Origin of the sequence: Acetobacter orientalis, from assembly GCF_000963965.1 — a bacterium.
Taxonomy (GTDB): domain Bacteria; phylum Pseudomonadota; class Alphaproteobacteria; order Acetobacterales; family Acetobacteraceae; genus Acetobacter; species Acetobacter orientalis.
Genome location: NZ_BAMX01000024.1, coordinates 1 through 57,671 on the forward strand (window position 1 = coordinate 1; position 57,671 = coordinate 57,671).

General features: G+C 54.0%; 48 protein-coding genes (1 of these 48 running past the window's edge). 21 read left to right on the forward strand and 27 right to left on the reverse strand.

Annotated features, from left to right (window positions below):
* Window positions 1-338 precede the first annotated feature (338 nt).
* Window positions 339-749, reverse strand: a complete 411-nt coding sequence (locus Abor_RS09310; RefSeq protein WP_048841609.1) for a hypothetical protein — start codon at window positions 747-749, stop codon at window positions 339-341.
* Window positions 750-1,125: 376 nt separating this feature from the next.
* On the opposite strand from Abor_RS09310, the gene Abor_RS09315 reads away from it, so the two are divergent.
* Genes Abor_RS09315 through Abor_RS09335 form a run of 5 tightly spaced genes read left to right on the forward strand, consistent with a single transcriptional unit; the run spans window position 1,126 to window position 7,344 of the window.
* Window positions 1,126-2,943: an ATP-binding protein gene (locus Abor_RS09315; RefSeq protein ID WP_048841610.1), complete on the forward strand. Its 1,818-nt coding sequence runs from the start codon at window positions 1,126-1,128 to the stop codon at window positions 2,941-2,943.
* On the forward strand, window positions 2,927-4,933 hold the full coding sequence (locus Abor_RS09320) for a response regulator (protein ID WP_048841611.1): 2,007 nt from the start codon (window positions 2,927-2,929) through the stop codon (window positions 4,931-4,933). The genes Abor_RS09315 and Abor_RS09320 overlap by 17 nt, the downstream gene beginning before the upstream one ends.
* 46 nt (window positions 4,934-4,979) lie before the next feature.
* Window positions 4,980-5,573: an ATP-dependent protease subunit HslV gene (gene hslV, locus Abor_RS09325; RefSeq protein WP_048841612.1), complete on the forward strand. Its 594-nt coding sequence runs from the start codon at window positions 4,980-4,982 to the stop codon at window positions 5,571-5,573.
* A gap of 14 nt (window positions 5,574-5,587) precedes the next feature.
* Entirely contained in the window at window positions 5,588-6,901 is a 1,314-nt protein-coding gene (hslU, locus tag Abor_RS09330; RefSeq protein WP_048841613.1) for an ATP-dependent protease ATPase subunit HslU, read from the forward strand.
* Window positions 6,901-7,344 carry a SufE family protein gene (locus tag Abor_RS09335; protein ID WP_048841614.1) on the forward strand — a complete coding sequence of 148 codons (444 nt, stop codon included), beginning with the start codon at window positions 6,901-6,903 and terminating at the stop codon, window positions 7,342-7,344. Before hslU ends, Abor_RS09335 begins: the two co-directional genes overlap by 1 nt.
* A 485-nt stretch (window positions 7,345-7,829) precedes the next feature.
* Here Abor_RS09335 and Abor_RS09340 read toward each other — a convergent pair whose 3' ends face one another.
* The 3 genes from Abor_RS09340 to Abor_RS09350 are packed head-to-tail and all read right to left on the reverse strand — an operon-like array spanning window position 7,830 to window position 11,972.
* Window positions 7,830-10,154 (reverse strand): xanthine dehydrogenase family protein molybdopterin-binding subunit, encoded by a 2,325-nt coding sequence (locus tag Abor_RS09340; RefSeq protein ID WP_048841615.1) that lies wholly within the window; start codon window positions 10,152-10,154, stop codon window positions 7,830-7,832.
* Window positions 10,147-10,623 (reverse strand): (2Fe-2S)-binding protein, encoded by a 477-nt coding sequence (locus Abor_RS09345; protein ID WP_048841616.1) that lies wholly within the window; start codon window positions 10,621-10,623, stop codon window positions 10,147-10,149. Before Abor_RS09345 ends, Abor_RS09340 begins: the two co-directional genes overlap by 8 nt.
* A gap of 20 nt (window positions 10,624-10,643) precedes the next feature.
* On the reverse strand, window positions 10,644-11,972 hold the full coding sequence (locus Abor_RS09350) for a c-type cytochrome (RefSeq protein ID WP_048841617.1): 1,329 nt from the start codon (window positions 11,970-11,972) through the stop codon (window positions 10,644-10,646).
* 700 nt (window positions 11,973-12,672) lie between these two features.
* Here Abor_RS09350 and Abor_RS09355 point away from each other — a divergent pair.
* Window positions 12,673-12,825, forward strand: a complete 153-nt coding sequence (locus Abor_RS09355) for a hypothetical protein (RefSeq protein WP_158319732.1) — start codon at window positions 12,673-12,675, stop codon at window positions 12,823-12,825.
* Between the two features lie 264 nt (window positions 12,826-13,089).
* Here Abor_RS09355 and Abor_RS09360 read toward each other — a convergent pair whose 3' ends face one another.
* The 3 genes from Abor_RS09360 to Abor_RS09370 all read right to left on the reverse strand — a co-directional run bounded on the left by Abor_RS09360 (window position 13,090) and on the right by Abor_RS09370 (window position 17,975).
* The gene (locus Abor_RS09360) at window positions 13,090-14,148 is read right to left on the reverse strand and encodes a glycosyltransferase family 2 protein (RefSeq protein WP_048841618.1); all 1,059 of its coding nucleotides are present in this window, start codon (window positions 14,146-14,148) and stop codon (window positions 13,090-13,092) included.
* Entirely contained in the window at window positions 14,145-16,277 is a 2,133-nt protein-coding gene (locus Abor_RS09365; RefSeq protein ID WP_048841619.1) for a hypothetical protein, read from the reverse strand. The genes Abor_RS09360 and Abor_RS09365 overlap by 4 nt, the downstream gene beginning before the upstream one ends.
* Before the next feature lie 225 nt (window positions 16,278-16,502).
* Window positions 16,503-17,975 (reverse strand): mannitol dehydrogenase family protein, encoded by a 1,473-nt coding sequence (locus Abor_RS09370; RefSeq protein WP_048841811.1) that lies wholly within the window; start codon window positions 17,973-17,975, stop codon window positions 16,503-16,505.
* A 488-nt stretch (window positions 17,976-18,463) separates the two neighbouring features.
* Between Abor_RS09370 and rpmI the strand changes: the two genes are divergently transcribed.
* The 5 genes from rpmI (at window position 18,464) to pstS (ending at window position 23,878) form a co-directional block, all read left to right on the forward strand.
* Entirely contained in the window at window positions 18,464-18,667 is a 204-nt protein-coding gene (rpmI, locus tag Abor_RS09375; RefSeq protein ID WP_048841620.1) for a 50S ribosomal protein L35, read from the forward strand.
* A gap of 14 nt (window positions 18,668-18,681) precedes the next feature.
* Window positions 18,682-19,041 carry a 50S ribosomal protein L20 gene (rplT, locus tag Abor_RS09380; protein ID WP_048841621.1) on the forward strand — a complete coding sequence of 120 codons (360 nt, stop codon included), beginning with the start codon at window positions 18,682-18,684 and terminating at the stop codon, window positions 19,039-19,041.
* A gap of 200 nt (window positions 19,042-19,241) precedes the next feature.
* Window positions 19,242-20,312 (forward strand): phenylalanine--tRNA ligase subunit alpha, encoded by a 1,071-nt coding sequence (gene pheS / locus Abor_RS09385; RefSeq protein WP_048841622.1) that lies wholly within the window; start codon window positions 19,242-19,244, stop codon window positions 20,310-20,312.
* 3 nt (window positions 20,313-20,315) lie between these two features.
* Window positions 20,316-22,775 (forward strand): phenylalanine--tRNA ligase subunit beta, encoded by a 2,460-nt coding sequence (pheT, locus tag Abor_RS09390; RefSeq protein WP_048841623.1) that lies wholly within the window; start codon window positions 20,316-20,318, stop codon window positions 22,773-22,775.
* Between the two features lie 50 nt (window positions 22,776-22,825).
* Entirely contained in the window at window positions 22,826-23,878 is a 1,053-nt protein-coding gene (gene pstS, locus Abor_RS09395) for a phosphate ABC transporter substrate-binding protein PstS (RefSeq protein ID WP_084594476.1), read from the forward strand.
* A 413-nt stretch (window positions 23,879-24,291) separates the two neighbouring features.
* Here the strand turns inward: pstS and Abor_RS09400 are convergent, their stop codons facing one another.
* The 4 genes from Abor_RS09400 to fumC form a co-directional block, all read right to left on the reverse strand.
* The gene (locus Abor_RS09400; RefSeq protein WP_048841813.1) at window positions 24,292-25,962 is read right to left on the reverse strand and encodes a Na+/H+ antiporter; all 1,671 of its coding nucleotides are present in this window, start codon (window positions 25,960-25,962) and stop codon (window positions 24,292-24,294) included.
* 258 nt (window positions 25,963-26,220) lie between these two features.
* Window positions 26,221-27,978 (reverse strand): ABC transporter substrate-binding protein, encoded by a 1,758-nt coding sequence (locus tag Abor_RS09405; protein ID WP_084594477.1) that lies wholly within the window; start codon window positions 27,976-27,978, stop codon window positions 26,221-26,223.
* Window positions 27,959-28,129, reverse strand: coding sequence for a hypothetical protein (locus tag Abor_RS09410; RefSeq protein ID WP_158319733.1), 171 nt, complete (start codon window positions 28,127-28,129; stop codon window positions 27,959-27,961). The genes Abor_RS09405 and Abor_RS09410 overlap by 20 nt, the downstream gene beginning before the upstream one ends.
* 110 nt (window positions 28,130-28,239) lie before the next feature.
* Complete coding sequence (fumC, locus tag Abor_RS09415; protein ID WP_048841625.1) at window positions 28,240-29,685, reverse strand: class II fumarate hydratase; 1,446 nt, start codon at window positions 29,683-29,685, stop codon at window positions 28,240-28,242.
* A gap of 351 nt (window positions 29,686-30,036) precedes the next feature.
* On the opposite strand from fumC, the gene Abor_RS09420 reads away from it, so the two are divergent.
* Window positions 30,037-32,697: a cation:proton antiporter gene (locus tag Abor_RS09420; RefSeq protein ID WP_048841626.1), complete on the forward strand. Its 2,661-nt coding sequence runs from the start codon at window positions 30,037-30,039 to the stop codon at window positions 32,695-32,697.
* A 280-nt stretch (window positions 32,698-32,977) separates the two neighbouring features.
* On the opposite strand, the gene Abor_RS09425 is transcribed toward Abor_RS09420, so the two are convergent.
* Window positions 32,978-33,529, reverse strand: a complete 552-nt coding sequence (locus Abor_RS09425; RefSeq protein ID WP_048841627.1) for an HdeD family acid-resistance protein — start codon at window positions 33,527-33,529, stop codon at window positions 32,978-32,980.
* Window positions 33,530-33,849: 320 nt separating this feature from the next.
* Between Abor_RS09425 and rpsD the strand changes: the two genes are divergently transcribed.
* Together rpsD and Abor_RS09435 are read left to right on the forward strand one after the other, a co-directional pair.
* Window positions 33,850-34,467, forward strand: a complete 618-nt coding sequence (gene rpsD / locus Abor_RS09430; protein WP_048841628.1) for a 30S ribosomal protein S4 — start codon at window positions 33,850-33,852, stop codon at window positions 34,465-34,467.
* Window positions 34,468-34,575: 108 nt separating this feature from the next.
* Window positions 34,576-36,123, forward strand: a complete 1,548-nt coding sequence (locus Abor_RS09435; RefSeq protein ID WP_048841629.1) for a peptide chain release factor 3 — start codon at window positions 34,576-34,578, stop codon at window positions 36,121-36,123.
* A gap of 463 nt (window positions 36,124-36,586) precedes the next feature.
* Here Abor_RS09435 and Abor_RS09440 read toward each other — a convergent pair whose 3' ends face one another.
* The 3 genes from Abor_RS09440 to Abor_RS09450 form a co-directional block, all read right to left on the reverse strand.
* Complete coding sequence (locus tag Abor_RS09440) at window positions 36,587-37,798, reverse strand: DUF1501 domain-containing protein (protein WP_048841631.1); 1,212 nt, start codon at window positions 37,796-37,798, stop codon at window positions 36,587-36,589.
* 3 nt (window positions 37,799-37,801) lie between these two features.
* Window positions 37,802-39,115, reverse strand: a complete 1,314-nt coding sequence (locus Abor_RS09445) for a DUF1800 domain-containing protein (RefSeq protein WP_084594478.1) — start codon at window positions 39,113-39,115, stop codon at window positions 37,802-37,804.
* 149 nt (window positions 39,116-39,264) lie between these two features.
* A complete protein-coding gene (locus Abor_RS09450) occupies window positions 39,265-40,569 on the reverse strand; it encodes an MFS transporter (protein ID WP_232015078.1) in 1,305 nt (434 codons plus the stop codon).
* 56 nt (window positions 40,570-40,625) lie between these two features.
* Here Abor_RS09450 and Abor_RS13150 point away from each other — a divergent pair, with 56 nt between their 5' ends.
* Entirely contained in the window at window positions 40,626-40,865 is a 240-nt protein-coding gene (locus Abor_RS13150) for a hypothetical protein (protein WP_232015079.1), read from the forward strand.
* Window positions 40,866-40,896: 31 nt separating this feature from the next.
* A complete protein-coding gene (locus Abor_RS09455; RefSeq protein WP_261767195.1) occupies window positions 40,897-41,427 on the forward strand; it encodes a YdcF family protein in 531 nt (176 codons plus the stop codon).
* 98 nt (window positions 41,428-41,525) lie between these two features.
* On the opposite strand, the gene Abor_RS09460 is transcribed toward Abor_RS09455, so the two are convergent.
* From Abor_RS09460 to Abor_RS09475, 4 genes are all read right to left on the reverse strand, one after another.
* Complete coding sequence (locus Abor_RS09460; RefSeq protein WP_048841632.1) at window positions 41,526-42,557, reverse strand: isocitrate/isopropylmalate dehydrogenase family protein; 1,032 nt, start codon at window positions 42,555-42,557, stop codon at window positions 41,526-41,528.
* Between the two features lie 94 nt (window positions 42,558-42,651).
* Window positions 42,652-44,436, reverse strand: a complete 1,785-nt coding sequence (locus Abor_RS09465) for an aminopeptidase P family protein (RefSeq protein ID WP_048841633.1) — start codon at window positions 44,434-44,436, stop codon at window positions 42,652-42,654.
* A gap of 133 nt (window positions 44,437-44,569) precedes the next feature.
* Window positions 44,570-45,484 carry a 50S ribosomal protein L11 methyltransferase gene (locus Abor_RS09470; RefSeq protein ID WP_048841634.1) on the reverse strand — a complete coding sequence of 305 codons (915 nt, stop codon included), beginning with the start codon at window positions 45,482-45,484 and terminating at the stop codon, window positions 44,570-44,572.
* Between the two features lie 6 nt (window positions 45,485-45,490).
* Entirely contained in the window at window positions 45,491-47,716 is a 2,226-nt protein-coding gene (locus tag Abor_RS09475) for an ATP-dependent helicase (protein WP_048841635.1), read from the reverse strand.
* A 342-nt stretch (window positions 47,717-48,058) separates the two neighbouring features.
* On the opposite strand from Abor_RS09475, the gene Abor_RS09480 reads away from it, so the two are divergent.
* A complete protein-coding gene (locus Abor_RS09480; RefSeq protein ID WP_052946415.1) occupies window positions 48,059-48,757 on the forward strand; it encodes a JAB domain-containing protein in 699 nt (232 codons plus the stop codon).
* Window positions 48,754-49,536: a RadC family protein gene (radC, locus tag Abor_RS09485; RefSeq protein WP_052946416.1), complete on the forward strand. Its 783-nt coding sequence runs from the start codon at window positions 48,754-48,756 to the stop codon at window positions 49,534-49,536. Before Abor_RS09480 ends, radC begins: the two co-directional genes overlap by 4 nt.
* Window positions 49,537-49,596: 60 nt before the next feature.
* On the opposite strand, the gene Abor_RS09490 is transcribed toward radC, so the two are convergent.
* The 3 genes from Abor_RS09490 to Abor_RS09500 are packed head-to-tail and all read right to left on the reverse strand — an operon-like array spanning window position 49,597 to window position 51,533.
* Window positions 49,597-50,757, reverse strand: a complete 1,161-nt coding sequence (locus Abor_RS09490) for a 5-(carboxyamino)imidazole ribonucleotide synthase (RefSeq protein ID WP_048841638.1) — start codon at window positions 50,755-50,757, stop codon at window positions 49,597-49,599.
* Window positions 50,754-51,293 carry a 5-(carboxyamino)imidazole ribonucleotide mutase gene (gene purE, locus Abor_RS09495; RefSeq protein ID WP_084594480.1) on the reverse strand — a complete coding sequence of 180 codons (540 nt, stop codon included), beginning with the start codon at window positions 51,291-51,293 and terminating at the stop codon, window positions 50,754-50,756. Before purE ends, Abor_RS09490 begins: the two co-directional genes overlap by 4 nt.
* Before the next feature lie 33 nt (window positions 51,294-51,326).
* A complete protein-coding gene (locus Abor_RS09500; RefSeq protein ID WP_048841639.1) occupies window positions 51,327-51,533 on the reverse strand; it encodes a YdcH family protein in 207 nt (68 codons plus the stop codon).
* A 226-nt stretch (window positions 51,534-51,759) separates the two neighbouring features.
* Between Abor_RS09500 and Abor_RS09505 the strand changes: the two genes are divergently transcribed.
* Window positions 51,760-51,924: a YdcH family protein gene (locus Abor_RS09505; protein WP_084594481.1), complete on the forward strand. Its 165-nt coding sequence runs from the start codon at window positions 51,760-51,762 to the stop codon at window positions 51,922-51,924.
* 118 nt (window positions 51,925-52,042) lie between these two features.
* On the opposite strand, the gene Abor_RS09510 is transcribed toward Abor_RS09505, so the two are convergent.
* The 3 genes from Abor_RS09510 to rpmE all read right to left on the reverse strand — a co-directional run bounded on the left by Abor_RS09510 (window position 52,043) and on the right by rpmE (window position 53,794).
* Window positions 52,043-52,645: a DUF1013 domain-containing protein gene (locus tag Abor_RS09510; protein ID WP_048841640.1), complete on the reverse strand. Its 603-nt coding sequence runs from the start codon at window positions 52,643-52,645 to the stop codon at window positions 52,043-52,045.
* Window positions 52,646-52,862: 217 nt separating this feature from the next.
* Window positions 52,863-53,372, reverse strand: a complete 510-nt coding sequence (locus Abor_RS09515) for an Hsp20 family protein (RefSeq protein WP_048841641.1) — start codon at window positions 53,370-53,372, stop codon at window positions 52,863-52,865.
* 194 nt (window positions 53,373-53,566) lie between these two features.
* On the reverse strand, window positions 53,567-53,794 hold the full coding sequence (gene rpmE / locus Abor_RS09520) for a 50S ribosomal protein L31 (RefSeq protein ID WP_048841642.1): 228 nt from the start codon (window positions 53,792-53,794) through the stop codon (window positions 53,567-53,569).
* Between the two features lie 279 nt (window positions 53,795-54,073).
* On the opposite strand from rpmE, the gene mscL reads away from it, so the two are divergent.
* Window positions 54,074-54,532, forward strand: coding sequence for a large conductance mechanosensitive channel protein MscL (gene mscL, locus Abor_RS09525; protein ID WP_048841643.1), 459 nt, complete (start codon window positions 54,074-54,076; stop codon window positions 54,530-54,532).
* 71 nt (window positions 54,533-54,603) lie between these two features.
* On the forward strand, window positions 54,604-54,984 hold the full coding sequence (locus Abor_RS09530) for a hypothetical protein (RefSeq protein ID WP_048841644.1): 381 nt from the start codon (window positions 54,604-54,606) through the stop codon (window positions 54,982-54,984).
* A 436-nt stretch (window positions 54,985-55,420) separates the two neighbouring features.
* On the opposite strand, the gene secF is transcribed toward Abor_RS09530, so the two are convergent.
* Window positions 55,421-56,356 (reverse strand): protein translocase subunit SecF, encoded by a 936-nt coding sequence (secF, locus tag Abor_RS09535; protein ID WP_048841645.1) that lies wholly within the window; start codon window positions 56,354-56,356, stop codon window positions 55,421-55,423.
* Between the two features lie 13 nt (window positions 56,357-56,369).
* On the reverse strand, window positions 56,370-57,671 hold the 3' portion of the coding sequence (gene secD / locus Abor_RS09540) for a protein translocase subunit SecD (protein ID WP_179193572.1). 264 nt of this gene lie beyond the right edge of the window; only the last 1,302 of its 1,566 coding nucleotides appear in the window; its start codon lies beyond the right edge, outside the window; the stop codon is at window positions 56,370-56,372.

Genomic DNA, 57,671 nt, shown 5'->3' on the forward strand with positions numbered 1-57,671 from the left:
GTGCCGTGCCGTGCCGTGCCGTGCCGTGCCGTGCCGTGCCGTGCTTATGGTAACGTATTGACTCGTTGTGTTTTGAAAGTTTTTTAGCTGGCTTCAATTAAAGTGAGCGTGCGCAGTCGTGGCAAAAACCTCAGCCAAACAAATATTAAAAGCTGGCGTTTATTGCAGAGGCACTTGTTTGGTCTGCAGAAGTTACTGTGTGCAGCTTTGGGTAAGTAAGGGTTTATAAAGCGCACTTGGGTGCGTGGGTTTTGGGCAGTTTTCTTGCCTTTGGTAGTGTTTTGCTCAAAGGATAAGAAAACTGCCTGTAATACGCAGCTATTTTTAGAGGTATGGTTTTAGACGTTTTTGCCAGCAATGGTGGCCAGCGTTGCCCCTGCGGCAGCAAGAGCCATAAGCAAAATACCATCCCAAATGAGGCTGCTTGCGGTTAGGTCGTACCCGGCAACGGCAAGGTGCGATGGAATGGCGGCGGCAACACCACTTATGGCATCACGCGCTTGGGGGTCTGCTGCGGCGGCAGCGTGGGTGAGGGAGCCAATAACAGCAGGCAGAACTTTCCAGAGCACACCAGCAATAAGCAGCAAAGGAGCGAGCAGTTCAGCCAGTTGCTGTACAAAATAGAACACAAAATAGCAGATAGCCCAAATGGTGGTGCGGAGCATGCTAAGCAGTATCATGTCTGACGCTTTTGGTTTGTTGGAAGAAAGCGGCGCACGGCCGTATGAGGCGTTGGAAGGCTGATCCATAATATGCCACGATCCCTTGGTGCTGAAACTGAAATTGCCCCATAAGCCTTAGGTAAGCCCGCAGGGTGTTAAGGTTGCCGGACTATACACGAGCCAGCGCCTACGCACACTCTTTCCAACGCAAAGCGGGTTATGCACGGCCTATCGGCGCAAAGGCTTAAGAGATCACGACTTTGCGAGGTTGGTTTCTCAGCATTTAGGAACAAATTAAAACATGCTCATGATGCATCATACCTCTGGCGGGATAGTGCTTGCCCCTGCACAACAGGGGTGGCTCTGGCCCCAATAGGGTATTGGTTTTTACATGGGTTGGCTGGTAGGGGCGTATGCAAAGCCCTGTTATGGCAGCAAGTATGACGACTAAGGCGGATAATACATGAATCTTTTGTCGTGCACGGTCTGGCTTGTTGGCGTTGGGGGCGCCGCGCAGGGCCGGTTTGCTGGGCTGCTGCGCCAACGTGGTTTTCAGGTTGAAAGCCTGCCTGATGGGGCTTCGGCTTTTGCCGCGTTTGAAAACGGTTTGCCAGACTTGTTGGTTGTGCCAGTTGAAATGGCAGATATGACCGCCATTCACATGAGCCAACGCTTACGTGTTAACGCCATAACACGCGGCATACCTATTGTTGTGCTCACTGAAAATGCAGACCCCGCCTGCGAGCAAGCTGTGCTGGAGCGGGGGGCAGATGCCTGTTTTTGTGTGCAGTCAGACCCGCTGCTTTTTATGTTTAGGGTATGCACTCTGCTGCGCGAATATGCAGATGATTTACCCCTGCGTGAAGACGTAGGCTACCACGCCCCTTCTGTTATGGTTGTGACCGCGCCCGGTGGGGTTTTATGGTCTTGGGCAGGTGGTACCCCCGATACAGTGCATGCAGAACCACAGACTATAGCCCAGCCTGCTATTTTGGACTGGGTAAAACAAAACTGCCAACAAGCTACTTTGGTAACAAACCTAGCCAGTTTAGAAGGCCCAGAAAAAGCAGGCGGTCAACGCTACCCAGATTGCGTGGTGGTAGATTTAGCATGCCCAGAGTTTGATGGTTTAGCCCTTGTACAACGCCTTGTTGTGCTGCGGCGGCGCTATAGGCAGTGCAGCCGCGTACTGGGTATGGTGCCAAGCGGGCAAGTGGTTGGCCACAAAGCGACCATAGCGTTTGAGGCAGGTGTTGATGATCTGGTGGATGCCGATATTTCAGCCACTCTGTTAATGGCCCGCATAGATAGCTTAGTGCGCCGTAAAATTTTGCAAGACGAAATGCGCCAAGAAGACGCGCATATTGAAAGTGCCCGTGCCCGTATGGCATTGGCTGACGCCCTGCGCCGGGTTAATGCCGACTTGGCAGCAGCCAACCGTAAATTGATAGAGGCGCAGGCCAAGCTGGTGCAGTCAGCCAAAATGGCCTCTTTGGGGGAGTTGGCCGCCGGTATTGCCCACGAGTTTAATAACCCATTGGCATTTGTTTTGGCGCACGAAAATACAGTAAGCCGCAGCATAGCCCGTGCGCAGGAGGCTGTGCAGGCCGGAGACCTTGTGGTGGCCGAATCTGCCCTCACCAAAAGTGGTGAGCGGCTTGCGGCATCTTTGGTTGGGCTGTCACGTATGCGTGACCTAGTGGCCAGTTTGCGCCGCTTTTCTCGGTTGGAGGAAGGCGAGTTTGCCCGCCTAGATGTGCCAGAAGCCTTAAGCATGGTTTTAACCCTACTGGCCCCCAAATTAGGGCAGGAAATTGAGGTTGTCTGCCACCTAGATGCCCCGGCAGAGCTATTGTGCCAGGCGGCATTGGTGAACCAGGTGGTTATGAATATTGTAAGCAATGCCGCAGATGCTATTTTAGAAAAACGCACAGCAGAAAAAGAGAAAAATATAAAAACACCACAGCGCGATAAAATTGAGATTTCGTCCTGCCTTGCCGCGTCAACAGAGAAGGCTGGGCAGATGGACTATGTTATTCGTATTACGGATACAGGGCCGGGTATGCCTGAAACGCTACAGGAACGGATATTTGAACCCTTCTTTACAACAAAACCTGTAGGGTCAGGGACTGGGTTAGGGCTGGCCACCGCCTATGGTGTTGTACAGGCTCATGGTGGAAGTATTGTTGTGACCAATATGCAACAAAACGGTGGGGCCTGTTTTACCCTGCGGGTGCCGTACACGCCGGTGGAGGAGAAGCGCAGTGATAACGCTGCCTGAGTTAAGAAATAAGCCTGTTGTACTGGTTGTAGATGATGAACCTGAAATTCTGGTGGCCCTGACAGACCTGCTGGAAGAAACGTACACGGTTCTGTCGGCCTCGTCTGGCGAGCAGGGGTTGAAACTGCTTGAGCAACAGCCTGATGTTGCGGTGATCATTTCAGACCAGCGCATGCCCAACATGACCGGAGATGCGTTTTTGGCGCAGGCGCGCCAGCTTTCATCTGCCGGGGCGGTATTGCTGACAGGGTACGCCGATATTTCTGCCGTTGAGGCGGCCCTTAACCGTGGGCAAATTTCGTTTTTTGCCTACAAACCGTGGGACGGTGAAACACTGCTGTCTATGGTGGCGCAGGCTGCCCGCCGGTATGAGTTGGAAAAAGAGCTGGCGTGTGAGCAGCGCTTGCTGCGTGGCCTGCTTGATAACCTGCCTTTTGGGCTGGCTTTTAAAGATGAAAAAGGCCGCTTTATTCGGGTTAATGCGCAAATGGCGCAGCAACTGGGTACGTCTGTGCAAGACTGCCTTGGCCAAACAGAAGAAGAGCTTGTGGAAGGGGAGCGCTTAGCAAGTTTGCAAGACGCTAAACCTGTTTTGGCAAGTGGTGGGCGTGACCAGCAGGTACTGAAACTTTCAGATGCCAAAGGCTACGCCCGCTGGCACGACTTAACGCGCATTAAGCTTGGTAATGGCTCAGATAGCAGCGTGACCTCTCGGGCCATGCCAGATGTAGCTGATTATTCTATTCTAATAGACCGTGACGTAACAGATTTGCTCAATTTGGAGCAAAGACTACGCCAAGCCCAAAAAATGCAGGCCATTGGCACGCTGGCCGGTGGTATAGCGCACGACTTTAATAACCTGCTTACCGCCATTATGGGGTCTTTGGAACTGGTGCAGGATATTGAACCACCTAAAGAGGCCGGGGTAAGCCGCCTGTTTAACAATGCGCTTGAGGCCGCCCGGCGTGGTGGGGTGCTTACACAAAAACTGCTAGATTTTAGCCGCCCGCGCCATTTGTCTTGCCAGCAGGTTGATGTTGTAAGCCTGCTTAAAGACCTTGAAGGCTTTATGATGCACGGCAAAGTGCCCAGTGACCTGCAAGATGCTTTGGGGGCAGATAGCCTAGAAGCCGCAGGCCGTATGAGCGGCGTGCAGTTTAACCTGCCAGAAGACCCCCTGCCGGTGGTCTGGACAGATGCCATACAGCTAGAACTGGCTGTTTTTAACCTGTGCGTAAACGCACAGGATGCCCAGCCAGATGATGGTGTTATTAGTGTTTCTGTCCGTAAGTCTGCGCGGTTGCTTGGGCGTACCTCTTCTGGCGCACCGGGTGAGGCTTGGGTGGTTGTGCAGGTTATGGATACCGGCGTTGGCATGACCGAAGAAATGCAGGCTCGTATTTTTGACCCCTTCTTTACGACCAAAGATATGGGGCAGGGTACGGGTATGGGCCTGTCCATGATTTATGGGTTTATTAACCACTGCGGTGGTGAAGTGCGGGTAGATAGCGTGCCCGGTGGGGGCACATCTATTGAGCTATGGCTGCCAGCTATGGCCGCCACCAACCAGCCTGTGCCAGAAAAAATAGTGGCTGCCCCCAAACCAGTAGAGCCACGGGTTGTGCTGCCAGTGCTTGAACCCGGCAACACCATTTTGGTGGTTGATGACGAACCGGGCGTGCGTGCCGTAACAGCCGGGTTTTTACGCCGGGCTGGGTATAAGGTGCTAGAAGCGGCCAGCGGTATGGAAGCACTGCAAAAGGTGGATGACAGCCCAGAAATAGCCTTGGTGGTGATGGACGTTATGATGCCGGGCATGAACGGAAACGAGGCCGCGCGGCATATTCAGGTTAAAAAGCCGCACCTGCCTGTGCTGTTTGTAACAGGCTATACAGACTTGGGTTTGCTGCCCGCAGGGGTAACGGTTTTGCATAAACCCTACACACGAGATGCTTTGTTGGCAGATGTAAGGGCAATGCTGGCTGCATAACGGTGCCCCCTTGCGTTAGCGGGGGGAGCACCTATTTCTTGTTACTATGCAAAGCTTTCACACGACCTCCACCCCGCACGACCCTGTTGGTTGGCACGGTACAACCATTCTCTGCGTTAGGCGTGGCCCAGATGTGGCCATGGCAGGCGATGGGCAGGTTACACTTGGCAGCACTGTTATTAAGGGCAATGCCCGTAAGGTGCGCCGCATTGGGCCATCTGGTTCTATTCTGGCAGGGTTTGCCGGGGCCACGGCAGATGCCTTTACCTTGCTTGAGCGCCTAGAGGCCAAGCTGGAGCGCTACCCAAACCAATTGGAACGGGCGTGTGTTGAGCTGGCAAAAGACTGGCGCACAGACCGCTACCTACGCCGCCTAGAAGCCATGATGGCTGTGGCAGATGCTGAGCATTCTTTTACCCTGACAGGCAACGGAGACGTGTTGGAGCCAGAAGATGGCATTATTGCCATTGGCTCTGGCGGTAATTATGCGCTTTCTGCTGCCCGTGCGCTGTTAACGGTTGACGGGTTGAATGCTGAGGAAATTGTAAGGCGTTCCATGAAAATTGCTGGTGATATCTGTGTTTATACCAACCATTCTGTGCGCATAGAAACGCTTTCAGCGCGTGTGGGTAAAGAGTAAGGGGGGCTGAGAGCATGGACGCACCAACATTTTCTCCGCGTGAAATTGTGTCTGAACTTGACCGGTTTATTGTTGGCCAAGCCGATGCCAAACGGGCCGTTGCCATAGCCATGCGTAACCGCTGGCGCAGAGCGCAACTGGCAGAGGGCATGCGCGATGAAGTTGTACCAAAAAACATACTCATGATTGGGCCAACAGGCTGCGGTAAAACCGAAATTGCCCGTAGGCTTGCCAAATTGGCGCAAGCACCCTTTTTGAAAATAGAAGCCACCAAATTTACCGAAGTAGGTTACGTGGGGCGTGATGTGGATAGTATTATCCGCGATCTTGTTGAGGCCTCTCTGACCATGCTGCGTGACGTTAAGCGGCGTGAGGTAAAAGGAAAGGCCGAGCAAGCAGCAGAAGAGCGCGTGTTAGATGCGCTGGTAGGGCAGGGTGCTGCCGCAGAAACGCGCAATAAGTTTAGAACCATGTTGCGTGAAGGCCAGCTTGAAGACAAAGACATTGAAGTGGCTGTTGTAGAAGCCGCCCCTCACACTGGCACGGAAATGCCCGGTGTTATGCCCGGCAATGTTATTAACTTTGGCGAAATGATGAAGGGGTTTATGAACCGTGCCCCCCAGCCACGCAAATTAAAGGTTTCTGCCGCCCGTATATACCTAGAGCGAGAAGAAGCCGATAAACTGCTGGATAACGAGGCCCTAACCCGCGAGGCCGTGGCGCACGCGCAAAATAACGGCATTGTTTTTTTAGATGAAATAGACAAAGTGTGCGCCCGCGCAGCAGAGGGCGGTACGCGTGGGGGAGATGTCTCGCGCGAGGGCGTGCAGCGTGACTTGCTGCCCCTTATAGAGGGCACCACGGTTTCTACCAAATATGGGCCGGTTAAAACCGACCATATTCTCTTTATTGCATCGGGCGCGTTTCATGTGGCTAAGCCGTCTGACCTGCTGCCAGAGTTACAGGGGCGTTTGCCCATACGGGTTGAGTTGCAACCCCTTACGCGTGAAGACTTGCGGCGTATTTTAACAGACCCTGAGCATTCTTTGCTCAAACAATACACCGCTTTGCTGCAAACTGAAGGTGTATGCTTAACGTTTGAAGAGAGCGCAGTGGATGCATTGGCCGAATTGGCGGCAGATATTAACGAGCGTGTTGAAAATATTGGTGCGCGTCGTCTTGCCACAGTGCTTGAAAAGCTGTTGGAAGAGATCTCTTTCACGGCCTCGGATCGTAAGGGCGAGGCAATTTCCGTTGGCGCTTCTCTCGTACATGAGAAAGTGGCTCCTTTGGCCCGTAAGGGTGACCTCAGCCGGTTTATTTTATAATGGACGCACCTTTTGTATTACCACTTGAAGAGACAGCCGCCCAAGCCATTGAGGCTATTAAGGACGAGCTGGAACTGTTTGATGACTGGATGGAGCGTTACCAGTATATTATAGAAATGGGCCGTAAGTTACCGGCTTTTCCTAAAGAATGGTGCGATGATGCACACCGCGTGCCCGGTTGCCAAAGCCAGGTATGGCTAGAAGCACGAGAAGAGAACGGTAACCTGTATTTTGCAGGCCTGTCTGATGCGGCCATTGTCTGTGGCTTGGTGGCCTTGTTGCTGCGGGTATATTCTGGCCGTAGCAGTGCAGAAATTATTGCAACAGAGCCAAAATTTTTACATGACCTAGGCTTGGTGCAAGCACTCTCAACCAACCGTGGTAACGGGGTTGAAGCTATGGCGCGGGCAATACGTTCTGCTGCTGCGGCAATAGCTGCGTAAGGTGTCGTGTCGGCTTTAGTTAGGGCTATTTTAAAAGCCCATTAACGTGGGTTGTGGTGTTTTTGTTTTTTTAAATAAGAGGTTTTTGCTTCGGTGCTACCATATTGTGGGTGTGCCGAAGTGCCCACGCAGTTACAAATGTGGCTGGGTCGCCGTTGCCTCTGAGATTGTATAGTGCTCTCTCAGGTGGGTTAAAAAGATGATGCTATCGTTTTTTTTGAGTGTTGAAAGTTTTTTTAAAACTATTGAAATAAAAAGAGAGTTTCTATTTTTTAGAATTTTCTGAAGCCCTGTCACTTAATGGAGTGGCGGGGTTTTATTTTGGAATGCCGTTTTGTGGCTGCCAGGGTTTGTCTGTTGATGGTTCTGCTGGGCTTATAGGTGTGCCTGTGTAAGTAAAAAGAAAGGCTGGCTGAGCAGTTCAGGCTGTTATGCCCTGAACTCCCAGCCAGCCTTTTTATAAGCGAGGCTTTAAAAAGGAGCTTTTACGCTGACTTCTTTTCCGCAAGGCCTTTGAGCACATCTGCTGGGCGGATAGGCTGGTGGCGCAGGCGTATGCCTACGGCATTAAACACGCCGTTAGCAATAGCGGCCCCAATGGTTGTAACGCCCGGTTCACCCAAGCCCATTGGTTTTTCTGTGCTTTCGACAAATTCAATGTCAATTTCTGGTGCATCGGCAATGCGTATTGGGGTGTAGGTGTTCAGGTTACGGTCGCGCACGTTGCCGTTTACAATTTCCGTATTCTCGAACAGAGCCATGCTCAGGCCCCATAGTGCCCCGCCTTCTGTTTGGGCGGCTGCGCCATCGGGGTCGATAATGGTGCCCGCATCTAGCACCAGCCAGATTTTTTGGCAGGTTACCACGCCGGTTTTACGGTCAACATGCACTTGTGCTGCACCGGCTGTCCATGTTGGCATGGCGCGCTCTTGGCCAAAGGTGGTGGCAATGCCAATGGCTGTATCTTTTGGCAAAGAGGTTTTGCCGTAGCCACATTTTTCAACAAGGCGTTTAAGCACAGCGGCCTGACGGGTTGCACCGCCAACAGAATCTGGCGCTTTGCCTGCATTGCGGCCCTTGGCCGTGAGCAGAGACAGGCGGAAGTCTACTGGGTCTTTGCCGAGTTCGTGTGCTAGTTCGTCCAAAAAGGCTTCGTGCGCCCATGGTGTCCAGCCTGAGCTAACAGAGCGCAACCAACCGGGGCGGAAGGTGTCGCTGGCAAGATCGTTATCCAGTGCGCGAACGCGCATTGGCCCAACGTCGTACCAATGGTCTGCCCCGGCAATGGCAAACTGGTCGTAGGGTTTGCCATCAGCCCCTTTTTCCATAAAGGCTGCGGCCATAACGCGGGTTGGCCAACCGGCAGAGGCATGGTGTTCCCACCCTTTTGGCTGTTTTTGCTCATCCAGTGCAACGCGCACGGTCTGGATAGAGGGTGAGCGGAAGCTGTCAAACTGCATGTCATCTGAGCGGGTCAGAATGAGTTTAACGGCCTTACCGCCAAGTGCCTTGGAAATAAGGGCGGCTGGTACGGCGTAGTCTCCGTTTAGGCGGCGGCCAAAGCCACCCCCCAGCAGGTAGCTGCGCATAACCACATCGGTTTCTGGCACTTGCAGGGCTTTGGCAATAACCGGCAGGAACAAAGACTGCCACTGGTTGCCACAATGTACTTCCCACTTGCCATCTTGTAGGCGGGCAAGGGCGTTTGTGGGTTCAAGCTGGTAATGCAGCACAGAAGCGCAGGTGTAGGTGCGCTCAAAAACCTGCTTGGCAGATTTAAAGGCGTCATCAACCCCGTCATCATTAAACACGCAAGACCCACCGGTTTTGTCGGCAATTTGTTTGCGGCCGTGTTCAATAATATCCTGCTCGGACACGTTGGCAGTTTTGCCCGGTGTCCATGTTACTTTTAGCGCATCGGTTGCGCGAATAGCTGCGGGGTAGGAAGAGGCAATAACCGCAACCCAACCCGGCACGGTATTGGAAGGGTCTTCCAATACGATGTGCCGAATGTAGCCTTTTACCTTTTTGGCCTCTGTTTCATCAACAGAAACAACTTTTGCGCCATAGCGGGTTGGGGGCAGTTTAGGGCGTGCGTAAACCATGCCCTCCAGTTTGGCATCAATCCCGTAAATGGCGCTGCCGGTGGTTTTGGCGGGAATGTCGAGCGATTTGACATCTTTGCCAATAAGGCGGCGTTCGGACGCGGGTTTGAGGGGTAATTTAGCCATTTCTTCTGGTGTGAAGGTGCGTGTGGGGTGCACCTTGCTTACAATATCACCATAGGAAATGGATTTGCTGCCAGCAATAACGCGGCCATTACGGGCAACGCAGTTAGCGGGGGTGGTGCCAAGCAGTTTAGCGCCTTCTTCCACCATAACGCTACGGGCGGCCGCACCAGCCTGACGGAACTGGTCCCATGTCATCCAGACAGACCAAGACCCGCCGGTAACCATAAGGCCCCATTTGGGGTCTGTATCAACCTGCGTGATCTGGACTTTGTCCCAGTCGGCTTCCATTTCATCAGCGATAATACGGGCTAGGGCTGTGCCAACATGCTGGCCCATTTCTGCACGGATAACGTTGATGTTGACGGTGCCATCTGGCCCGATAGAGCACCAGATTGTGGGCTCGAACGCGCCATTACCCGGCATTGTGGCACTGGCTGGGTAAAGCTGGGCCGCTTTACCTTCCCGCGCGAAGCCAAACATAAGGGCAGACCCCATGGCGGTAAGCAAAAAGCCGCGGCGGCTTGTGGTAAGGCCTGCTGCTTTATCTTGCCGTGCGGCAATCTGTTCGAGCTTACCCATGAGATGCTGTCTCCTGACGCATGGCGGCAGCGGCTTTTTTAATAGCCTTACGAATACGGATATAGGTCATGCAACGGCACAGGCTGCCGCCCATTACGCCGTCAATTTCTTCATCCGTGGGGTTTGGGTAGTCTTTAAGCAGGCTTACGGCCTGCATAATCTGGCCAGACTGGCAGTACCCGCACTGAGGTACCTGAATTTCGCGCCAGGCTTCCTGCACGGGGTGGTTACCTGCTGGGTCTAGCCCTTCAATGGTTACAACCTCGGCCCCGGCAATAGAGCTAACCGGGGTAATGCAGGAGCGGGTAGCGCGGCCACCCACATGCACGGTGCAGGCACCGCACTGGCCTACGCCACACCCAAACTTGGTGCCTGTCTGGTCTAACTCGTCCCGCAAGGCCCAGAGCAGGGGGGTGTCGTCTGGCACATCGACGGTAACGTCACGGCCATTCAGTTTAAACTTTATCATATCTGGCTCCGTGTACCGTCTTAGTGAGAAGAGTTGACAGGAATGGGCTTGACGGTTTTGCGCACGTCGGCGGCCTTTTTCTCTAGGTCTGTCCAAGCTGGCAGGGTGGTGCGTGTGCGGCGCAAGTAAGCGGCAATGCGCGCCATATCTGCATCGGACAGGGCGTTATAGAAGCTGGGCATGGCAACACCAGACTGGCCTTCTTCAGCCGTTAGGCCGTGCAGCATGACCTGATACAGGTTGGTTGGCTCGTCTAGCCACAGGGCGTTGTTAAGTGCCAGGTCTGGGCGGCCAAGCACGGGGCTTGGAGCAGCGTTATAGTGGCAGGCGGCACATGCGCCCTGATACAGCTTTGCGTCTGGGTCTACATTCGGGCCGATCAGGTCTTTTTTAGACTGTTCCATGGCAAGCTCAAGTGCTGCTTTGTCGTGCTTCTGGCGCTCGCTGGCTTTGTCTACATCGGCAAAGTAGTGGGCAATGGCGTGCACGTCTTGCTCGGGCACGGTAGCCAAAAAGCGGTGCGCAACCGGAGACATGGGGCCACCAGCTGGGCCATGCAGAGGGGCTACACCATTACGCAGGTATTGGTACAGTTCGTCTTCTGTCCAGGTGGTTGGGGTTGGGTTGTGCTCGTTAAGCGGTGGGGCAATCCAGTTATCAACCACGGCACCATCATAGACGGAGCCTTTTTTCTCTGCGCCCATAAGGTTACGGGGGGTATGGCAGGCCCCACAATGGGCGTTGCCTTCGGCCAGATACGCACCACGGTTCCATAGGTCATCATGGCTGGGGTCTGGTTTGTAAACGCCGGGCGTAAAGAACATGAGCTTCCAGGCTGCTTGGCCAATACGTAGGCTAAGCGGGAAGGGGAGCTCGTTAGGGCGCTGGGTCATGTGCACGGCAGGGCGTGTCATGAGATAGGCGTACAGGTCAGAAATATCCTGATCTGTCATTTTGGTGAAATGGTCGTATGGGAAAGCGGGAATAAGGTGCTCCCCCTCCCGCGAGACGCCGTAGCGCATGGCGCGGCGCAGGGCTTCTTCTGACCAGCGGCCTATGCCCACTTCTGGGTCTGGGGTGATGTTGGAGGAGTAAATGGCCCCAAAAGGGGTTTCCATTTTATAGTCACCAGCCAGCTCTGGGCCGCCGCCGTTATCTGTACGGGTATGGCACTCTGCGCAGTAGCCTTCTGCCGCAACAATACGGCCACGCTCTATCTGCTCAGCAGAAAAACTGCTGGCTGACGGAGGTGTGATAGGCGCAATAGCCGGATAGTATGCGTAATACAGAAACCCCAGCCCACCAAGGACACCGGCCCCCACAACTCCGCTTAAAAGACGTTTGATCACTCTACCCCCAATCCTGAACGGGGCGGAGGCGTCGCCAACGCGAAAAAACGGCACAACCGTTTTCCCTCCCATGCATTGGTATGCACTCAGCCCCAAGGCCCGTTATTTCGTTATGATGTATTTATCGTGAATTGAGGGGTAAATAAATGCATAGGTGGCAGGCAAAACACTTAAAAAATGAATAAGATTTATTTATGGGGAGTAATTTATGTTTGAAATCAAGTCTATTTACTATCGTCTATATTCTATTGAATATAGATAATCTTCTTTCTGTCAATGCAAAACGCGGCAGGTCTGTTGCGGCTATGCTACAAAATATGAAGTGTAAAGGCAGCAGTCGGTTTACTGTCTAGCAAGTTTAGGGCGAGAAAAAAGGCGCTCTATTGGCGAATTTGAGCGCTAGAAAATGAACTGTTTTAAATAGTGTTTACGTCTTGTTTTGGGTTTCTTTTTATTACGCAAGAGAAGGTTGGCATTCATGTGGCAGCTTAACTACGTGGTACATAACTAAAGAGCCCACATGAGTATAGAAATGCCCAATATGCCAGTGTGTAATACGCAAAGTTATGCCTCAGGTAGTAACTGCTTGATTGTTACGGCCTTGTTATGTGTTCTTGCTATAACAAAGAAAATTGAACTGACTTTCTAAACGTGTATTGGGGAGAGGCGGCACTCTTCGCTGACGTGTAGTGCCAGCTATATGCTGCATTGCTATTTAGGTATGTCTGGTGTGCTGGTTGGGGCAGGCCCGGTGTTGGGTGAGGTTTTAGGTTCAAAAAAGACGGTAGCGCATGCGGCGGTGGTAGCTGAGCAGGCAACGGTGCCGCTTTATGCTGCCAGCCAAGATGAATGAGGGCCGTTGAGTGGGGGTATTTATGGCAGGTGCTTGGGTTGGCTGCATAGGAGTGACTTGGCGTGCGTGCGGGTTATGGCTTTGCACAGCTACCGGCCCACGATTAGGTAAATTGAGCTATCTGACCACTACAAAATAGGGCCAATACATAGGCGGCAGTGCACACTGGCGCTTATAGCGCGCCAGTGTGCACTGGTGGTGCATACGAATGTAAACTTTATTATCATAGGCTTTATCTGTATGGCAGAAAGCTCTGCTGTAAGGCTAAGCACGGCCCCGTAACTTAGCCACAAGCCGCCGTGCAGGTAGGGCAAGGTGCCACACTTTGTATAAAGGGCGCAGTAACTTGTGTACCCACATGCTGGTAAGCTCAATACTGGCAAGACGGTTGTTTATGTGGTGTAGGGCTGTTTCAATGCTCTGCAATTGCTGCAACGTGCTGGCAAGGCCGTTGTAAAGTGGCGCGTTGTGGTGCTGCATTGAGAAAATTAACCCCTGTGCCAAGCCAAGTAGCTGGGGAGAGGTGCGTAGACTCTCTCGCAACTTTTGGTTGCGTATAAGGATATTGTAAAGCGTGTGCTGGTCTGCTTGGTTTGTAATGGTGTTACTATAAACGGAATGAGTGCCTGCACTACGCCGGTGATAAAAGGCTAGGTAGTCTTTTATATACCCAATATCTCCTTGCTGCATGATGCGTATATTATAATCCCAGTCTCCCAACACGGGCAGAGCGGCGTTAAAAGCGCCAATGCTCTGGAGCAGGCTTGCGCGCATAAGAAGAGAGATGGGCGGAAAGAGGTTGGCGTAGAGCAGTTTTGTGAAGTCGATGGTTTCGCGGTTTACGCACCATTCCTCACGTGAGAGTTCGTGCACGATATCGTTTTTAATCTCTTCATGCACAACAACACTGCCTGTTGTAACCGCTAAAAACCTTGTATTTTCAGGGTTGGTTAAAAAGGCCACGCTGTGTTTGAGAAAGTCAGGGTGCCATGTGTCGTCATCATCATGAATGGCAAAAAAAGCTTCGGTAACATGTGCTAGGGCAGCGTTGGACGCGGCCTCCATACCTTGGCTTGTGCTGTGGTGCAAAACACTTAGCCGGGTACCAAAAAGTGGGCGGTAGAGAGCTAATGTGCGCTCAAGCTCTGGCTGGTTGCCGCCGTCATTCACCAAATAAAGATGCCAAGCCGTGTGGGTTTGGAACAAAACGCTGGAGAGCGCACGGTGCAACAGCAGTAGGCGGTTTTTGGTACGCATAACAACCGCAACCGTTGCGTGTGTTGTGGCGTGTGTTGTTGTGGTGGAAGGGGAGGGTGCGTTCATTGTAATTGTGCCCGCGTGCGCGTGTCGTAATGAGAGAAAAGAGCGGTAAGGGCGTGGGTTAGGGCTGTTTTTTCTGCGCCCTTGCTGTGGGTGAGAAGTGTGAGCGCTGTGGCCATGGGCCATTCGCTCTTGTTGGTTTCTTCTATGCACTCGGCAATGGTGGGGTGGGTGAGCGGGTGCACAAGGGGCAGGTAACTGGCGTGTGAAATGTCGCCGCAATGCTCTAAAGACCCAATATCGTGCAGTTCATTGGTGGTGGGGGAAAGAGCAAGGCGGGCTAAGCTGGCAAAGGCTGTTTCTAGGGTTAGGTCTGTGCTGAGTAAGGTTTGAGCCTGACCGGTAGCACTTAGCTGCTTGAGGGTAGCCAGCGTTGCGGTTTGAAACGGTTTAATAATGCGTGCGTGTTGTGCGCTTTCAATCTCAGAGTGAGCAAGGAGTGGCACCATTGTGCAATTGTGGTTTTGGTAGCCCACTGTTGTGCCGTGGTTGGCTGTAAACAGGTTTTCTAGAATGGCTACCGCATTACGCAGCGCGTATTGGCTGTTGTCTGGCAAAAAATCGTTACCAAAAGCACCATCTAACCAGCCAGCGATGGGCCTGTTACGTTGGGCGCGGTTCCATAACCCACAGTAAAAACCATAAATTTGTGGCACATAGCCTGCATGGTGCAGTAATTGCGCAATACTGGCCTGCATAGTGCCGTGCCAGCCTACATCAACAAGGGCTATGGGGCCTTGGTGTGCGCCTTGTTGTAGTAGGTAAGCTGTGGCGTTGTCTCGGTCTATGCATAGGCGTGCGTACACCTCTGCCGCGTGGTGCTGCAAAAAGGCTTTAAAGTGCATAACTGAGTTTGGGGTGCTCCAAAAAATACTGTGCTGGAGGGAGCCAAACTGTTGCGCAGCCTGCTGCATAATGGGGCTGAGCTCGGTAAAGCCAATGCGGGTAAGTAGGGCTTTTACCGAGTTGGGCCTGTAGGTTTGCGTAAGTGTTTCCAGTGCTGCGGGGCTTAAATATTCTGGGCTGCATGATGTGGCCGCAGCGCCAAAATTGAGCGCTTTGCGTGACAGATAGAGGTAGGACGAAGGAATTTGAGTTTCAGCGTCTAGCCCCAGTGTTTTCCATGCGGCGTAGGGTAGCGCTCCATCGCGCGCGCAAAAAAAGATATGCCGTGGTTTAACCTGCGCTGCCTGTGTGGCAAGCCATTTGGCGTATGCGCCAACAACAAGTGCCCCCCAACTGGCGCCAAGCTGTGCCATAGTGTTTTGCCCTGCGGTGCATCTGGGGTGTGTAAGCTGTGCTACTCTGGATGCAATAGAAAATGGTAGAATAGCGGGGCAAAGAGGGCCGCCTTTACGGGCGGCGGAACGTGCATGCAGGTAGGGGTGGGTGGCAATGCCGTGTTTGTTGGGGCTTGCAACATCACTTTGTTGGTTATCTCCAATATGGAGTATTTTGGCCCCGGCAGGATATTTGTTTTTTACAAGGCGCCATTGGTGGCCTTCTGCTTTGGTGTGCAGTGTGTCTGATGACGCAAGTAGCGTAAGTGGGGCTGGGTAGCCTGCTTGTGTAAGAAGTTGGCAAATATGCTTGCCAGACAAATACATATCAGAAACAAACAGCACGTGGCGTTTTGCCTGCAGGGCCATGGTTACGGCCTGTTGTATTTCTGGAGTGGCTAGGCACACATGGTGCTCTATTTCTCGCTCAAGTGCGGCTAGATGTTGGGGCGAGCATAAAGTTTGCAGTAAAAGGCCTGCCAAGGCCGTGTAAATATCGTGCTGGGTTACTTCGCGGCGTTTCTCTTGGTGCCATGCTGTGTGGCGGGCCACTTGTTCTGCTGTTTCGCGCTCTAAAGCAAAATTGTTAAACGTAGGGCCGTAATGGTGGGTTAGGCTGTCTTCCATAAGGGTAAATACATCAGCCGGTGTTTCCACAATGCGGGTAAGAGCCGTATCAAACACATCAAAAGTAATAACGTCTGCTGTGCTCAGTTTGTTTTTAAAACTTTCGAGCCATGCTGTGTCTAATTGCCATTGCTCCTGAACGAGGGCGCGTGCAGCAATAAGGCGGGTTTGGAGTGTTGAGCTAAAAAGACGATTGAGGGCCGAATGAGAAGAAATAACAGACATAAAATGCTCGAAAAATGAGGAATGTCTGTAGTTTATAAGGATAAAATACTTAATGAATAATAATGGAATGTTCTAGAATAGTCTTAAAGTCTTTTTGTTTGGAAAAAAATAATAATGACGACAGTTATTTTATAGCCTGTATTTTGAAAGTTTTTGTGCGTGTGTATGTGGGTGCGCCCTGTCTGGCCAAAATTGCTGGCCAGACAGAATGCACGGGGTAGGGTTTTACAGGCTCAAACCCTGTAGTGTTGTGCGGGCTCCGGTGGTGCGTATGGCGGTGCGCAGGGCGGCTACATCTTTTACAAAAGCGGGATACTGCTCCAAACCCCATGCTGCAAAAACGGGCATGTTTAGCCCGGCTGCGGGGTCATTTTGTAGGGCGAGAGCTTTGCTTTCTTCTGTTAAGGCAGGTTCAGCAAGGCTGTACGTTTTTTGGTTGTCTGTTTGCCCGCGCAAATATTCCAAAAAGCAGGCCACGCCAAACGCAATGCGGCGGTGGTCTTTACCTGCTTTTAAAATGCCGGTTACGGTGTCTGTCCAAAATACAGGCAGTTTGGAAGCGCTGTCTGAGGCAATGCGGAGCAGTTGGTCACCCACTGCCGGGTTACGGAACCGGTCTAGCACCTGCCGGGCGTAGTCTGGCAAAGAAACGCCTTTGGGGGGTGTAATAAAGGGGCTGGCATCTTGCGCTAAAAATTGCTCCAGCAAGCTTACTAAAGCGGTGTCTTTCATGGCGTCTGGCACGGTGTCGTACGCCATAAGCACGCCGGGTAGGGCGAGCATGGAGTGTGAGGCATTGAGCATGCGCAGTTTAACCTGCTCGTATGGCCCCACGTCATCTGTAAACTGCACGCCTACGGCTTCTAGCTCTGGGCGGCCTGCGCAAAATTTATCTTCAATAACCCACTGGGTGAAGTCTTCGGCAAAGAGGGGCATTTGGTCGTTTACGCCGCTCAGTGCGTTAAGGCGCGCCACGTCATCAGCCGAGACGGAGGGCGTGATGCGGTCAACCATGGTGGAAGGGAAGGTGACGTTTTCGCTAATCCATGCGCCTAAGTCTGCATCGCGCGCGGTGGCGTAGCTGCAAAAAGCGGTGCGGGCCACGGTGCCATTATCGCGCAGGTTGTCGCAGGTCATGACTGTAAAAGGCCCAGCACCGCTCTCGCGCCGTAGGCGCAGGGCTTCTGTGATCAAACCAAAAGCGGTTTCAGGCACGCTGCGTTGCAGGTCTTGGGCAATGGCGGGGGTGTTGAGCATAAACTGGCCGTTAGCATCAACATAATAACCGCCTTCGGTAATGGTCATGCTAACAATTTTAATGGCTGGGTCTGCAAGGCGCTCAATAGCGGCTTTGCGGTCTTTTGCGGCTTGTACATATTCTGTAATGGCCCCGATAGCCCGGGTGGTGTGGCTGCCATCTGTTGCAAATTCGGTTAAGGTATAAAGGCCGTCTTGCTCGTGCATAATGGTTGCACGCTTGCTTTCGCGTGGGTTGTCGCGCAGGCCAACGCCAACAATAGCCCAGCCCTGTTGCCCGGCACGGGCTAATACACGGTCTATATAGAGTGCCTGATGGGCCCGATGAAAATTACCAACAGCCAGATGCGCAATACCGGGGGTGGTCTCTTTACGGTTGTAGCCGGGTGTTAGAACCAACGGGGGGAGAGTGGTGAGCGTGGCGTTGGAAAGGGCGGTCATGAAAGGGCGTAACCTCATATATGTTAGCTGCATAAAGCAGGGTGGAAACAAACCGTAGCAAGGGCTGGTGTGGCATGGCGTGCCTTGCCTGCCGGTGGCGCTACGGTATTAAGGCGTTTAATGTCTCTTTAAATGCGCACGGCTGGGTAAAGTTGCCTTAAAAGCCCTTTTGGGGTGCCGCTAAGGAAACATGGTGGCGCAAAACGTATGGGCTTTGAGCGAGCCGTGGCAAAAGCCGTGTTGCGTGCTACGGGTTAGGTGTGTTGTAGCAGGGCAACGCGTAGCACGCTGGGGTATAAACCAGCCTGCCGGTTAGGATGTACAAGCAGAGGTTAAGGGAAAAACTCTGCATTCGCTATCTTGTAAAAAACTGGGCTTTGGGGTAAAGCGGCGGCTTCGCACACGCGCCCGGGCTTGTGGGGCATGCCCGGCCGTGATCTGTTGCGCCGTAAGGTGTGGCGAAGTTTACAGTTTGCAGGAGTAATGAAATGCCCAAGATGAAGACCAAATCGTCGGTCAAAAAGCGGTTTAAAATTACCGCAACCGGCAAGGTGCTCTCCGGCCCATGTGGCAAACGCCACGGCCTTATCAAGCGCCCGCAAAAAATGAAACGCACCAACCGCGGTGCACAGGTGATGACCCCGCAGGACGGCCGTACCGTCAAGCAGTGGGCACCCTACGGGCTGGTTTGAGGAGTATCTGACATATGGCACGTGTAAAACGCGGTGTAACAACCCACGCTCGTCACAAAAAGGTTCTGAAGCTCTCTAAGGGTTTCCGCGGCCGGTCTTCTACAAACTACCGTATTGCTCTGGAACGGCTTGAAAAGTCTCTCCAGTATGCATACCGCGACCGTCGTAACAAAAAGCGTGAATTCCGCGCTCTTTGGATCCAGCGTATCAATGCTGCTGTGCGTGAGCATGGCCTGACCTACAGCCGTTTCATTAACGGTCTGGATAAGGCTGGCATTGAAATCGACCGTAAAGTTCTGGCCGCCATCGCATTTGATGACGCAGCATCTTTCGCTGAAATCGTGAAAAAAGCTCAGGCTGCTCTGGCTGCCTAAGTTTTAACCGATTATGGTTGACGAAAGAGGTCGCCCTTTGTGGCGGCCTTTTTTGTTTTGTGGCTACAGCTTTGTTTTGCAAGCACAAGCAGGGCTGGTAAAACCACCTTTATGGCGGGTTTTCTTTGGGTAGGGGTTTTCTCCGGCTACAGGACGGAGTATTCGCCCCATAGCGTATTTTTCCCCTCGTGCGAGGTTTCATGAGCGACGATCTTGAAGTTTTTCGGCAGGAAGTCCTGACCGAACTGGCTGGTGCCGCAGATATGCGGGCATGGGATGCCATACGGGTAGGCACCCTTGGTAAGTCTGGCCGCCTGACAACGTTGCTCAAAGCGTTGGGAAAAATGGCCCCAGATGAGCGCAAAGCCCGTGGTGCGGCCCTAAACCGCCTGCGTGATGAACTAAACCGCGCGGTTGAAGAGCGCGGTAAAGCGCTGGAAGCCGCAGCCCTTGAGGCACGGCTGATTGCAGAGCGGGTTGATGTAACCCTGCCGCCACCAGTTGAAGTGGCCGGGGCAATACACCCCATTGCGCGTGCGGTTGAAGAAATGACCGCCATTTTTGGGGCTATGGGCTTTAGCGTTGCCGAAGGGCCAGATATTGAAACCGACTGGCACAATTTTTCGGCGCTGAACACACCCGACCACCACCCAGCCCGGACAGACCACGACACGTTTTACCTCCCCCCCGCACCGGGGCTAGATGTAACGCGCGTGCTGCGTACCCAAACTTCTGGTGTGCAAATTCGCACCATGCTTGGGCAAAAACCGCCTATTCGGGTTATTTGCCCCGGCCGCACTTACCGTGCAGACCATGACGCAACGCATTCACCGATGTTCCATCAATGTGAAGGTTTGGTTGTGGGGCAGGGTATTACGCTAGGCCACCTGAAAGGGTGCCTGATTGAATTTTTGCGTGTGTTTTTTGATAAGCCCGATTTGCCGGTACGTTTTCGGTCTTCTTACTTTCCGTTTACCGAACCCTCTATGGAAGTCGATATTGGCTGGTCGCGCCGTACGGGTGAGATTGGCGGCGGAGATGATTGGCTGGAAGTGCTGGGCTCTGGCATGGTGCACCCGCGCGTGTTGGCGAACTGTGGCCTAGACCCGCGTGAGTGGCAGGGCTTTGCGTTTGGTATGGGCGTTGAGCGTTTGACCATGCTTAAAAACGGTATTCCCGACCTGCGTTCGTTCTATGAAAGTGATATTCGCTGGCTGCGCCATTACGGGTCAGACCCGCTTGCGCCCGCATTGCTGCACGAGGGGGTGTAAGTTATGAAATTCTCGCTGTCTTGGCTGTATGACCACCTTGAAACAGACGCAACACTGGCTGAAATTTGCGCCAAACTGAACCAGATTGGCCTTGAAGTTGAAGGCGTTGAAAACCGTGGTGCCGCTATTGCACCCTTTTTGACTGCCCGCATTTTAGAAGCCACCCGCCACCCCGATGCAGACCGTTTGCAGGTGTGCCGGGTAGATGCCGGGCCGGGTATGGATAACGTGCAGGTTGTGTGTGGTGCGCCTAACGCCCGTGCTGGTCTTGCTGTTATTTTTGCACCACCGGGCACTTATGTGCCGGGGTTGGACATTACGATTAAAGCAGGCAAAATTCGTGGGCAGGCCAGTGGTGGCATGCTGTGCTCTTTGCGCGAGCTTGGCTTGGGTGAAGAAAGCGATGGCATTGCCGAACTGCCAGAAGACACGTTGCCCGGCCAGTCTTACGCTGATTTTGCGGGGCTGGACGATGTGGTGGTGGAAATTGCCATTACTCCAAACCGGGGCGATGCACTGGGCGTGCGCGGTATTGCGCGTGACCTTGCTGCGGCTGGCGTGGGTAAGTTACGCCCATGGCTGGCAGAGGCAGTTGAAGGTACGTTTGAGTCTGCCATTACATGGGAAAATACAGACACCGAAGCCTGCCCTTGGGTTTTGGGCCGTACTATTCGGGGTGTAAAAAATGGCCCAAGCCCGGAATGGCTGCGCCGTAAGCTGGAAAGTATTGGCCTGCGCCCCATTTCTGCGCTGGTCGATATTACCAACTATTTCTGCTTTGACCTTGGCCGCCCCTTGCATGTGTTTGATGCGGCCAAGCTGGCTGGTGGCCGCCTGAAAATATGCCGTGGGGCGGGCGAAACCTTCCGTGCGCTTGATGGGCAGGATTACATTGTAACCCCAGAAGACTGCGTGATGACAGACGCCAATGGCGTACAGTCTCTGGCCGGTATTATGGGCGGTGAAGCCTCTGGCGCTACAGAAGAAACCACAGATGTATTTGTGGAATGTGCTCTATTTGACCCCGTACATGTTGCCCTGAGCGCACGCCGGGTTGGGCTGTCTTCTGACTCGAGCTACCGTTTTGAGCGTGGGGTTGACCAAGCTCTGCCAATAGCTGCGCTTGAAGCCGCAACCCGTATGATACTGGACGTATGCGGTGGGGAAGCCAGCGAAGTGGTTTCTGGTGGCGCGCAGCCCAAGTGGCAGCGTGACGCAACCCTGCGCTTTGACCGCGTACGCGACCTTGGCGGGTTAGACGTTACCGCAGATGAAAGCGTAAGCCTGCTGGAAAAACTGGGTTTTGAAGTGCAGGAGCGTACTGCGCAGGCCGTGCGTGTAAGCGTGCCGTCATGGCGTAACGACATTGCCCAAAAAGTTGTGCTGGCGCAGGGCAATAAGCTTGAGGTCGCCGTGGCCGCCAAAGCGGCAGAGGGCGTAGCCCTGTGTGAAGCCGAGAGCGACTTGGTTGAGGAAATTTTGCGCCTGAAGGGGCTGGATAGTGTGCCAGCCGTACCTTTGCCTGCACTGAGTGTGGTGCCGGGTGTGGCCCTTACCCCCAAACAGGCCCGTGCAGCCCGTGCGCGCCGTATTTTGGCCGCACGTGGCTTAGTTGAAACGGTTGGGTTCTCGTTTGTTTCGCACGAGGAGGCCTTGCTGTTTGGCGGTGCGCCAGAAAGCCTGCGCCTGCTTAACCCCATTGCATCTGACCTAGACCAGATGCGCCCTACACCGTTGGTAAACCTAGTTGCCGCAGCGCAGCGTAATGCTGCGCGTGGCTGGGCTGATATTGGCTTGTTTGAAGTAGGGCCTGCTTTTTCTGAGGCAGGGCAGCAGGTTGTAACGGCTGGTGTACGCAGTGGCCACACGCCACGCTACCCCGGCCATGAAAGCCAAGCTGTTTCTTTGTGGGCAGCAAAAGCTGACGCGCTGGAAGTGCTGACACAGCTTGGTGTTTCACCTGATGCGCTGAGCACAACGGCTGATGCGCCATCTTGGTACCACCCAGGCCGCTCTGGCGCGGTGCGGCAGGGGCCAAAAAATGTGCTGGCTTACTTTGGTGAACTGCACCCCTCCTTATTGCAAGCGGTTGGTATTGATACGCCAGTTGTTGCGTTTGAAGTGTTTATGGACAGCATAGCTGAGCCAAAACGCCGTAAAAAAGCAGCGCCTAAATTGTCTGCTTTCCAGCCAGTACGCCGCGATTTTGCTTTTGTTGTGGCGCGTGATGTGGCGGCAGAAAATGTGTTGAAAGCCGCCAAGGGGGCAGAGCGCACCCTTGTAACGGGTGCCAGTGTGTTTGACGTGTATGAAGGCCCGCATGTGGCAGAGGGTTTCCGCTCTATTGGGGTGGAAGTAACCTTGCAACCGGTAGAGAAAAGCCTGACCGATGCGGAACTCGAGGCTGTGTCTGACAAGATTGTGGCCGCTGTCAGCAAAGCAACGGGTGGCACACTGCGTTAAGCGGCTAACACCCCCACGCGGCACAGAAACACTGAGGGAGAGTAACAACAATGGTTTTCTCACGGTTATGCGTTAGCAAAACACGGGCTTTCTCTTTTGTTTCTGTGCTGCTGGGTGGGGTGTTAAGTGTGGGTGGTTTTGCCGCCCCGCAGGCCCTTTGGGCGGCAGAAATAACGGGTGCAGGCTCTAGTTTTGCTGCCCCCTTGTATGAAGCGTGGTCTGCTGCATCGGAAGAGCAAACTGGGGTGCGGGTTAATTACCAGACCATTGGCTCTGGGGCGGGGCAAAATCAGGTTTTAGCGGGTACGGTCGATTTTGGGGCGTCTGATGCCCCAATGGCCCCTGAAAAATTACATAAAGGCCAATTATTACAATTTCCGACTGCTATTGGCGGTATTGTGGTTATTGCCAATATTCCCGGCATTGCCACAGAACACTTAAAACTGACCGGCCCGGTTTTAGCCGACCTGTACGCAGGTACCATTACTACATGGAACGACCCGCGCATTACGGCCCTTAACCCAGATTTAGCGTTGCCAGACCTACCAGTGGCCCCGCTGCATCGGGCCGATGGGTCTGGCACTACGTATGTGTTTACCGAGTATTTAACCCAAGTGGCCCCGCAATGGCGGGCTTCTGTAGGCAAAGCTACATCTGTTGCGTGGCCTTTGGGGGCGGGGGCTCGTGGTAACGATGGCATTGCAGCTTACGTGCATAATACCGAGGGCAGTGTGGGCTATGTTGAATATGCCTACGCTGTTAGCAACCACCTGAGCGCTATACAGTTGCAGAATAAAGCGGGCAATTTTGTAACGCCCTCTGCCCAAAGTTTTGCCAAAGCGGCAGAGGCCGCCGTGTGGGCTGAACCTGACCTGACTGCGTCTTTAAACAACACAGACGGTGCAGGGGCGTGGCCTATTGTAACCACCACCTATGCGCTTGTGCCACGTACGGCGCAGCAGAGCCGCCAAGGTAAGGCAGTAGAGATGTTTTTTAGGTGGGGCTTAACGTTGGGTGAGGCAGAAAGCCGCAAGCTGGATTATGTGCCTTTGCCAGAGCGGGTTAAGGCGGCAGTTTTGCAACGTTTAGCAACTGGGCAATAGCAGGCTCTATTCAAATAATATGGTTTGCTATCGGCTGTTTTTTAGCGCCTACCAGCACGTACTGCTGAAAGTAAAGAGCTGCGGCTAATAAGTTTTTCAAAAATTGCAGCGCTTGGGTTGTTTACTGTTGTGAGCCGGTAAGGGCAGCTTTTTGCTCCCAAAAAAGCAGTCTAGTGGCTGCAAAGTTGCCTATTGTATCTCAAGTATATGTAGCCAGACCTTAACTGTGCGTTTTTGAACTATTCTGTAAGCATTTTAGGGCGCGGAAGCGGGTCGCTTTCAGGCGGTTTGGGTGTGGCTTAAAGGCCTGCTGGCTAGATGTTAGCTTTGTTCAAAGGGTAATCCCGGTGTTGTCCCTCATTCTATCCACAGATTCTGTGGATATGTTTGAAACTTCGGCTTTTTGCCGGGGGTTAGGCGTGCGGCAGGGCTGCGGCTTCGTTTATTAATTCCTGCTCGTGCACATCAAGCTGGCGGCCTAAAACGCGTTCGGTTTCATCGTTAATATTACGGTCGTGTAGTAGGTCGCGCAGGGTTTTGCGTTGGGCACGGATAATGCGTAGGCGTATAGCGACCTCGGCCCGGCGGTTGCGCACAGACAGGTCGCGCGTGCTGCCGGGGTCTGGCTGTTTACCGTCTAGCGTTTGGTGCAGTTCCTGAAATTCTTGCAACAAAAGTGGTACGGCGTGGGCAAGTTCGGGAGAGTCTGTGCTTGAGGTAGGGTCTGCTTGGCTTTTGGCGGTCTCGTTTTTAAGTACGGCCAGCGCGGTATCAACCAAGGCCAAGCGGGTGTCGTCGAGTTCTTGTTGTGGTGTGCTCATTTGAGATGGGGCAGGGAGCAGGCGTAAGGCGAGTGGCAGAAGAAGGCTTGCCACAAGGAGCGAGCTAATAATAACGCCTGCGGCAAGCGTTATAAGCAGGTCGCGTTGTGGGAAATCTGTTGCTGAGGGCAGCGTGAGAATGGCGGCAAGCGTGATTGTGCCGCGTGTGCCCGCCAAAGCCATAATCAGTTTTTCGCCCCAACTGGGCAGCACGCAGGCACGGTGGCGAAAATGGGCGATAATTTGCCGGAGTGAGGCTGAGCCAGTAACCCAAAAGAGGCGGATAAGGGTCATGACCGCTTGAAGGCCAAGAATGGCGAGCAAGACGCTCCAGAGTGAGAGGTCACCTGATGAGCGAAGAATACGTTTGGCCTCGTGCAGCAGGTGGGGCAGTTGCAAGCCCAGCAAAAGAAACACCAGCCCGTTAAGCGTGAAAGACACCATGTCCCATATGGCGGTGGCGCGCATGCGGGTTTCAATTTGGGTTTCGTTCATAACGCCGCTTAGGCGTATGGTCATGCCACCGGCTACCACGGCTAAAATGCCTGATGTTTCAATATATTCTGCAGCCAGATACACCGCAAAAGGGATCATGAGGGCTAAGAGTGCGTGGCTTGGTGGGTCGTCGTACCCACGGCGTAGCAGGTAAGTTTCGAGTTTGCTGCCTAACAGGCCTATGGCAATGCCGGTAAGCACGCCGCCTGCGGCTACCCACACAAAATTGGCCGACGCGGCTTTGAGTGAGAACAACCCTGTTGTGGCCGCAGCCACGGCAAATTTGAAACAGACGAGACCCGATGCGTCGTTGAGGAGGGCTTCACCCCCCAACAGGTAGAGCAAACGGGGCGGTACACGGCCACCTCGTAAGATGCCAGAAACCGAAATAGCATCTGTGGGGGAGAGGGCACCGGCTAGGGCGAAAGCTGCGGCGAGAGAGACTGTGGGCAAAAGCCAGTGCAGAAAATACCCCCCAGCCAAGGTACTAAGCAGCACCAGCCCTATGGCCATGGCGGCAATAATATGCCGCAGCTCTCCAAATTCGCGCATGGGTATGCGGTAGGCATCTACAAACAAAAGCGGGGCAATAAAAAGCAGCAAAAACAGGTTGTTATCTAACCCCACACGCAAGCCTGCCAGTGCGGCCGTTGCCCCTGCTGCAATTTGTAAAAGTGGCATGGGTATATGCAGGTTGAGCATACGCGCACCAATGCCGGTAAGCCCGGTAATTGTTAGCAGCGAGAGGGCAAGGAGGGTTTCGTCCATGGGGGTAAAACTGCGTTCCTGATGCAGGCCTGCGGGCCAGGGGCACCAAAGGCGAAGAGTTATTCCCGTATCATGCTGGGGTCAGTCTGTCAGGGGGTGAGTGCTCGGGGCTGCTGTGTACAAAACCACGGGGCTAAATGGCGGTTTGTGGTGGGGGGGGAGGAGCAGAAACGAAGGTTTTGCGGGTCATTCACGGACAATCCCGTAATTGTCCCGCACTTCATCCACAGATTCTGTGGATAACAGGGGTGGTGTGGCTTAACGCACCCAAACCTGTGAGAAGAAAAGCTGGTTAACCGTTGTGTAAAAGAAGTTGCCTAAGCGGGCAGAGGTAAGAACAACGGTATCGCGCTCAATTAAAGGAGCTATAGGGCTTTGCGCCATGACCAGACGGTCTGCCTGCCGCCAGAGGTCTTCAGTTTGGGTGGGGGTTAGGGTTGTGTCTGTTTTGGCTTTGTCCATCAGGTTTTGTACCTGTTTGTTGCAAAAGCCGGGAATATTGATGGAACTGTCTGAGTTGGGGTGAAAATTTTCACAGCCCAGAAGGTCGTCCAGAAAATTGGACGGGGAGGGGTAATCTGCCGACCATGTGGTGAGAGAGATTTGCACCTTGTTGGCCGTGTTTTGTACGTAGGTCATGGACAGCGTATTGCTGATAGGGCGTATGCTGGCTTGGTAGCCAATATTTTGCAGCATGTCGCGCACCCAGCCGCCCATTGCCATATCAACACTGGTATTGGCGGTTATAAGGGTAACTTTTTGGCCTGCCGTACCACTTTCCTGCACGAGTTGGCGTGCTTTAGCGAGGTCTGGTGCCTGCCATTGTAGGGCGGGTGCTATGGGGCTGGCCCCTTTTGTATAAAAACAGAAATTGGTGGCAGCAGGGAGAGAGGACGGCACCATACCGCATAGTGGGCGGGCAATGCCGGGGCCACCGTAAAAAATGACCATAGCTTTGCGGCTAACCGCATAATTAACCGCTTGCCGTGCTTTAAGGTTGTTAAAAGGCGGGATATTAACATTCATGGGGAGAAAATACATGGCCGCGTGTGGCCGCACATGTGTTTGGGCTGTGTAGCGGTTACCAAGCTCGCCCAACCTATCCATAGGAATAACGTCTGCCATAAAGTCGTATTGCCCGTTTTCTACGGCTGTTACGGCGGCCTCATCGGGTATGCCAAAACTATATTCTATGGTGTCTGGGTAGCCTTGGGGCTGGGCTATGGCGCTCCATTCTTTAAAAAATGGGTTGCGGTCTAGGCTAAGGGCCGTATTGGGGTCGTATTTGGTAAGGCGGTATGGCCCGGTGCTGGGTATGGGGGTGTTGCCCACATCGTGCTCGGGGGTGTTGGCAGGCACAATAACTGCGTGGGTAAAGGCGAGTTTTTGTAAAAATTCGGTATCTGGGCGCACAAGATGAATGGTGATGGTGCGTTGCGCCGGGTTTTCTTCTACCCCGCCTTTAAGGGTGCATGTTGCTGGGGTTTTTAGGCATAAATCTGCCCCCACAATGGCAGAATAAAATGACCCAGCGGTAGGAGAGCCAACCTTGAAAATACGGCGTAGTGATGCGCTGACATCTGCCGTGGTAACTGGCTGACCACTTGAAAAGCGTATGCCCTGCCTAAGGGTAAAAATGTAGGTAAGGCCGCCATCTTGTGGGGTTGGTAGGTTTTCTGCCAAGTCGGGCACGACAGAGTTGCCCTCTGGCCCTTGTACTTTTTTAAAAGTGGTCAGGCCGTCATACACAACGGCAAACAGGTTAATATATTTGCCAGAATAATTAATTTGGGGGTCTAGCGTGCCGCCAGAGGTAGAGGCAACTAGCCGAAGCGTACCGCCCTTATGTGCGGCTTGGTACGGTGTGTCTTGCTGGGGCTGGGGTGTTGCCTGTTGCGCCAGTGCTGCCGTGGTGTGGTGCAGCGCTAACGCAAAAACCAGAGTTGCAAGGGTTTTGCCTGAGTGGTGTCGGGCGGGTGTTGGCACGTTTGTGGTTTTAGGGGGCTGGGGCTGCATTTTCAACCGGAGCCGTTGCCGCTGGCGGGGTGATGAGGTGTGAGAAGTTTTTGAAAAGAGAGCTAAGAACGTACAAGCCCATAATAAGGGTAGCGATGATAATGCCCAGCCGTACCAGTTTGCTTGGTGCTTTGGGGTTTTCTTGTGTCATTATAACGCGGCTTTCTTGGGGCTTGTGTGAAACAGGGTGAGGCCAGTGGCATAGGGGCCAGAGAGCAACCATACCGCCATTACCCCCTGCGTGAAAGAGAGGGAGGGGGCTTATGCGCCCCCTGTGCCATGCCCCACCATATCTAGCGGGTTTACCAGCCGGTCAAAAGTGGGGCCGTCTAGGTAGCCAGATTTAAGGGCGGCGTCTTTTAAACTCAGGTTTTCTTGCATGGCGGTATGGGCAATGGCCGCGGCTTTATCGTACCCAATTTCTGGGGTTAAGGCTGTTACCAGCATGACCGAGCCATTTACGTAGTGGGCTAGTTTGTCGCGGTTTAGGGTTGTGCCTTCAACGGAGAACACCCTGAAGTTTTTGCAGCCATCTGCCAGAATGCGTATGCTGTGCAGGCAGTTAGCCAAAATAATCGGGCGCATAACGTTAAGGTCTAGCTGGCCTTGGCTGGCGGCAAAGCCCACTGTAGTGTCGTTCCCTAAAACCTGTGTGGCTATCATCACCAGAGCTTCGCACTGGGTGGGGTTGACCTTGCCGGGCATAATGGACGAGCCGGGCTCGTTTTCTGGTAAAATCAACTCACCAAGCCCGCAGCGGGGGCCAGAGGCCAGCCAGCGCATGTCGTTGGCTATTTTAAGTAAAGGCACGGCCAAGCCGCGTAACCCGGCAGAGGCTCTTACCATGGCATCTAACCCGCTAAGGGCTGCAAATTTGTTGGGTGCTGTAATAAACGGGCGGCCCGTAAGGGTTGCAATGCGGGCAGCAATGGCTTTGCTAAAGCCTTGGGGGGCATTTAACCCCGTGCCAACTGCGGTGCCACCGGCTGCCAGTTCTAGCAGTGCGTCTTTGGCGTGGCGCAGGTTTTTAAGGGCATCATCTAATAACGTGGCCCAGCCAGACCATTCTTGCCCAACAGTAAGGGGGACTGCGTCTTGTAAGTGGGTGCGCCCAATTTTAACAACCGCCTGCCATTCATGCGCTTTGCGGTGCAAAGTGGCGCTGAGCTGCTCAATTTCAGGAATAAGACGGTCTTCTAGCTCTAGAAGCGTTACCACATGCATAGCGGTGGGGAACGAGTCATTGCTGGACTGGCCCATATTCACATCATCATTGGGGTGTATGGGCGTTTGGGAGCCAATTGTGCCGCCTACAAGCTGTATGCCGCGGTTGGCTATAACCTCATTCACGTTCATGTTGGTTTGGGTGCCAGAGCCTGTTTGCCACACATAAAGCGGGAAGTGGGCGTCTAGCTCCCCGGTGCTGACTTCATCGGCTACGTGGGCAATCAGGTCTGCTTTCCATTGGGGCATGCGGCCTTCTGCTGCGTTTACTAGGGCCGCGGCTTTTTTGACAATGCCGTACGCATGGTAGAGCGGTAGGGGCATATGGTCTGTGCCAATAGAAAAATGGACAAGGCTACGTTGTGTTTGCGCCCCCCAGTATTTGTCGGCCGGAACGGCAATTTGCCCCATTGAATCGCGCTCTTGGCGCATGCCTGTTGCCTGAATGCCAACGGGGCAGGGTGTTATGGTGGGGTGTGTCATGCCTGTGTTCCTATCGCTCTTGCCATGGGGAAACCGGGAGGGCGTGTGGGGAGAAGAGTATTGGCTACCTAACGCGGCATGGTAGGGCAGTGGGGGCAAAAAACTTCTCACAACTGAGCGACCAAAGTGCGTTTTGGGCGTTAGGCCGAGGTGTGGCGGCAAAAGGGGGTGCAAAGGTGCATTGCGGTGAAATAAGTGGTTTCGGGTGTGGTCTGACCGATCGGTCAATGCTAAGATAAGAAAAACAAATTTCTGGCTGCTTCGCCATTTTAGTGCCGCATCGGGCTATTAGAATGCGTAGGTAGGGCAGAAAATTAAGAAGAAATTTGGTACGGAAAGGACAGTGGGAGTATGGCGGTAACAGGTTTGGCTGCGGTACTGCTTGCCATTGGTCTTTTGCTGGTGGTGGTGAGTGCGGTACAGCCCATAGCGCGCAAACTTGAACTTTCAGAAACCGTACTGCTGGCTATTGTTGGTATTATTATCGGGAGTTTGGCAGATTTTGCGCTGCGTAACTCGCATCTGGCCGCCCTTAACGGGCTGGCGGAAATGCTGCTTGATTTCCCGATAAACAGCGAAGCCTTTTTGCTTATTTTCTTGCCCGTGCTGGTGTTTCAAGGCGCATTGGCCATTGATGTGCGGCGCTTGGCGCATGAAACGGGTACGGTTTTGCTGTTGGCCGTTGTGGCCGTTGTTGTGTCTACCGCTACAATTGGCTTTGCGCTGAAACCCTTTGCAGAGGTGCCACTGGTTGTGTGCCTGCTGCTTGGCTCTATTGTTGCCACCACAGACCCCTCTGCCGTGGCAGGCATATTCCGTGATATTGGGGCCGCCACCCGCCTGACCCGCCTTGTGGAAGGGGAGGCGCTGCTTAACGATGCCGCGGCTATTTCTATCTTCTCTATTTTGCTGCCATCGGTCACGCTGCACCACGCAATCCACCCCGGTGAGGCGATTGTCTCGTTTGTGATTTCTTTTGCTGGTGCGCTTATTGTGGGGGTGGTGTTTGGCCAACTTACCCTGATGATGATTACCGCCCTTGGAAATGCGCCAGCGGCAGAAATTACCCTGACTGTGGCCCTGCCTTATGTGGCCTATATTATTTCTGACGAATTTTTGGGTGTTTCTGGCGTGGTGGCAACCGCTGCGGCAGGGCTTACGCTCTCTGTTTATGGGCCTTCAACCTTTAGGCCCCAAACATGGATGTTTTTGACCCAGCTCTGGCAGCAGCTTGTGTTTTGGGCGGGGTCTTTGGTGTTTGTGCTGGCCTCTATGCTCGTGCCGCACCTGCTTGTGGGCATGACCCGTTGGGACTGTGTGCTTATTCTTATTGCAAGCGTTGCAGGGCTTGCCGCACGTGGGGCTGTGGTGTTTGGCCTATTGCCGGTTTTGGCCATGACCAAACTTTCGCCCCCTGTGCCAACACCTTTTAAGGTTACCATGGTGTGGGGTGGTTTGCGTGGGGCTATTACCCTGGCTCTGGCGCTGGCCGTTACCGAGAACGAGCATGTCTCAACCCCTATAGCGCATTTTATTGGTATTATTGCCACCGGCTTTGTGCTGATTACACTGCTGCTTAACGGCACAACGCTGCGCTCTTTGGTGTTGTTTCTCAAGCTTGATAAGCTCTCACCCATTGACGAGGCCATGCGGCACCAAGTGTTGAGCATTGGCCTTGATAATGTGCGCGACCGTGCGGCCAAAATGGGGGAAGAGCTGGGTTTTTCAACCGATGCCACACGCCCGGTATTGCAGCAGATAGACCGCCGCGCAGATGAAGAGCAGTCTGCCAACGAATTTGATGCGTCTATGAGTGATACGCAGCGCGTGAACTTGGCGCTGATAACAATTGCCAGCCAAGAGCGCTCTGTGTTGCTTGACCTGTTTCGTATTCAGGGTTTGTCCCGGCGGGTAATGGAAACGCTGCTACGGAGCAGTGAGGCGGCCATTGATGGTGCACGCCTTGAAGGCCGCCTTGGCTATGTGCGGGCTTTGCGGCGTAGGCTTAGCCCATCATTGCGGTTTAAGCTGGCACAGTGGGTGCATAAAAACCTGCATATAGACCGGCCTTTAATGCTGTGTATGGCTGAGCGTTTTGAAATGCTTATGGTCGCACATTTTGTGTCTATTTCGCTCACGCGCTTTATGCGCGAGCGCTTAGAGCCTACCCTTGGCCCCCGTATTGGGGAAATTGTGGCCGAGGTTTTGCAGCGCCAGCGTAAATTGCTGAATGAAGCGTTAGAGACGTTGCGGCTGCATTACCATGGGTATTCGGAAGCGTTGGAAAACCGGATATTCCGCCAGATTGTGCTGCGCTTGGAGGGGGAGGAGTATGACTCTCTCATGGCGGAATCTCTGATTAGTGACGAGCTAAACCGTGAGCTTGTTAAAGAGCTGGAGCGCAGGCGGGCTCGGTTAGATAAGCCGCTGAGTTTTGACCTGCGGAGCGGTATTGAGGCACGGCTCAAAAATGCGGCTGTGTTTAAAGGCCTGCCCGGCGCTGAATTGCACGATCTGGCGACCACAACCTCCTTACGGTTTGTTGCCCCGCAGGAGCTTATTTGCCGCCGTGGCCGTAAAATTAAGCACATCTATTTTATTAGTGCGGGCTTGGCAGAGTGCCACGTGGCCGAGCGTGATGTACGCTACGGTGCAGGTGACCTGATAGGCGCGTTGGGGGCGTATAGAAAAGAGCGCTGCCCGGCTACGATTAGGGCCATTCAATTTGGGCATTTTATGGTGATTAGCGCCTCACGCTTTCGCCGTTTGGTAGAAGAATACCCAATTGTTTTGGAAAACATCGAAAACTTGCGGCGCAAGCGCGATGAAGGCGATAGGGCCGTTAAACTGGTACCGGGCCAAGAGGTGCCGGAAGAACGTCTTGAACAGCCCGGTATTGCCGCCCATGCCCTTTTAGGGAGCCCGGTGAGCGCTTTACCCCCTACGAAAGAGGAAGTAGTGGCTGGCGCACAAGACACCGCGCAGAAAGAGGGTACAGGCAAAGGGGAATAAGGGATAACTGTGGGGGCTTAGTAAAAAGCCCCTAGGGTGCCCCCTAAAGGCCCGCAGCTATGCTTCAATTGTGAATTTTTCGGGGGCTCTCTGTGGTGTGGGGCACTATGCGTAGAGTTGCGCGTGGTGTTGCCTAGTTAAATTTAGAGGTTTAACCGCTACAATTATTTTTCTGCCTTGTGCAGATAAAGCAACAAAAAAGGCAGTGCCAGAATGGGCACTGCCTTTTTGCTGAGTGCTACGCCAATTGGTGACGCAGCCGCCTAAAGGGTGGCGGGGTTTAGAACCCGCTGGGTGGGGGTGTAATGTCTTGCTGGCGGCGTAGGGCAAGGCCAACCTGTACCCAGCCTAGGCCGCTTACAATGAGCTCTACCGCAATAAAGGTGCCAATAAGCCATAGCCCAGACCATGGCAGGGTAAGATAGAGGCTAACGCCTACAAGCAGGCTGATAAGCCCCCCACCAAGCAAAATACCCCAGCCTGCCATTGCGCGGTTTTGGAAAGCCAGTACGCAGCGCATAATGCCCACAACAATAAAGCAGGCTGCGGCAAACAGGGTTATCATGCTTGCGCCGGTTACGGGTTCTTCAATAATCATAACGCCGGCTACAACGTAGAGAATGCCCGCAAGCAGCGAAAAGAGAAAACCGCCCCAGTCTCTGACCGCAAAGGCGTGAATGGCTTGCATAAGGCCTGCCAGAATAATGAGAAACCCAATGAAAATGGTGCTGGCAAGCGTAACCGAAACGGCATCAATACAGGCAATAAAGCCAAGGGCAATTAGGGCAACACCAAGCCCGACAAACAGCCCCCATTTTCTGGCAAACGGCATGCTGATAGATCCTTTTTTCTTATGATGTAGCGTACAGTATACTACGCGCCTTTTATAAGCCTAGCACAGTTTTACTTGGCGCATTGCCGCTTTGCAGGCTTTGGGTGAGTTGACAGGGGGCTAGAGTTTATCGTAATGCCTGCCCCCATTGCCGGGAACGTGGACAGGCCGGCCAAGCAAGACGAAATATGCTCTCGTTTTCTTGGTAATACGGACTGCGCCCGCTCTGATCCGTGGGGGACAGAGACTACCGGCGCAATACGCAGTGGGTATACCAGAAAATGGTGGCCCGTTGCCTGTGTGGAAGAGAAGAGCGCACTATGAGCAAGCGCCTCGAGAGCAAATATAAAATTAACCGCCGCCTTGGCGTAAACCTGTGGGGCCGTGCAAAGTCTCCGGTTAACCGCCGCGAATACGGCCCCGGCCAGCATGGCCAGCGCCGCAAAGGCAAGCCTTCTGACTTCTCTGTACAGCTGATGGCTAAGCAGAAGCTGAAAGGTTACTACGGTAACATCAGCGAAAAGCAGTTCCGCCGCTACTATCAGGAAGCCGTGCGTCGTAAAGGCGATACGTCTGAAAACCTGATCAACCTGCTGGAACGCCGTCTGGATGCGGTTATTTACCGCATGAAGTTTGCGATTACGCCGTTTGCTGCCCGTCAGTTTGTGAACCACGGTCACATTCTGGTTAATGGCCGCAAGCTCAACATCCCATCTTACATCGTTAAAGATGGTGATGTGATTGAAGTGCGTGAAAAATCCAAGCAGCTCGCTATCGTTCTGGATTCAACCCAGACAACCGAACGCGACGTGCCTGAATACATGGAAGTTGATCACCGCCAGATGAAGGGTACCTTCATCCGTGGGCCGAAGTTCTCTGACGTGCCTTACCCGGTACAGATGGAACCAAACCTGGTGGTTGAATACTACTCTCGTTAATCGAGCGCTTAAGCCCGATTTGTGTAAGCGCCGGGTGGAGGGCAACCTCTCCATCCGGCGTTTGCCGTTTATACCCAGCCTTTTCTTTTTCAGCCCGGATACTCCGTTATGTCTGATGCGCCCGTTACCGACCTGAGCACGGAAATTGCCCGCCGTCGTACTTTTGCAATTATCTCGCACCCAGACGCCGGCAAAACGACCCTGACAGAACGGATATTGCGGGCCGGTGGGGCTATTCAGCTTGCTGGTAACGTGCGCGCCAAAGGGGAGCGCCGCCGTACCCGCTCTGACTGGATGAGCATTGAGCGTGACCGCGGTATTTCTGTGGTCAGTTCGGTCATGACCTTTGAGTATGGTGGGTGCATTTTTAACCTGCTTGATACCCCCGGCCATGAAGACTTCTCGGAAGATACCTACCGTACCCTAACCGCGGTTGACTCTGCGGTGATGGTCATTGACGCCGCCAAAGGTATTGAAGACAGAACCCGCAAGCTGTTTGAAATTTGTCGCCTGCGCGATATTCCTATTGTGACGTTCATCAATAAAATGGACCGTGAAGCACAAGACCCCTTTGCATTGCTTGACGAAATTGCCTCATCTTTGGCGCTGGATACAGCACCGGCAACATGGCCGGTTGGCCGTGCCGCCAAATTTGTGGGCACGTATGATATTTTAAGCAAAAAACTGCACACGCAGGAAGAATTAGCCCCCACAGACCCGCGTATGGAGCAGTTGGCCGAAGAGCTGGAACTGGCCGAAGGCGCCTTGCCTGAATTTGACCGGGAATCCTTTGATGCAGGGCACCTAACGCCCGTGTTCTTTGGGAGCGCCATGAAAGAAATTGGCGTAACCGACCTGCTTGATGCCTTGGTGGCCTTTGGGCCATCCCCCCGTAGCCAGGTGGCTGAAACCCGTACCGTTAAAGCGGATGAGCCCGGCATGACGGCGCTGGTGTTTAAAATTCAGGCCAATATGGACCCCAACCACCGCGACCGTATTGCCTTTGCGCGTATTTGCTCTGGCAAGCTGGAGCGCGGCATGCGCCTGCGCCATACACGCACCGGCAAAAGCTTTGCGGTGCATACGCCGCAGTTCTTTTTTGCCCGTGACCGCCAGTTGGCAGAAGAAGCGTTTGCGGGTGATGTGGTGGGTATTCCCAACCATGGCACCTTGCGCATTGGGGATACGCTAACCGAAAACGAAGACCTGAAATTTACCGGTGTGCCCCACTTCGCCCCGGAAATTTTACGCCGCGTACGCCTAGATGACGCCATGAAAGCCAAAAAGCTGAAACAGGCCCTTACCCAGCTTGCGGAAGAAGGCGTGGTGCAGCTCTTTAAGCCGCAAGATGGGGCGCAGCCTATTGTGGGTGTTGTGGGAACTTTGCAGCTTGATGTGTTGCAAGCCCGCTTAAAAGCGGAATATGGCGTGGCGATTGGGTTTGATAACACGCCGTTTTCGTTAGCGCGTTGGGTGACAGGCCCGCGCGAAAAAATTGAAACCTTTGCGCAAGTCAATCGTAGCGCCATGGCTGACGATCTGGACGATGACCCCGTATTTTTGGCGACATCCTCTTTCATGATGCGCCGCACGCAGGAACAGAACCCTGATATTAGTTTCCATGACATTAAACAGATTGGCTTGGAAATTAAATAACACAGCGTAACGGCCAGCTTTTACCCTGTTGCCCAAGGGAGCTTTGTACGGGGCAAGGTGCTGGCTATGGGGAAGGGCAGACTGGCTTGGACTTTGCACAGTCTGTACGTGACAGTCTGTGTGGCTGTTGTCTGCCCCATAGGTAGCCCTTAGCGGTTTTGCCTCTCTCTTGTGCCTGCGTATTTAAAAGACATTTTTGAGAGTGGGCAGGCCACAGGTGTGCATATTGTTGCGGGCTGTTTGGAGCGTGCCTTAGTAGAGTGTCGCGTACCGTTTTGCATGTGCCTAAAAATGATTGTTTTTATGCCTTCAATACATGCCACTGGTAGGCGGTAAAGCCTGTGGGTGGGGGCAAAATGCTCCATAAAATGCGTTGTTTTTGCCCAACCTTTTTGTTTCTGCGGTGCAAGGTGCAAGGTGCAAGGTGCAAGGTGCAAGGTGCAAGCCCGCAAAAGGGTGTTATTTACGCTCTGCGAACAAGCCCTTCCATTGGTGTGGAGGGGGCACCGGGGAAGACCTGTGCTAACGCTGTGCGGGGTAGGCCCATATGCTCAACCAGTATGCCAGAGGCTATGGTGCGGGCATCTGTTGTGGGGGCTAGGTCTCGGTTTTCGAACAATTGGCTGGGTTTAAGGCCCGGCCATGTGCCACCAACGCGGCCACCGGTTACAGGGCCACCGGCAACAAAGGTGACTGTGCCGGTGCCGTGGTCTGTGCCGCTGGTGCCGTTCATACGCACGGTGCGGCCAAATTCTGTCATAACCAGCACAACCGTTTTATCCCAAACGGGGCCAAGGCTATTTTTTAGAGCCATAATGCCACGGTCTAGCTGTGACAGGGGGCCGTTAAGGCGGCCAACTTGGCCTGCGTGTGTGTCCCACCCGCCAATTTCTAGTGCGGCTACGCGGGGGCCTTGTGGGTCTGCTAGCATGTGGCCTGCTGCTGTGGCCAACATGGTAAAATTATCTGTTTTGCGTTTTGCTTGGTCTGGTGTGTTGGGGGCTGCGTCTGGCGCCATAACGGCTTCAGAAAAAGAACGCGCCTTTAGGGCGTGGCGGTAGGCGGGGCCGGTTATGGGGTCTGCATCGTTTAGGGCGGCAATTTGGTTATAAAGTTCGGGGTCTGGGTGTTGGGCAGCGGCAGGGGCGTAACTGCCAACATGGGCGCTCCCGCGTAGCAGCAGCGGTACGGTTAGGCCCATTGCCAGCCCGTAGCCATCTGGCTTGGTGCCGTGCTGAGGCAGGCTTGCCACGGCACGGTTAAGCCAGCCGCTGGTCATGCGTTGGTCTGCGCCACTTTCAAGATAATCTTGCGCCTCAAAATGCGAGCGGCTGCGGTAGTGGCCAGCGGTTGCGTGAATGGGCAAAAACTGGCCTGCGCCATAAAGGTCATGCATGCCACTTAGGGCAGGGTGCAGACCATAAAAGCCGCCAAGGTCTAGTAGGCCTTTTTCTTGCCCCGGCTCTGGCAGCAGCAAGGCTTTGCGGTGGGTGGTTAGGCTGGGGTCTCCGTAAGGGGGGACGGCGGCCATGCCATCAAGCGCGCCGCGCATGAGCACCACAACAAAGCGTGGTTCATCTGGGCGGCTGGCAGGGGCGGCCAGTGCGAGAGAAGAACGCCCAAGTGTCCAGCTTGCAGCAAGACCGAGCAGGGCTGTACGGCGGCGGATCATCATGGCTTAGCGCCTTTGGAATTCTGGAGAGGAGAACAGGAGAGTAAGCGCATCTTGCCGCGAGCCAGCGGTGCGCATGGCGGTATAAGTGGTTTTGCGCAGTGCCGGGCCAAGAGTGGCGTTGGCAATTTCAAGCGGGTCTGACGTATGGGCGTGGGCAGACAAACGCCACGACCAGTCTGTGCGGGCCAGCAGGTCTGCCGGACTTGACCAGTCTGAGGCAAGGTCGCTCCAGCCATTGGGGAGCGGGGCTGTCCATAACGGTTGGCCAAGGCTTGAATACGCGCCCAACAATGTGCGTGCGGCAGAATGCGGGTCTGTTGGGTCTTGGTCGGGCTTATTGCCCAACGAAAGTGCCCGCATAACAGCCGTTGCGTAGTCCATAGGGGAGCGGAATTTGCCCGCTGTGGGTTGTTCTGCACTGGAGAGAGAGCCAAGAGCCAGCGAGGCCGCCCCGAGGTCGCCCTGTGTGTCGTGTAGCACGGTGGTAATGTAGTTTATGTCGTGCTCGCTGGGGGTGTCTGAAATAAAATGCGTGACCAGTTGTGTGGCAATATGGCGGTAAGTGGCGGGGTGAGTGCCTAAAAACTGTATGGCTTGAATGCCGCCATCTAACCCTTCGGGAAAGACTTGGCCCATGACGGTTTTTTCGCCGGGTTCGTGGGCATTGTCCCGAAAGGTAAAGCCAGGTTCATCGGCTTTCATATCCACACTCCAGCCAGTGAGAATGGCGGCAAAAGCGGTGACATCGGCCTGTGTATAGCCAGACTTAGGGGAAACTGTGTGGAGTTCAAGACATTCACGGGCCAGATTTTCGTTTAGCCCGCGGTGGCGCTTTTGCCCGGCAGGGCTGTTTGGCCCGATGGATGACGCGTTATCGAGATACATAAGCATGGCAGGGTGGCTCATGACCGCAGCCAGCATGTCTGTAAAACGGCCCGTAACATGGGGGCGAATAGCCTCGCGCATGTAAGCGCCCACAATGCCGCGCGTGCCGCCTTGGCGCATGCTTACGGTAAAATGGTTAAACCAAAACCATGCCAACCGCTCCCGAAAGGGTTGCTGGGTTGTGAGTAGCGCGTTGAGCTGGGCTGAGGCATCTGCCAAAAAAATGGGTTTGACCAAGGGGTCACCCTGCATTTTGTCCATGCGTTGTTGGCGTAGGGCAATAAGCCCGTCTGCGCAGGAGCTAACACCGGGAAAGCTCGCGGCATCTGGCCCTTGCAACTGGCTTGAAAGCCATTGGGACAAAGTGCCCTGTGGTTGCTCTTGGGGGCGTATGCCCCAGCCAAAGCGGTTTATGGTTTCAAGCTGGAGCATTGGGTTTCGTTACGCCATAATGGGGGGCATTTGAGCCAAAATGGTGCGGCCCAAATGTGGCAGCAACCAGACTTTAGTGTTTCAAAAATGTTTCGAAACACTAAACATAATTATACAAACCGGTGTGCCAGAGGCAGAATAGCGTTGGGTTAGGGCCGTTTTTCGGTAAGGCATGCCAAAAGAGCAAGTGCTGGCATGCCTGCACCGAAACAGGCAGCAAGGTGCCAGCCCCCGTGCTCGTAAGCCCAGCCACCAACGCCTGAGCCAATAGCCCCACCTAAAAAGAAAATGGCCATATAGAGCGCATTAATGCGGCCCCGGTGTTCTGGTGCCAGCACAAAGAGCACGCGTTGGCCTAACACTAGATTAGCGGTGTTACCAAAGTCTATCATAATGCCCGCTACAGCCAGTACGATAACAAAGAGCATGGGGGCACTTACCAGCCATGTCATGAAAAAGGCGGCTATGCTTAGGGTCATGGCGGCGAGTGTGGCGGGCCAGATCCAGCCTTTATCTGCTACGCGGCCAGCTATGGGGGCAGCAATAGCGCCTGTTACGCCAACCAGTGCAAAAAGGGCAATTTCACCCTGAGACAGCGCGTAAGGGGCGTGGGTAAGCAGTAGCGGGGTGACTGTCCAGAACAGGCTGAACGCGCCAAACATACAGGCATGGTAAAAAGCACGGCGTTGGAGCACGGGGGTTGTTGCAAGCAGGTGTACCATAGAGCCCAACAACGCGCCGTAGCTTTGCCGGGTAGTGGGCATGCGGCGGGGCAACATTTTGCCCAGTACAACCGATAAAACCAGCATAAGGGCCGCAGAGAGCAGAAAAATAACCCGCCAAGAGGCGACTTGGGCCACAAGGCTTGCCACAGGGCGTGCCAGCATAATGCCCAGCATAAGGCCGCTCATAACATTACCGACAATTTGCCCCCGTATGGCAACCGGAGCGAGGTGGGCTGCAAACGGGACAAGCATTTGCACGGCAACAGATAAAACGCCCACAAGGCTAATAGCGAACAAAAAGAGAGCGGGGGAGCCCGCAAAAGGCAGCGCAAAAATGGCCAGAGCGACTAGACGGGTCATCCAGACAATAAGGCTGCGGTTTTCGAGCAGGTCTGCCAAGGGCACAAGTAAAAGCAGCCCGGCGCAGTAACCAATCTGGGTTACTGTTACAATAAGCCCAGACTGGCCCGGCTGCATATGGAGCGAGGCGCTGATAAGCCCAGAGAGGGGTTGGGCGTAGTAAAGATTGGCCACAATAAGCCCACAAGCGGTTGCAATAAGCAGCACAAGTGGGCGGGTAATCATGGGGTGTGCTTCGTGCTCGGGTGTTTGTGCGGGAGTGGTGGGGGCGTGCGGGGGCATAAGAGTATGTGTGTCCTGCATGGAAGCACTGGCGGGGAGTGCTGGTTTTTTACGCAGTTTCTGGCCAAAGCCGGTAAGGCCAAGCAAAGTATGTGCGCACTATATGTTGGGATGAAGAGTGGCGGGGGAGGCACCAGAACGCAATGCTGAGTTTTGACGATATTGTACAAACAGCAGAAAATACACACAGTATAAATGCGATTTTAGCGTTTTTGGCCGCAGATGATAGCGCCATTATAGACCCTGCACGTATAGACCTTGTGGTGCATGCAGGTAACGCCATTTTAGCCACGGCCCAGCAGGCCTGTGCGTTGGCTAAACAAGTAGGGTGCCCGTTGCTCCTATCTGGCGGGGGGGGGCCATTCTACCACTTTGTTGCATGAGGCTGTACGGGCGGCTGGGTATAGTGCCGTAGTGCAAACGCAAAGCCGGACAGAAGCTGAGAGTGTGGGAGATATTGCTGTTGCCTGCTGGGGCATGCCCCCAGAACAGCTTATACTGGAAACGCACTCAACCAACTACGGAGAAAACGCAGCCTTTACCCGCAATAAACTGGCAGAACTGGGTATGGCCCCCTCAAACATTGTGGTGGTGCAAGACCCGCTTATGCAGTTGCGCACAGTGGTGACGTTTCAAAAAGCATGGTGCGAGAGTAAGCAGCCACCACGCTTTTACAGTTGGCCCACTTTTGTGCCTGCGTTGGTAGAACGCCACGGTACAATAACGTATGCCCCCACCTTACCGGCAGGGCTATGGGCACCAGAGCGGCTTGTTTCTTTACTGTTAGGAGAGATGGCCCGCCTACGCGATACGGAAGCAGGCTATGGCCCGCGCGGCAAAGGCTTTATTCCGCATGTTGAAATACCACCTCGTATTGAGGTGTGCTACCAGAGCGTGCTGGCGCAAATAGGCGGCTTAGAAGGGCTGCGTACCCGGTTATTATAAAAAAACTGGGGTACTTAAAATAAAGCAAAATGCAGGTGTGGCATGTGCGCCGTAAAAAACGGGAGGGCAAAAGCCGCTCCCGTTTTTTAGCAAAAGGTTTAGACGAGCTGCTGTTTGAGGGCTGCTGTCAGGTCTTTTGTTGTGGCGTTGCCGCCTAGGTCTTTGGTGCGCAGGCCACCGTCTGTAATGACCTTTTTAATAGCAAGGTCAATACGGTCTGCAAGGTCTTGGCGGCCAACGTGCTGGAGCATCATGACTGCGGCAAGCAGCAGAGCCAGCGGGTTGGCAATGCCTTTGCCAGCAATGTCTGGTGCGGAGCCGTGTACGGCTTCAAACACGGCAGCTTTTTCACCAATGTTAGCACCCGGTGCCATGCCCAGACCGCCAACAAGGCCCGCTGTCAGGTCGGACAGAATGTCGCCAAACAGGTTGGTGGTGACCACAACATCAAACTGCCATGGGTTGATGACAAGCTGCATGGCGCAGGCGTCTACAATCCGTTCGTTAAAGGCAACGCGGCCTTCATATTCAGCAGCAACTTTACGGCCTTCTTCAAGGAACAGGCCGGTCAGTAGTTTAAGAATGTTGGCTTTATGAACAATTGTAACCGTTTTACGGTTGTTCTTGAGCGCATATTCGAACGCAAATTTTACAATGCGACGGCATTCTGTACGAGAGTTGTAGCCAGAGCTAAGAGCAATGCCCTTGGGGTCTTCACCCACCGGAATGTAATGCTCCATTGCGGCATAATAACCTTCAAGGTTCTCGCGGAAGAGAACAAGGTCAATTTTGTCGAAACGGCCACCGGGCACAATGGTTTTGGTGGGGCGCAGGTTGGCAAAAAGCCCAAATTCCTGACGCAGCGTTACGTTGATGGATTTGAAGCCACCCCCCACTGGCGTGGTGAGCGGGCCTTTAAGAGCAAGGCCAGTGCGGCGAATGCTTTCAATGGTCTGTTTTGGCAGCGGGTCGTTGACCGCATCCACCCCGGCCATACCGGCCAGTTGCTTGTCCCAAGCGAACGGTGCGCCGACCGCGTTCAGGATTTCGATTACCGATTCAACAATTTCGGGGCCGATACCGTCACCGGGGATAAGAGTAGCGGGGATGGTCTTGCTGTCTGTCGTCATTCTGGAAGCTCCCTTCACTTCGCAGCTTTTCTGCGCCGGTTCGGCTGATGACGCGATTCCCAATTGCGTGACCAGCCAAGACTGTTCTGTGCCTTCACGCGCTCTTGAGCGGCGCACACGTGGTTTCCAGCCATTTTTTGGCCGTTGGGGGTAGGTGTGGGCCAATGAGGTGCAGCACCCGCGCATGGTAGGCATCTAGAATACTCGTATCTTCCGTGCCGAGACTCTTTGCGTCAATCAGGCGGCGGTCGAATGGGGCAAGGGTAAGTGTTTCAAACTGGTAGCTGGGGCGCGTGCCCTCAGTTGCTGGCAAAGGCTGTACCAGCACCAGTGTTTCTAGCCGGATACCATAGGCGCCGGGTTGGTAATAACCCGGCTCGTTAGAGAGAATCATACCTGTATCGAGGGCAATGGCGTTGGGTATTTTGGAAATACGCGCAGGGCCTTCATGCACAGATAAAAAGCTGCCTACACCGTGGCCAGTGCCGTGGTCGTAATCTAACCCGGCTTGCCATAGGTCAAACCGCGCAAGGCTATCGAGCGCTGAGCCAGTGGTGCCTTTGGGAAAACGCGCCCGGCCTAAGCGCAAGTTCCCTTTGAGCACACGGGTAAAGTTTTCTTTTAAGGCGGGGGCTGGGGTGTCTGGCCCTGTCCAGATAGTACGGGTGACATCGGTTGTGCCCTGTGGGTATTGGCCGCCGCTATCTATAAGATAGACCTCGTTTTGCTGTAAGGTACGGTCTGTCTGGGGGGTGACACGGTAGTGAATAACCGCCCCGTTGGGCCCAGAACCTGAAATGGCGGGAAACGACTCACCGCAATATTCGGCGCCTTCGGCCCGGAAGCTCTCAAGTTTTTCGGCCGCTTTTAGCTCGGTGGTGCCTTGGCCCTCTGTATCGAGCCAATGCAGGAAACGGCACAGGGCTACGCCATCTTTTAAGTGGGCGGTGCGGGTGCCGTCTTGCTCGGTTGGGTTTTTTAACGCCTTGGGCAGCAGGCAGGGGTCTGGGCTTTCCTGCACGGTAGCGTTGTGGTGGCTAAGGGTTTGGGCAAACCACACGGCATTAGTAGCGGGGTCAACCCCAACGGTTTTACCGCTTAGGCTAGCCAGTACGCGCTCAAGCTGTGTGGGTTCATGCACGCGAATATCTGGGCCGAGCCATGCCCGTACAGGCTCTGGTAGCTTGCTGGCGTGCAAGAATAAATCCAGCGTGGCATCGGCATGCAGCAGGGCAAAAGCCAGCACAACGGGCGTGCAGGGAATGTCTGAACCACGAATATTGAGCAACCACGCAATAGATGCGGAATCGCTCAAGACAGCAGCATTCTGGCCAAGGTGTTGGAGTGTGTGTGCTAGGCGGGCACGTTTGCTTTGCGCACTTTCACCCGCATAGCTAAGGGGGTGAATAACCGCTGGCCCTGCGGGAAAAGCAGGGCGGTCGTGCCAGAGGTGGTCGATGAGGTTTGTGGGGGTGGGCACAAGGCTATAATTTTGGGCAGCGGCTTGAAAAGGCCGGAGCTCAGCTTGGCTCATAATGCGTGGGTCGTACCCAATGCGTGCGCCTGTTTTGGTATGTGCTTGTAGCCATGCTGGGGGTGGGTTTTGGTAAATATGCTCACACGCCCAGCAGGTTTGGTCTACTTGCTGTTCTAGCTGGGTTGTATAGCGGCCATCTGAAAAAACGGCGGCGTGGTCTGCTAACACAAGGGCAAGCCCCGCACTGCCGGTAAAATTGGTAAGCCATGCCAGCCGCTCTGCACAGGCGGGGGTATATTCGCCCAAAAACTCATCACCATGCGGGACAATAAGCCCGTCTAGCCCTTCGTGTTTTAAAAGGGTGCGGAGGGCCTCTAGGCGGCTGGCGGAGGGAGAGAGCATAGCAAAAACCCTTACTGGTCTGGCGTAGGCAAAATGGCTGGCGGGCTATTTTTTTAGCTTTTAGGCAAACAGCCCCCTGATAAGCGGTGTGCGCGGTACTGGCAGAGCGGGGGGCTGTTTGGGGTTAGGGTGGTTAATGGGTTTTGGCTGTATAGGGCTGGCGTAAGACAAGGGTTGCCCAGTCGCCTTCAAGGAAGGTTTTTTCAAGCACCAAACCCTGCCTGCTATGGGCTGCCAGCACCATACGAATTTGGGTGCGGAGCAGACCTGCCAAAATAACTGTACCGCCGGGGGCAAGGTTTTGTGCAAGGTCTTTGGCCATAAGGCAGAGGGGGCGTGCCAGAATATTGGCAAACACAAGGTCGTAGGGGGCTTTGCGCCTAATTTCTGGGGTGCGCCAGCCGTTACCCAAGCGGCAGGTAAGAGCACGGCTTAAGCCGTTGCGGGCCGCATTTTCTGCCGATACGCGCACAGACCAAGGCTCGATATCAACCGCCAACACTTTTTTATGCAAAAGGGCGGCGGCGGCCATAGCCAGAATACCAGAGCCACAGCCAAGGTCTAGAATACGGCGGGGGTTACGGTGGGCAATGCTTTCAAGCGCGCGCAGGCAACCACGGGTAGAGCCGTGCTCGCCCGAGCCAAAAGCCACCCCGGCATCAAGGGTAAGCACAATGCGGGTGGCGTTTTTGGTGTCTGGCAAATGGGTGCCACGCACAACAAAACGCTGGCCCACCTCTTGCTCAGGGAAAGCCTCGTACGTCCGGGCCAGCCAGCCTTCTGCCTCGGTTGCTTCACGCGTGAGGTCTGCACTAACACCGCTGGTAAGCTGGGCGAGGGTAAGGGCCGTTTCCAGTTCGTCATCGCGGTGGCCAACATCTTTTACGCCTTCAACGCGCCAAAGGGTGCCTTCTGGGTTGGCCTCAAAAATACCAACGGTGGTGCAAACGGCACCAATGGCGCTTTCATAAGCCTCAACCGCGGCTTCAGGCACGGTTACAGTGACCGTTTCTAGGGCGGTGGCGTGTCTGCGGGGTGGAACGGCCATTAAATTCTAGACTTTCTCGATAAAGGAGGAGAGGAGGCGCTTGGTAGCACCGCTTTCAAAAATCACTTCAAGCTGGTGGCGGTCTGCCCCAATAATAACGCCTACGCCAAAGCGAGGGTGGCGCACTTGGTCTCCAAGCTGAAAGTTGGGAAGGGTGGTACTTGCGGCGAGCGGGTCTTGCCGCCTGCGGCTGGTAAGGGGGCCGTTGTCAAAAACAGACTCGCTTAGGTTAAGGCCACGTGGCTGTGTGCCGCCGTTGTTTTTACGCACAACGTGCTCTTCTGGCAGTTCGTCCAGAAAGCGGCTTGGCATAGAGGGCTGCCAGTTAGCGTAAATACGCCTGCGGTCTGCATGGTAAATAAGAGCGTGTTTTTTGGCGCGGGTAATGCCCACGTAAGCCAGCCGACGCTCTTCTTCCAGCCCTTTAAGGCCGCCTTCATCTAATGTGCGTTGGGAGGGGAAAACACCTTCTTCCCACCCCGGTAGAAACACAATATCAAACTCTAGCCCTTTTGCGCCGTGTAGGGTCATGAGAGAGAGTTTGGCGTCTCCGGCGTTTTCGTCATGCTCCATAACGAGGGCCACATGTTCTAAAAATTCGCCAAGGGTGCCAAAGTCTGCCAGTGCGCGGGTGAGTTCTTTCAGGTTTTCGAGCCTGCCCGGTGCCTCAACCGAGCGGTCGTTGCGCCACATGTCAAGGTAGCCGCTTTCTTCAAGCAAAAACTCTAGGGCGACCACGTGCCCTTCACGCACAAGAATGTCGCGCGTGCTGGAGAGGGCGTCCATCAGTTTGGTAATTTCTGCGCCCATTTTGCCTTTAAGGCCGCCTTCGGCCACCAAGGCTTGGGTGCCTGCGGCCAAGGGCACCTGGCGTGCGCGGGCGGCAGCGTGCAGTTTTTGCAGGCCAGCAGGGCCAACGCCACGTTTGGGCACGTTGATGATACGCTCAAACGCGAGGTCATCTGCTGGTTGGTGCAGTATGCGCATATAGGCCAAGGCATCGCGTATTTCGGTGCGTTCGTAAAAACGCACGCCGCCAACAATGCGGTAGGGTAGGCCGGTTTGTACCAGCCGTTCTTCAAACGCGCGGGTTTGAAAGCCTGCACGCACCAAAATGGCCATTTCTGCCAAAGAGGCCCCTTTGGCGCGAAAGCTCTCGGCTGCATCGCACACAGCGCGCGCTTCTGTGTCTGAATCCCACACGCCGGTTACGCGCACTTTCTCGCCGCTGGCATCATCTTTGCCAGAGCGCAGGGTTTTGCCCAAGCGCTCACCATTATGCGCAATAAGCCCGGCGGCAGCGCCTAGAATATGCTGGGTAGAGCGGTAATTACGCTCTAGGCGTACAATTTGTGCGCCGGGAAAATCTTTTTCAAAGCGCAGAATATTTTCAACCTCGGCCCCGCGCCAAGAATAAATAGACTGGTCGTCATCTCCCACGCAGCAGATATTTGATTGGGTGCCAGAGCGTTTGGCCAGCAGGCGCAGCCAGAGATACTGTACGGTGTTGGTGTCTTGGTATTCATCGACCAGAATATAACGAAACAGCCGGTGGTATTGCTCAAGCACATCGGGGCGGGTGCGCAATATTTCAGTGACATGCAGCATCAGGTCACCAAAGTCGCAGGCGTTTAAGTCTCGCAGGCGGGTTTGGTAGGCTGTGTAAATGGCGCGGGCGTGGCCGTTGGCAAAGTCTGTATCATCGGCATCGGTTACGCGGGCGGGGGTTAGGCCACGGTCTTTCCAGCGTTGAATAACGCCCATAAGGCCGGGGGCAGGCCAACGTTTGGTGTCGAGCTGCCACGGTTCCATAACTTGCTTGAGCAGGCGCATCTGGTCGTCTGTATCAAGAATGGTAAAGCTTTGGGTTAGACCAGCATACTCAGCATGGCGGCGCAGCATACGGGCGCACAAAGCATGGAAAGTGCCTAGCCATAGCCCTTCAACCGCTTCCCCTAATATAACGCCAACGCGCTCGCGCATTTCGCGGGCAGCTTTATTGGTAAAGGTTACCGCCAGAATTTGCCACGGTTTGGCCCGCTCCGTGAGCAAAATATGCGCAAAGCGGGTGGTGAGCACGCGTGTTTTGCCCGTGCCTGCTCCTGCCAGCACCAGCAAGGGGCCATCTGTGGTTTCAATGGCGGTGCGTTGCTCGGGGTTGAGGCGCGCCAAATAGCCTTCACCCTCCCCGGTAGAGGATGGCAAATGTGGTGCGGGGGAATGGTCTGACATATTCACGCGCCCTTTATAGTGCGTTGTCGTGCTAAGGCCAATTGGAGCCCCCCAAAAACAGGCAAACCTTTTTTAGGCTATTTTAGCCTGTGATAGGGGGCTGGGTAAGTGTTTTACAGTTGGTGTGTTGCGTGGGCGCTGTGAAATTTTATTTGCGTAAAAATAAAATACTGCAACGTTAAGGCAAAGCCAGAGCAGTCTAGGCAGTTTTTAAAAGAGGCTCTAGGGTGAGCGATGTTGTCAAACGCTATGGTAAGTGATGCGTAACATGCCAGCAGGGGCACGATAGAGCGCGTGGGGCAGACTTTTGCCAGCACTGGCCCTGTGGGGCACAGAAAACGCATGCGTAGCCGTGTGGCGCGTTATGGGCCAATGGGTCTGGCCGACTATGAAATACTGGAAATGCTGCTTTTTCCCGGTGTGCCACGGCGCGATACCAAGCCATTGGCTAAGGCGTTAATTAACACGTTTGGGTCTTTAAGTGGGGTGCTCGGGGCAAGCCCACAAGAATTGCGGGCTACTGGCGTGAGTGCGGCCAGCGTTGGGTTGTTAACCCTTATACCTGATATTGCCCAAAAACTGGGCGCCCCAGAAGAAGCCGAGCGCGCTGATATAGGGGAGTGGAGCCGGTTGCTGGCCTATTGCCAGAACAACTTTGCCACCGCGCCGCTTGGGCAAATGCGTGTGCTGTTTTTAGACGTAAGAAACCAATTATTGGCTGATGAGGCTGTGCCCGAATATGGTGCGGGTGTTAGTGCATCTACAAAAGGGGCCACACGGCTTGACGCACCACCCTTGGCGTTGGGGCCTGCTGTGGGAGCATTATTGCATAGGGCGCTTGGGCATAATGCGTCTGCCCTTATTACGGTGCGGTTGGTAGAAAATGGTGTTTCTTGCGCGCAGGCGCTCCAGACCGATACGCCTTTTGTGCAAGAGCTTTTAAAAGCAGCGCCCCTGTTAGCTCTTGAGGTTTATGACCATGTTTGCCTTAAAGGAAAGCAGTGGTTGAGTTTTAGAGGGTCTGGGCTGGGAGAGTGGTGAGCAAGCAAAACCAATCTTTGCCCATGCGGCCCAAACTTGGCCGAAAACAGGCGATGGCAGATGCCTCTGGCTATAAGTTAGAGCCAGATAGTACTGTGCTGCCTATGCCTGCATGGCAAAAAACTGCGGCCTTTTCGTCTTTATCTGTGGAGCGGTCTCTTTTAGCGACTGTGCCTGAGCGGGTCTTGCTTGCCCGGCTTTTGTTGGCCATCGCCCCGAAAGAAAAAGCTATTGATGCCTTAGTAGAGTCTTTGCTGGCGCAGTTTGGCTCTTTGGCCGGTGTGGTAAGTGCCCCCAAACATGCGCTTGAGGCTATTTTAGGCGAAGGCGCAGTGTTAAGTGTCTATTTGCAGCTTGTGAATGACGCAGCGCGGCGCATGCATTTAGCCCGTTTGCAAGTGGGCAGCACCTTGGCAGACCGTGCGCAGCTTATGGCGTACTTGCATACCGTTATGGGGCAAGAGGCTATTGAGCAGGTGCGGGTTTTGTTTTTGGATAAAAAGCACCACCTATTAGCCGATGAAGTAACCGGCCGTGGTACCATAGACCATGCGCCGGTTTACCCGCGTGAGGTTGTGCGCCGTGCGTTAGTGCTACACGCCCATTACCTTGTATTAGTCCATAACCACCCAAGTGGCGACCCATCACCTTCTGCTGCGGATATTGATATGACCCACCGTATTGCACAGGCCGCCAAGGTTATGGGCCTGTGTGTGTGGGATCATATTATTATTGGGGGTGGGCGCATGGTAAGCTTGCGAGAGGAAGGGTTTTTGTAACCCAACTCCTCCCGCAGCATGTTTTGCGTGTGGGGGCATGGCCAGCCCCCGGGGCAGGGGTTAGTTTTCTGTGGTGTCTGGTGTTGCCAAGGGGCCAAGTGCGTCTTGTATGCCTAGTGCGCCGGGCAGGCCGCTATAGGGGAAAACAAGGTTAACATGGCCCATTTTGCGGCCCCGCCGTGCTTCTGCTTTGCCGTAGAGGTGGGGCAGAAAAGTGGGGGTGGCGATAATTTGGGGCCATAGGGCCATGTCGTCCGGGCCGATAAGGTTTTTCATAACGGCATCAGCATGGCGTTGTGCGGGGGGCAGGGGTAGGCCTGCCACGGCACGAATATGCATATCAAACTGGTCTACCGGGCAGGCATCCATTGTCCAGTGGCCAGAATTATGAGGCCTTGGGGCAATTTCATTCACAAGCAAATTGCCTGTGCGGTCTATGAACATTTCAACGCCCAGAATACCAATAAGCTCTAGTTTTTCGGCAATAGTGGTGGCGAGTGTCTGGGCTTGCTGTGTGAGTTCTGGTGCAATGGGGGCCGGGGCAACCGTTATGTCTAGAATACCATTGCGATGAAAGTTTTGTGCAGGGTCAAAGCAGCGTACGGTGCCATTGGCGCCGCGCACCACCATAACGCTTATTTCGCAGGCAAAATCGACCATGCCTTCTGCCACAAGGGCACGTGGGGCAAGGGCTGCGTAGGCCTCTGTTAGCGCATCTGGGGTGTAAACGCGCCGTTGGCCTTTGCCATCGTAGCCGTCCCGCGCGGTTTTGAGGATAAAGGGGAAACCCAGTTTTTCAGCCGCGACCTGTAATGAGGCGTGGTCTGTAACCGGGTGCCACGGTGCAATGGGCACCCCTGCTTGGGTAAGAAAAGTTTTTTCGACAGATCTGTCTTGGCTGGTGCGTAAAATAGCCCCAGATGGCCTAACCGGGCAGTGTTGGGCCAAGCAGTCCAGACCGTCTGCGCTGATGTTTTCAAACTCGAAAGTAACAACATCAACCGCGCGGGCAAACTGCTCAAGCACGGCAAGGTCGTCGTACGCGCCAAGGGTGATACCGCTTGAAACCTGTGCGGCGGGGCCGTTGGGGTCTTGGGTGAGAATATGGGTTTTAAAGCCAAGTTTGGCGGCCGCCATGGCAGACATACGGCCAAGCTGCCCCCCGCCAACAATGCCAATAACGGCATTGGGGCCAAGGGCTGAAAAAGGAGTGGGGGTCATTTGTCTTCAGGTGTTGGGGCGTTAGCGACAGAGGCTGTCTGGATAGCGCGCCATGCTTCTAGGCGGCCAGCGAGTTCTGTATCGTGCAAAGACAGGATAGAGGCCGCAAGCAAGGCGGCATTTTTTGCCCCCGATGCACCAATGGCCAAGGTGCCAACGGGTACGCCGCCGGGCATTTGCACAATAGAAAGCAGGCTGTCCATGCCTTTAAGCGCGCGGGATTCGACGGGCACACCGAGCACGGGCAGGCGTGTCCAGGCTGCGCACATGCCGGGTAGGTGCGCAGCACCCCCTGCGCCTGCAATAATAACAGACAGCCCCCGGCCCGCAGCGCTTTTGGCGTAGTCTGCCAAGCGGTCTGGGGTGCGGTGTGCAGAGACAATGAGCGTTTCGTGCGGAATTTCAAATTCCGTCAAAATTGCATCTGCATGGCGCATGGTTTCCCAGTCTGACTGGCTGCCCATGATAATGCCAACCTTGGGGCTGGCCTGTGTGGCCTCAGACGTGGAGGTGGGGAGAGGGACTGTTTCGCTCACTTTTGGGGTCTATCCGTTTTAAATGCAGGAAAGTCAGGCAATATCATCGGGGATAAGCTGGCTTTCAAGCCATGTGATGCGGTCTCGGAGCAGGAGCTTGCGTTTTTTGAGCCGCTGGAGGTGAAGCTGGTCAACGACACTTTCATCATAGGTCAGGCGGTTGATGATGGTGTCCAGATCGCGGTGTTCACTGCGGAGTTCGTGAAGCTGGCCAAGCAGTAAAGCACGATCTTTCAGCATGTTCTCTGGTCTCCTGAGGGGCGAACGTGCTGATTATGGGGGGAGTTTGCCCGACACGCCAGTGATGTTGTGGCAATTCAGCATTTTTGTTCTGAAGTGCAACGTTTTGGCCGTTTAGGTATGTATTTGTTGCATAGCTTTCATGTTATTTTAAGGAAAAAAACATGAAAATTTCCGAGGTTTCTACGTTACAGTTTTATGACCATCAACCGAATGGAGGCAAACCATGACACTCCTGTCCAGGATTGAAAGTCTGAAATCTCGCCACTCACGGATTGACCAGAAAATTTCCTCAGAAGGGGGCCGCCCGCGACCAGATGCGCGTGTGCTTATGACCCTCAAGCTCGAAAAGCTTAGGCTTAAGGAAGAAATAGAGCGCCTTTCTTCTTGAAAGAAGGCTGCGTTTGCTTAAACGCAGTTTTGCGTAAGGCACCTTAGGTTTGGGGTTTAAAGACCCCCTACACACGACAAAGCCGCTGCGGAGCAAAGTTCCCGCAGCGGCTTTTTTATTATTCTTCGCCGGTGCGTTCTGGCTCTGCGTAGTCGTTAAGTTCTGCTGGTGGTTGCGGAATTTCCTGCCCGGCGCGTTCAAGGCGCAGCGTGGCAGCCTGCACGGCAGCGTTAAGGTCTGTCTGGCTGCATAGGCCAATGGTTACGGGGTCACGCGGTTTAATGTTGGGCGTGTTCCAGTGTTGTTTGTTGCGCACTTTGGCAATGGTGTCTTTGGTGGTGCCAAGCAGCTTAACAACTTCCTGATCGCTCAATTGCGGGAAGTTACGCAGCAGGAAGGCAATGCCATCTGGCCGGTCGTGGCGTTTGGCAACCGGGGTGTAACGTGCGCCTTTAGAGCGGCGTTTAACTGGGTTGTTGTGGGCCAGAATTTTCAGTTTTGCATCGGAGTTGGCTTCGCAGCGGGTAATTTCTTCCTGCGTAAGCTGGCGGTTGGCAATGGGGTCGTACCCGACAATACCGTGGGCAACTTCGCCATCTGCAATAGCCTGCACTTCTAGGGGGTGCATACCGCAGAACTCGGCAATCTGGCCAAAGCTGAGAGCTGTTCTTTCAATAAGCCACACGGCGGTGGCTTTAGGCATCAACGGTAGGGTCGTCATTCGTTCCATCCTGTCGTCGGGCGGCGCTAGCGCAGGCACCGGTAGAGAGGGACGGTTCGGAACCTTATCCGAAAGCCCGCGTGCCTGCCGGCGCGCATGTGTTGCGATGATATGGAGGGAGCGTGCCCACAAGGTCAAGAAGCAAATGCATGAAACAAAAAAAGGAGGGGCTAAAACCCCTCCCTTCTGTTTGGCCTAAGTGAGCACCATTCTTGCTTTAGGCGGCTGCCGCAGGCAGCACATCTTGCGTTTGTGGGCTGGGAGCCTGGGTAACCTGTTGGCTGGGGTTAACCGTGCTTGGGGTTTGTGGGCCAGCTTGCACGGGTATGCGGCGTGGTTTGAGGGCTTCTGGCACAATTTGGCGCACAGCAATGCGCAAAAGGCCGTTATTGAGTTCTGCCCCAGTCACTTCAACATGGTCGGCTAGGGCAAAGCGGCGTTCAAAAGCACGGCGTGCAATGCCGCGGTGCAGAATTTCGCCTTCGTTTTGTGGGTCTGCCACACGGCCAGAGACAACAAGGGTGTTGTCTTGCACAATCAATTCAATATCATCTGGGCCAAAGCCTGCTACGGCCATAGTGAGGCTATAACTGTCATTGCCAGTTTTAGCGATATCGTATGGTGGGTAGCTAGGGGCTGCTGTGCTGCGTGCGGCTGTGTCCATTACCTGTGCCAGGCGGTCAAAGCCAATGGCAGAGCGGAACAGGGGGGCAAAATCGTATGTCATGGGTGTAAAACCTCCTCGTTTAGCAAGGTTTTGCCGCTAGGCTAAAAGCCTCCGGTAGGCAGGCTTGGGCGGCATAAACAGTAAACCAAAAACCCCATGTTGGGCATTTCTGACAGTCTAAACGTGGAAAACCCCACCCCTTGTTTCAAGAGGTGGGGCTGCATAATTTTTACACCATGCGCTTGAAGTAAAACTTACTTCGAGCGGGTGCCAATGCCAGCAAAGCGTTTGTTGAACTTTGCCACCTGGCCCCCGGTGTCAAGCATACGCTGTACGCCAGTCCATGCTGGATGAGACTTGGTGTCTACGTCCAGACGCAGCGTGTCGCCGGGCTTACCGTAGCAAGAACGGGTCTTGTATTCGGTGCCGTCGGTCATGATGACGTTAATTTCGTGGTACTCAGGGTGAATGCCGGGTTTCATGATGGCTCTTTCTTTTCAAACAAAGCTGTCCCGATACCGACCGGGCTATGCGTGCGAGTGCCTATACCCATGTGTGGCCTCTTTATCAACAACTCTTACGCAGAAATTCTGCCCCACGCCTGCTTTGTTTGGGTGTGTGGCCATTTGATGAGTTTGTTAATAACAAAAAAACAGAGTATTTTTTCTGCTTTTAGTAACGGTTTTTTCTTTAAATCTTGAAGAAAAATTGTAAAATACAGTATAACTTAGCGCTATTACACTACGAGTAGGAATGTCTTTATGGCTGATGGAAAAATCTCGGTGCATACACCGGGTTGGGTTACCGAATTTCGTGCGTTTATCATGCGTGGCAATGTTGTTGACCTTGCCGTTGGTGTGATTGTGGGTGCAGCGTTTACAGGCATTGTTAACAGCTTGGTAAAAGACGTGTTTAACCCCCTTATTGGGCTGCTTATTGGCGGTATTGATTTTTCTAACCTGTTTGTGACCCTTAAAGGGCCGCATTTGGCAACCTTGGCAGAAGCACAAAAAGCTGGTGCCGTAACCATTAACATTGGTTTGTTTGTTAATACCGTTATTCAGTTTCTTATTACAGCTCTGGTTATTTTCTGGGTTGTAAAAGCATTAACCCGTATGCATGTGCGTGAAGATGCCAAACCGGCAGAAGCACCAGCCCCAACCAAAACCGAAGTGCTGCTTGAGCAGATTCGCGATGAATTGGCTGCACGCCGGGTTTAAGGCATAAATAACGCACCTTGTGTGCGTTTAAGCCAGTTTGCGGGAAAGATGAGTTGCGGTAGGCTTCGCCCATGAAGCACCGTGGCTTTTCTTTCCCGTTTTTTTTACGCCGTGCCCTTTGGGCACGTAGTGGTTTGGTTGGGCTGTTTGTGCTGGCTGGCTGCCAAGTGGCGCCACAAAGCCTTACCTTACACCCAACACCTAATACGCTGGTTTATTCTTATATTATAACCAACGGCATGGCGCGGGGCCATATTATGGCCGACAGGCTGAGTGATGCGCAGCTTATGACATTGGCAAGCGCAGACCATACAGCGCTTATGGCCATTATTTTGGCGGCGCACCAACCTACGCGGCGTAATTTTGACCTCGCGAATCAGGCGATGGAACTCTACCTCAGCACGATTGATGAGGCCCCAACGGCCCCGACAGGAGCGGCTGTCGCTAAATAGGGTATAGGTGCGGTTGCGCCAGCTATTGGGGTAAAGCATTGTGCCAATAATTTTTAAAGGTGGCGTGCCTGTAACCGGCGCAGTACCTGTGTAAGGCGATGTGGTTTAAGGGGGGCCGCTGTATCTGGCTGAGTACTTGCTGGGTTGATGGCGGGCAGAGTGTGCCAGACGCAACAAAGCAGCCTTCAAATAGAATAAAATTGTTCGCGCTTAGAGACGCTCGCCATAGGGCAAGTTACTTGATCCGGTGTGTTCTGTTTTGGTTTGTGAATGCAGCTTCTTTGCCCAGATAACGGAGCGCCGTGGTTATAAGCGGCTTTATTGGCCCCCCACAATATGCAGCGTGAATTTATTCAACCGTACATTATTGAAATAGCCGCTGACGTGACCCAACAAAAAAAGGGGCCATAAGGCCCCTTTGAGTCTAAGTGGTCTCTTACGCTTTTTGCGGTGGTTGAGCGCCGCGCTTCAAGCGGCCTTCGCCCATAAAAAGCAGGAGGGGGGCAGCAATGAAGATAGAAGAAGATGTGCCCACCACAATGCCAAAAAGCATTGTCCATGCAAAGCCAGACAGGGTAGCGCCACCCCATAGAGCAAGTGGGAGAGAGGCTAAGAAAACCGTGGAAGACGTGCCCAAGGTACGGTTGAGCGTTTCATTGATTGAAAGGTCAATAAGCTCACGCAGGGGCATGGTGCGGTATTTGCGCAGGTTTTCACGCACGCGGTCATACACCACCACTTTGTCGTTGGTGGAGTAGCCAAGAATGGTCAAAATTGCGGCCACCATAACCAGATCAAACTCAAAGCCGGTGAGTACCAAAAAGCCCACGGTTTTTGTGAGGTCGAGCACCAGCGTAATAACGGCGCTGAGAGCGAATTCCCACTCAAACCGGAACCAGATATAGCCCAAAATCATGGCTAAGCTTAGGCCCAGTGCCAGCATACCGTTACGGAACAGTTCTGAGGAAACAGAGGCCCCAACGGCATCAGCCCGCAAGACGGTGGTGCCGGGTTGTGCATCTGCCACGGCGTGGCGCACGGTATCGACAATGGTGTTGGTTTGCTGGCCCTCGCCCGCATCAAGGCGGATCAGCACATCGTCTGGTGCGCCAAAAGCTTGAATGGAGGCGTGGGTGATGTTGTGGGCGGCAAGTGCACTACGCAGTTTTGCAAAGTCTGCCGGGCCGGTGGTTTTGGCTTCAACCACAATACCGCCCCGGAAGTCTAACCCCAGTGTTAGGCCGGGGTAGAAGAAAAGCCCGAGAGAGGCCAGAGAGAGCACTGCCGAGGTAATAAGCCCGGCAAAGCGCCCACGCATGAAGTTAATGTGGGTATCTTTGCGTACAAAACGCAGCAGAGGACGTCCGAACATGATGCGCCTCGTCTCAGACCGGCAGGCTGGATGGGCGCGTACGCGCATACCAGCGAACCATAAGCAGTCGGGAAAGAAGAAGGGTGGTAAACAGTGTGGTGGCAATGCCGATGGTAATGGTAAGGGCAAAACCACGCACAGGGCCGGTGCCAAACACAAACAGCATAACGTGTGCCAGCAGGGCCGTGGCGTTACTGTCTACAATGGTAGAGGTGGCGCGCTCAAACCCGGCTTGCATGGCGGCAAGGGCTGTGCGGCCACGTGCGACTTCCTCACGGATACGCTCATTGATGAGAATATTGGCATCAACAGCCATACCGAGTGTGAGCAGCATACCGGCCATACCGGGCAGGGTAAGTGTTGCCTCAAACAGAGAGAGGATAGCCACCATGAGCACTAAGTTGGCAAAGAGGGCTACGTTGGCATACCAGCCAAAGCGCCCGTAAAACAGCGCCATAAACAGAATAACCAGCACAAAACCACACGCCAGGCTGATAATGCCTGCCTTAATGGAATCTGCCCCCAAAGACGGGCCAATGGTGCGCTGTTCAACAACGCTGAGGGGGGCAGGAAGTGCGCCAGCTCGCAGCATAAGAGCAAGGTCTGTTGCGCGCTGGGCGTCAAACCCGCCGGTAATCTGGCCGCTACCACCCGTAATGGCTGTACGGATAACGGGGGCCTCGATCACTTTATTATCGAGCACAATGGCAAAGCGCTTGCCTACGTTGGCCTGAGTAACCGTAGAGAACGCGTGCGTGCCCAAAGAGTCGAACGAGAAAGAGACGGCCCATTCACCCGTTTGCGAATCAATGGCGGCACCGGCGTTGGTCAGGTCTGTGCCATCAACATCGACATGGTCGTAAACGGGTAGGGGGCCACCTTCAGAGGGGTTGGCCATAGGCACTAAGGTCACGCCCGGTGGGGGCGCTGCCGCGTGCATAGGGTTGGAATCGACCAACCTGAAGGTCATTTTTGCGGTAGTGCCCAGCAGGGTTTTAATGCGCTCTGGGTCGCTTACGCCGGGGAGTTCAACCACAATGCGGTCATCACCCTGCCGGGTAATTTCGGGGTCTACCGCGCCGGTTGCGTCAATACGGCGGCGCACAATTTCGATAGACTGTGTAATAGCCTCACGCGCGCGGGCGGTTACGGCTTCAGGCGCAAGTGTAAGAGCAATATGCCCGTCATCTTGCTTGGTAACCGCAAATTCGTGCGGGACAGCGCGGGGCAGCTTGTCTAGGGCGGCAATATCAGCGTCGGTTTCTGCCGGGGTACGGGGCAGAAACGTGATGCTGCCTTTTTCAACATTGGTTTC

Bases quoted from the DNA above. Each gene is read 5' to 3' on its own strand.
- Abor_RS09340 (WP_048841615.1), bottom strand. From the start codon at position 10,154: ATGGGTAAGCTCGAACAGATTGCCGCACGGCAAGATAAAGCAGCAGGC.
- Abor_RS09510 (WP_048841640.1), bottom strand. From the start codon at position 52,645: ATGACGACCCTACCGTTGATGCCTAAAGCCACCGCCGTGTGGCTTATT.
- Abor_RS09410 (WP_158319733.1), bottom strand. From the start codon at position 28,129: ATGACACAAGAAAACCCCAAAGCACCAAGCAAACTGGTACGGCTGGGC.
- Abor_RS09400 (WP_048841813.1), bottom strand. From the start codon at position 25,962: ATGGACGAAACCCTCCTTGCCCTCTCGCTGCTAACAATTACCGGGCTT.
- Abor_RS09365 (WP_048841619.1), bottom strand. From the start codon at position 16,277: ATGTCTGTTATTTCTTCTCATTCGGCCCTCAATCGTCTTTTTAGCTCA.
- Abor_RS13150 (WP_232015079.1), top strand. From the start codon at position 40,626: ATGCTGAGTTTTGACGATATTGTACAAACAGCAGAAAATACACACAGT.
- mscL (WP_048841643.1), top strand. From the start codon at position 54,074: ATGGCTGATGGAAAAATCTCGGTGCATACACCGGGTTGGGTTACCGAA.
- pstS (WP_084594476.1), top strand. From the start codon at position 22,826: ATGGTTTTCTCACGGTTATGCGTTAGCAAAACACGGGCTTTCTCTTTT.
- rpsD (WP_048841628.1), top strand. From the start codon at position 33,850: ATGAGCAAGCGCCTCGAGAGCAAATATAAAATTAACCGCCGCCTTGGC.
- Abor_RS09405 (WP_084594477.1), bottom strand. From the start codon at position 27,978: ATGCAGCCCCAGCCCCCTAAAACCACAAACGTGCCAACACCCGCCCGA.
- Abor_RS09360 (WP_048841618.1), bottom strand. From the start codon at position 14,148: ATGAACGCACCCTCCCCTTCCACCACAACAACACACGCCACAACACAC.
- Abor_RS09500 (WP_048841639.1), bottom strand. From the start codon at position 51,533: ATGCTGAAAGATCGTGCTTTACTGCTTGGCCAGCTTCACGAACTCCGC.
- Abor_RS09370 (WP_048841811.1), bottom strand. From the start codon at position 17,975: ATGACCGCCCTTTCCAACGCCACGCTCACCACTCTCCCCCCGTTGGTT.
- fumC (WP_048841625.1), bottom strand. From the start codon at position 29,685: ATGACACACCCCACCATAACACCCTGCCCCGTTGGCATTCAGGCAACA.
- Abor_RS09530 (WP_048841644.1), top strand. From the start codon at position 54,604: ATGAAGCACCGTGGCTTTTCTTTCCCGTTTTTTTTACGCCGTGCCCTT.
- Abor_RS09460 (WP_048841632.1), bottom strand. From the start codon at position 42,557: ATGACGACAGACAGCAAGACCATCCCCGCTACTCTTATCCCCGGTGAC.
- Abor_RS09470 (WP_048841634.1), bottom strand. From the start codon at position 45,484: ATGGCCGTTCCACCCCGCAGACACGCCACCGCCCTAGAAACGGTCACT.
- Abor_RS09475 (WP_048841635.1), bottom strand. From the start codon at position 47,716: ATGTCAGACCATTCCCCCGCACCACATTTGCCATCCTCTACCGGGGAG.
- Abor_RS09480 (WP_052946415.1), top strand. From the start codon at position 48,059: ATGCGTAGCCGTGTGGCGCGTTATGGGCCAATGGGTCTGGCCGACTAT.
- Abor_RS09315 (WP_048841610.1), top strand. From the start codon at position 1,126: ATGAATCTTTTGTCGTGCACGGTCTGGCTTGTTGGCGTTGGGGGCGCC.
- rpmI (WP_048841620.1), top strand. From the start codon at position 18,464: ATGCCCAAGATGAAGACCAAATCGTCGGTCAAAAAGCGGTTTAAAATT.
- pheT (WP_048841623.1), top strand. From the start codon at position 20,316: ATGAAATTCTCGCTGTCTTGGCTGTATGACCACCTTGAAACAGACGCA.
- Abor_RS09310 (WP_048841609.1), bottom strand. From the start codon at position 749: ATGGATCAGCCTTCCAACGCCTCATACGGCCGTGCGCCGCTTTCTTCC.
- Abor_RS09425 (WP_048841627.1), bottom strand. From the start codon at position 33,529: ATGCCGTTTGCCAGAAAATGGGGGCTGTTTGTCGGGCTTGGTGTTGCC.
- rpmE (WP_048841642.1), bottom strand. From the start codon at position 53,794: ATGAAACCCGGCATTCACCCTGAGTACCACGAAATTAACGTCATCATG.
- Abor_RS09445 (WP_084594478.1), bottom strand. From the start codon at position 39,115: ATGCTCCAGCTTGAAACCATAAACCGCTTTGGCTGGGGCATACGCCCC.
- hslU (WP_048841613.1), top strand. From the start codon at position 5,588: ATGGACGCACCAACATTTTCTCCGCGTGAAATTGTGTCTGAACTTGAC.
- Abor_RS09420 (WP_048841626.1), top strand. From the start codon at position 30,037: ATGGCGGTAACAGGTTTGGCTGCGGTACTGCTTGCCATTGGTCTTTTG.
- Abor_RS09335 (WP_048841614.1), top strand. From the start codon at position 6,901: ATGGACGCACCTTTTGTATTACCACTTGAAGAGACAGCCGCCCAAGCC.
- Abor_RS09355 (WP_158319732.1), top strand. From the start codon at position 12,673: ATGCTGCATTGCTATTTAGGTATGTCTGGTGTGCTGGTTGGGGCAGGC.
- Abor_RS09435 (WP_048841629.1), top strand. From the start codon at position 34,576: ATGTCTGATGCGCCCGTTACCGACCTGAGCACGGAAATTGCCCGCCGT.
- rplT (WP_048841621.1), top strand. From the start codon at position 18,682: ATGGCACGTGTAAAACGCGGTGTAACAACCCACGCTCGTCACAAAAAG.
- secF (WP_048841645.1), bottom strand. From the start codon at position 56,356: ATGTTCGGACGTCCTCTGCTGCGTTTTGTACGCAAAGATACCCACATT.
- Abor_RS09345 (WP_048841616.1), bottom strand. From the start codon at position 10,623: ATGATAAAGTTTAAACTGAATGGCCGTGACGTTACCGTCGATGTGCCA.
- Abor_RS09465 (WP_048841633.1), bottom strand. From the start codon at position 44,436: ATGCTCTCTCCCTCCGCCAGCCGCCTAGAGGCCCTCCGCACCCTTTTA.
- pheS (WP_048841622.1), top strand. From the start codon at position 19,242: ATGAGCGACGATCTTGAAGTTTTTCGGCAGGAAGTCCTGACCGAACTG.
- hslV (WP_048841612.1), top strand. From the start codon at position 4,980: ATGCAAAGCTTTCACACGACCTCCACCCCGCACGACCCTGTTGGTTGG.
- Abor_RS09505 (WP_084594481.1), top strand. From the start codon at position 51,760: ATGACACTCCTGTCCAGGATTGAAAGTCTGAAATCTCGCCACTCACGG.
- Abor_RS09490 (WP_048841638.1), bottom strand. From the start codon at position 50,757: ATGACCCCCACTCCTTTTTCAGCCCTTGGCCCCAATGCCGTTATTGGC.
- Abor_RS09515 (WP_048841641.1), bottom strand. From the start codon at position 53,372: ATGACATACGATTTTGCCCCCCTGTTCCGCTCTGCCATTGGCTTTGAC.
- Abor_RS09440 (WP_048841631.1), bottom strand. From the start codon at position 37,798: ATGATGATCCGCCGCCGTACAGCCCTGCTCGGTCTTGCTGCAAGCTGG.